Raw genomic sequence first — 57671 nt, forward strand, 5'->3', positions numbered from 1 at the left:
TAGTAGATAATAACACTTCTGCATTGCGATCATGAAAAAATACATCCGCTTTAAAATCACTGTCATCTTCAATAATTGCAGCATTTGTTGCCAGTCGTTGTTCGATGAGTTTAGAAAGCTCTTCTTCATTAAGTGCTGCAAGTTCTTCTTCTGTATGATTGGCCTGTATTAACCAATAATTTTTATAATATTCTGTAAGAGATTTGGGTTGTTGTACCCATTCCAGCTCCAGATGTAAGTCTTTTATTCTTTTCTGAGCTATTTCGTCATTTGCAATATAGAAACTACTTTCTATTTCTGGTTGAAATCCAAAAGGCTCAAAAGGTTTTTTGGTATCAATGGTATTTTGATCGTTCTGTAAAATACTCTGTTGCATTCCCTGTACATCTACCTTGATATGTGCTTTTTGTAATCCAAGGTTTATTAAATGTTGATAGCCGCTTCGGTAGTATTCTTCCCCTTTATTTTCTTCTAAAAAATGATGAAGTGTACATACCAACGTTGGATGCTCTGATGCTACAAAAGAAGAAGATCCTGACCCAAAAGGTGTAACTGGTGAATCATTATCCTGAAGTTGTATTTTAATTTTTAAGGAATTCAGATACACCTGATCTGGTGCATATTTTTGTGCTTTCTCGACATTCTTGTCAATCAATCCTACTTCTTGAACCTCTAGTATCGAAGTATCCTTAATCCCTATAATTTTATATATTTTTTGAGTGGTATCTACAATGTATTTACCCACATCTGTGATATCAAAGCTTTGATTATCGATGCTAGTAATCGTAGTGTCATTTACTATAATATCTAAAGGAATTTCTGAAGTCGCCCCTACATAATCCCCTAAGGAATAGGCTACTTTATTAGGTGTAAACCACTGTTCATTACTACTAAGGTAGGTCTGAAAGGGATCGTTTTTATCAAAAATCGACTGCAAGCTTTCTATCGTACGATTTTCTTGTCCCAGATCTAGTAGTATCTCAATAGTACGTTTACCATCTTGGAGCAGTAAGGTAGGAGAACTTATAGCAAAACCAATCTCAGATGGTTTTAGGGAATGATCAGATATACCGGATTGTCTATTACCAAACGTCTTAAATCGCTTACTTTCGGCTTCTTCATCGTATTGGCTAAAAACAAATTCTTTTGCATCTGTTGTTGCATAAATATCTGATAACTTTTCTATGCTAGGTGGAAATATAGAGACCGATCGTATCTGACGTTCAGCGAATTCTAAAATACGATACACTTTATCCCTATCTTCTTTAGGAGCCTTAGGATCTGCTTGGGTTTGCATGACATGTATAAAATCAGGCTTCTCTAATTGCAGTTCTACTTTCACATAGTCTAATGCTCTTTCTGCTTTTTCATCTGTAGTCTGTATATCTTCAAATATCTGCTCTAACAAAGCTTTTTCTCCGTTATATAATGGCAATGCATCTCCTGGATTTGGATTTCCATATACTTTTCTCAACATTACATCAAATCCTTCAATATCGTTTAATTCTCTAAGGTTTTGTTCTCTTTGATGTATGATTTTGTTCTTATAAGCTTGTTCTAAATGCTTATATACAGGCTGCCAATCTGTAAGGCCCTCTTCTTTTTCTTCTTGATGTTTTAGAAAAATAGTATCAAAATGATCTTTCTTTAAAAATAATTCTTGGGTTACATAGGTAATCGCAGCTGTATTTTCTTTTTTTACTTCTTCATTCAGCTGAAAAATATCAGTAATCCGATCCTCTGGAAAATCCGGAAGGGCATCTCCAGGGTTCGGGTGTCCCAGAGCCATTTCTATCATATCAATAAACGCTGCATCCTTGGTCTTATCACGTTCTTGATGTACCTTTTGGATGGTAAGAAATTCTTTTGTTACAAAAACATTTTTAAGCTGTGTGATTTGAGCCTTGCTAATTACTGTATCTTCATTAGTGATGTACTGCAATTGATTACCCGAAGCATCTTCTCCAGCCTCTAATACCGTTCCCTTGTTTACTTCTAAGAATTCAGTATTCTCTTCTAACTCTAATAATACATTGACCACATCTGGCACTGCTCCTTTTATACTCAATCCGAGACGTTCTCTAAAATAAAAATCAAGATGTCTTCCTGTAAGTCCATTCATTTTGGATTTCACATGATTTAATAACTTTAAGAAAGTCATAAACAGTGCTACATGAGGTTTGGATAGTTTGGCTTTCTTTTCTGAATCGTTATAAAAACGTTCAGGATTTTCTACATATGCAGCTAATAGATCAGCCCACCGTTTTTGTTGAATCCTTCTTTCTTCCGGAGAATTTTGGTTAAATGTTTGCGGATCGTCAATTAAAAAAGACTCCCAAGTAGTAGTAGGTCTGTTTTCTGTATCAAAAAACTGAAGTTCTTTGGCTATACGTTGTGCTTCGGTAATCAGTTCTTCGATGCTACGATCTTCTATCGCTACATAATCTGGACGAATCGCATCTGTATTACGATCCTGCTGACTGGTTCCGTCTCTAAGGAGTATATTATCTGAATTTTGAATATGAGTCATTGTTTCTACTACTTTACTAGGTTTAAGTGGCTTGTATTTTTGTATTCGTAGGTATTAATTCTCCTTGTCCGGGATACATCGGCACAGGGTCTGGTGCGTTCGTTGGAGGCGGTTGTTTTGCCTGTGTTGTAACTTTGAACTCAGCTATAAACATATTCCCTTTCAGAATAATACTTTTAGTACCACTTTTACTTTTTTTTGTTAATTGATCTGAACCTAATTTTTTTATGATTAAAGTTCCTTGACCTGGAACTATAAAGGGAGGTGCTACATATGAACAATTGGTCACTTCTACTTTTGCTTCATCACCGTCTACACAAACTTTTTTTCCTTTAATGGTTGCCTTTCCTGAAGCTACCATTTTTCCTGGTTGTACACTTACCAAGGCACTCCCAAATACAGGAAGAAAATTAACCTGATCACCATCTATAATTATTGCATCCATTTTTTTGTTTTGTAATTTCTTTTTAAAGATCAAATGCCACAGTGGCTGCTTCATTAACATAGAAGGGATACACCAGATTAAATCGATTGTTAGTCGTTCGGACTATATAATCCACAGCGATCTGCACCATGCCTTTTTCCGGATCTATGTCTGCGACGTCTACTGCATTTACCTGAATTCTTGGTTCATGTAATAATAGTGCCCGGGATACCATATTGCTCAATTCGGTAGCAAATCGCTGATCCATTTCCTCAAACAAAAACTGAGTAAGATCACATCCAAAATCAGGATGCATCATCCGCTCATTTAAAGAAGTAGACAGTAAAATCTGAAGACTTTGTTTGATATCTTCTTCTCCTGATGTAAGTCCAACATCTGCACCACCTCCTGAAAAAGATGGAGGGAACGCCCAACCGTTTCCTAAAAATTTATTGTCCATCTTTTACCGATATTTTGGATGATTCACTATTTGCCATCTGGCTATTATCATCATAGGATTTTAATTGCGAAGCTCCTTGTTGTTGTATTTTCTCTATAAGTCCTGCTACCTTGATATACGGCTGTTGACCAAGTACAGCAAGTACCGTATTGGTTTCTGAGACGGTTAATTCGAGTTGTATATTATTTTTATCCATATGTATACTTATATTAAATCCACCTTTTTCCCTTTGATTTTAATTTTCCCTTTAGCATTAATACTAAGATCTCCCTTAGCATCTATCATGAAATCTTTAGCACTCATCAACTTGACACCATTTTTGCCTAACTCTATTATATTTCCGTGAGCATCTTCTATATTAATCTTCTTTTCTTTTTGGTTGATACAAATGGTCTGTTCATTTGTATGGTCTGTATCTGCGGTAGATAAGGTTACAGTCTCTTTTTCTTTATCAAAAAGAAGTTGAAAATTAGACTTAGTAAAAATTCCCTGGTACGTATTTTTTTTCTTTACTGTATTAGGCACTTTATTACTATGCATTGCTCCCAATACAATGGCTTGTCTAGGATCATCATTTAAGAAACCTATCACCACACGATCTCCTTTTTCTGGGGGGAAGAAGATTCCATGATCTGCTCCCGCATCCAACGAAGTAAACATCGCCAACACCTCACTAGGTTTTCCTTCTTGATGAAATGCCGGTATATGTACCTGAAGCCTGAAGCCATGATCTGCATCTTCGATATGACCTAAAACAGTACCAATCTGCAGACCATTTACACCTGGAAGCAATCCGGCTGCTTGTGTTTCTATAACATCTGATTGAGCGCTAAACCAGTTTGCATCCATACCTATTTGTAGATAGGTATACCATCCTGAACCCATAACAAACGCATGACGAACACCTGTGGTGATGTGATTTCCGTTAAATCGACTTACATTTTCAATTTTTATAGTCTGTCCTACCTTAAGCTTTCCATTTCCATCAATTCTAATGGTTCCCTGTACTGCAGAAAGTCTGGATTTTATAAGCTGTGCATCCGACCAGGATTGAAGTTCAAAAGGATTTGCGGGCACCGGATGGATCAATTGTGCTTCTGTAGCTCCCACCGTATCTGATAACATCGGTACATCATACCCTATGCTTCCTAACGTTTGTTCTTCGGCTTTTTTAGGAAAACTTAATGCCAATTCTTCGCTCTTGGTATCTAAGCCAAACGTATGAATCTTCTCATATTGCCCCTGACTACTCAATTTTAAATCAAAATGTGCTAAATCGATACCAAAGGTTAAGGTAAGATCTGGATTATTGATGTTTGGTGTTTTTACCGATAGTTCCCCATTATCAACCGCTACTAGCTGCCCATTAGCTTCTGCTCTTGATATCATAAAGTCCCAATCCGACACATAGTATTGTACCATTTGCGGATGTGTATACAACGTATCATCAATTTCGTTTACTTTTAGATCTTGGTATTTGCTAATTAGATCTTTTATGATTTTAGTGTCTGTAAGATCTTTATAAACCCTATTTTTTCGTAAACTGGTCATTTTAACACAAGGATCACAAAGCTCTATGGTTAGCTCTGATTGATATTCAGATCTTTCTATTTCCTGATTAATAACAATACCTTCAAAAATCTTTTCTTCAGTAGTGTTTTTTCCTTCATATCGCATAAAGATTTCTATCAGGGATCCTGGTAAAAAAGCATCTCCATCCAGTGTTTCGAACTTTTGTTTCGCCACACAACCATCATGCAACTTCAGTTCTGCCATGGGTATTTTATTAAACTCTTTACTAGTATCCAAAGACATCAGTTGATACGTCCCCAATGGAATAACCCTTCCGTTGCTTTTGATGGTATTTGTTACTACTGTTGATGCCATATGTTATTTTTCAATTGGTGGAAAATAAATTTCTTGTCCCGGTGTAAGATTCCTAAAACTCTTAAGTTTATTAACCCGTGCTACTAATGGATAATACATAGGTGAACCATATATATCCTGACACATTAATGGTAACTGATCACCTGCTTTTACCATTCGATAATGTGTTAAATCGGGAGATTCTAATCCTAATTTTTTCTTTTGTTCATCAATTGCATCATCTTCTACAAAAGAAATATTGAGCTCTGCACGTAACGGATGTCCGCTCCTATCAAACAGGGTATAATTAATATCTAAGCTAGCCAGTCTACAATTAAAGTTTATTGTTTTCCCCCAACTCAATACCAAAAAAGGTGGTTCATGAAGTTTACCTTTGACTTTTACAATGTTTGTCAAAAAATAATCTATTTGATCTTTTACACTTTTTTGGATTCCTAATGCAAGTTTCGCTATAGTTTCCGCTCCATATTGATGTACATTAGTTCCATCAAAAATCAATTTCATTCTTACGGTAGATAATGCACTGTAGGTAAACTCAGCATCTTCCTTATTCAGAGGATTGTTAGGGTTTCTAGCAAACTTATTAGTAAAATTTTGCTGCACTGATTCTGGGTTATACATCACCTCAAAATCAAGTCCATTCGCTGTTCTTTCCTGATTATCAAAAGAGGAAATTTTAAGTTTTTGGAGTTTAAAGGGTCGTAATTTATCCAATACTGACATAGCTATCTAAGGTTTTTCTTTTTCAATATTTTTAATACCTGTTGTACACATTCCTGTACCAAAGCGTTCTGTTCTTTTCCTGCAACCTGGGATGTTTCCGTATTAGATTGCTCCGTATCTGATACTACGGCTCTAATAACGATTTCTTTGATCTCAACAGCCATCTTTTATATCCTTATAATTTGAAATCGTGTATAGGCTAACTCCATAGTGTCAATAGCTACGGTATTGGATTGCGCATCCAGATCAGATACGGACCATTTTACCGGATATGCTTTTAGAAACATCCATCCTCCTATTGGAATACCTTCTTCATTAAATACAGTAACTAATACATTGGAAGGATTAAACTTAAATAATGAAAATGTCGCATTGAATTCTAAATTTAAAGGAGAAGGAATCTCACTTGTAACATATCCTCTTTCTAACACCAAATTGTTATAATTCATCATTTTTGGTGCGCGATGCATATGTAAATTTTCTCCACCTTCATTAATAGTTTCTAACTGTACATCTGTGCTGATACCACTCACTTTTTGAAACCTGAGATCAATAGGATTGGGAACTATCCCACCTGCCAAAAAGAACACTCCAAATCTGTGTGATAACGTGGGTTCCCGGTCTGCAAAATTGATTGCTTTTAAAACATCTAACATAGTGTAATCTTTAATTGTGTTTTATTCTTAAATCGTGAGCTATCAAATTCAGACTTTCAAAGGCGATTTCACTCGCACTTGCACTGAATGATGGTGCATCTAATTTGAAAGGTAATGCTCGGGAAACCTCCCAAATTACGATGCCCATCCCAGCTTCATCACATAGTTCTATTCTGATATCTTTTTTTTCTCCAGACTTGATCCAGTCATACAGATCACTGCGACGTTTGACGATCCCTCTTTTTAAGGTGATATTAATCGGTTTTCGTTGACCTCGAATCAAATGATCCCCTACAACCCAGCTAAAGCCGTGTCTGTATAATACATGGTCATGATCAATTTCTAATCCCGAAATCTCTGAAAAAGACATGATTTCAATCCCATTAATAGTTACCTGATAATTATAAGCGGGTAAGGGATACTTTTCTATAATTCTTTGTTTGTCAATTGCCACGATTTGCTATCTTTTAGATATACATTAACCCTACACCTTTCTGAGTTGGTCTAGTATGAAATTAGAATATTACTTGTTTTACTATTTTGCTACGAATGACTTTAGCGACTATGCTTCTTCCATTGTGACTCTAGATGCCATTAGATCCAAAGATTCTATAGCCACATCGTTAGAACTAGCGTCGAAAGAAGGCGCTGTAAGTTTGGTAGGAAATGCATCGATGACCTTCCAGCTTACCACGGTACTCCCAGTTTCGTCTAAGAGATGTACTACAATATCTCTTTTGTCGATTTGGTTGAGTTGAATATCATTGATCCAATCATAAAAAACAGGAATACTTTTTCCTTTTACCAGTCCTTTTTTCATAGAGATGTTTACCGGTTGTATCTGCCCAGGCATATACATAATATTAGGCCCTACTTTACCTCCTGTAGCAAAGCTTTCTTTATAGGTATGTGTTTCGAAAGATAGTTCTAACCCTGATACTTCAGAGAAACTAATTGACTCTCCATTAATATCTACCCTATAATTATAAATAGGTAATGGATAATCTGTTTTTATTTGTGCTTTTGTTAACGCCATTTTTTTATTTTTTATATGTTTTCTTCTCTATAGATTAGGCCTCCTGTAGTTTGTGGGAGAATTTTAATATGATAAACTCAGCAGGACGTACCGCAGCAAGTCCTATTTCTGCAATCATTCTTCCATTGAGAATGTCTTCTTGTGTCATTGTTTTTCCTAAGCCGATATTTACAAAATAGGCTTGTTCTTCTGTGGCTCCTGCCAGACCACCTTGTTGCCAGATCCCGTAAAGGAAACTTTCGATCATGGCCTTTACCTTTAACCAGGTTACAGCATCATTAGATTCAAAAACAGCAAACTGAGATGCTTTTTTGGTAGATTCTTCAATCATATTGAATAATCTTCTAACTGGTACATATCGCCATTCATTAGAATTTCCGTCCAACGTACGAGCACCCCATACCAAGGTTCCTTTACCTACAAAACCACGAATGGCATTGATGGATTTACCATTATTGGAATCTATATTCAATTGTTCCTGATCCTTGGATGTTATTTTCTTTACAGGTGCTATTACTCCATTTAAACTTACATTTGCAGGAGCTTTCCATACACCTCTTTCTCGATCTGTAGTTGCGTAGGCACCTGCCACTGCTGGACTAGGAGGTAAGATGATTCGTTGTTTTGAGACTTCGCTCACTATTCTATTGTATAACTCGGATTGCGTTTCTTTGATAGCAAATAAATTAGTGTCTGCTCCATCACCTCCACTTACGACTAGATTCTCTGCTCTTGTATTCGATTTTACGAGCGCAGCGCTCTCTATTACAATAATGTCAAAATCACCCTTACCTGTAGAATCGTCCCAAGCTTCAATAACTTTAGATGCTTCTGTACCATCTCCTACATTGGTAATTGTCAATGTTGCTTCCTCAATACTAAAAGAGGGTGTATTACCAGATCCTTTGTTAATTTTTACTTTAGGATTATCTTGTGCAGCTCCGTTATATACGATAGTAATAGCTTCATCTATTTCTAGCTTAATGGTTTCTTGTGCTGAAGAACCAGAGATGATCACATTTTCTTCTTGATACTTGTACGTAAGTGAAGTCTGTAAATAGGGTGTATATGCTGCCCCGTATTTTAGGTTTTTAGTACCAATACCGTTTCTAAAAGTTGCAGCTCTTTCATCCTTATTTTGGATATCAAAAATGCAAAACCTGTCTTTTAATTCCTGGCATTGACTTAAGGCAGTTTGGCATACCAAATGATAATCAGCTGGTTCTAATTGAGTGGCTTCCCCTAACATAATTAAGGTAGGTTCATCTTCTTTACTTACCGCTTCTAAACCTGCCATAAAAGAAGCCGAGTTAGGCGTATCCTCATAGCTCCCGATTGATACAATATAACAATCCCCTCCGCCGTTTTTAAAATATAAATCAATCGCATGATACAAAGTATGCTTCGGAGGAGTAACGGCTATATCATTTATTACTCCTTCGTTTACAGTTACATTAAAAGATGCAGACTGAGCACCTCCAAAAAGCTCTTTGAATTCCAACAGTGTGGATATTCTATAGGCGGTATTTTTGATACTCTCACCATTTTTTTCGGTTTTCTCAGTATATCCAATAAAAGCAGGTACTGCTGTGGAAACTTCTGCTACAGATTGTGGTAATAGAGGTACTTCCTCTGTATACACACCTGGTGTTGAAAATTTAGACATATATTTAAAGTTTTAAAATATTTATAATTAGCATCACGTAAATCGATGTGATTCTTTCGGTATGCTTTTTTCTTACTTAATTTTAATTATTTGAATACCGTTTTGTTCTTCTTTTGGATTTGGTAAATGGCTCATAAGCACATCACCATTTTTGATCAATTTGATATTTTTTATAGGTTTATTGCTGTAGGGAACCAAATCTTTAGACTCAAAAGCCTTTATTTGAGTATTGGGGAAATTTAATCGTAAGGAAGTTACAATCTGATCTGTAGTATTTTCGCTAATGATCATTTCATTAAAACTGATTTGCTCGTCTCTAGATTCTAATGTTATGTTTGGATCATCTGTATTAGAAATAAAGTAATACTTCCATTGTATAGCCTTAGCAGCAAACTGGATCTGGTATGTAAATGACATGCTATCTTCCTCTAGCTGCATTTCACTTCCTTTGATTTCTACTTTTGCCAGAGCAGGAAATCCCTGACAAGTTCCTTCCTGATCAATTGCACTAGCAACTAATCCAACTTGTTTTTTATGTAGTTTTTCATTGGTAAAAAGCATCATTTTACCTTCTTCTACCGTAGACATATCTGTGAATTCCCGAACCGTATCTGAAGTAGGAAAAATGTAAAAAGCAAATACATCATTCTGGATCTTTTCAGAAAAATCTGTGTTTTCTTTATCAATTCCAACGAGGCAACGTATTCCTGTAGTTGTTTTTTTAAGAAGCAATCCTCGTCTTTTTAAAAGCTCCTCTGTTTCTACTACCGGAGTGAGTACCAAATCGGCTGTTTCTCCCGTAAAATAAGAGTGTTCTATAGTAATAGAAAAGAATTTTTGATACTTCATCATCTTGTTTTTATCTCAGCTTTATCAGCTATTTTCTTATGCTTGGTTATTTATACTATTTTCTTGTTCTGTTTCCTCATCTTCTTTGGTTTCTGGAAGAGGGTATTTTTCGCCAATTGCCAGATTGATATCTTGCAGAGGAGTTCCCACAAATTCTATACTTTGCTCATCAATAAAGGATAGTAATCGTACTCTATACAGTACTGATGGCAAATAAGAAGTGTTTAGAGAGTGCCAAACTTGATTTTGTTCTTCTAAAGGAAGTGAAATTAGTTCTACAATCAATTTCTCTATATTTTCCTCAGAAAGTTGCGGGGAGTTAAGTGGATTAAAAATCCTATTGACTTGAAAAAATTTGATTACGTGGGATAAAAATTTTAGCGCCTGATCATATTTACTGAACTTGGATACAAAAAGAATCAAAAGCTCAATTCTAATTTCGGGATTGGTTTGTGTTCTTATACCATCTCTTACAATTCCTGAATATTGATCGGGATTTCTAAATTTTCTATCTTCTGAAATATTGATAAGAAATGGAGTAATCTTATCATTAGTAAAAGAAACTGGATCATTATTACTCGTACTAATAAATTCTATTAAATCTGATTCTGTAGTTCCTACTACATTTTTAAAATACTCATTGAGCTTATCCTTCAAAACGCTTAATACAACATCAACCATAGCACACTATAAGTTTATTAATTTTTTGTTGTATCAAAAGTAGCCCACGATGTCTTGTCTCTACTAGAACAAGTCCGCCAAATCCATAAAGATTTCCGACATGGCGATGCTAAAAATCCGACATGCTATAATATTTACGACGTTTGGCAGTGCGCTGCACAAATTATTTTATCGAAGGGTTGTGAAACGGAAGATATTGATCGATGATTAGAAGACAACGTATATTCTTAAAACACTCCGACCTATTGTTAATTTAATAAACATAAGTAGGTTAAGAAAGCCCTTAGAACATTTTGATATATAAATTTCTACATCTTAGAGATTATTTGAAGGGTACAAACTTTTATTAGCTATAAGCATAGCGTTTTTTGTCAATTTAGTAATCGTTGGATAATCAAAATTACCATTTTCATCTTTGATCATTAAATTAGATCCGATCCCTACACAATATGCTCCGGCATTAAACCATTCTCTGATGTTACTTTCTTCTGTAGTAACTCCACCACTAGGCATAATATTTGTCCAAGGACACGGAGCTTTTACTCCTTTTATAAAACCTGGACCTCCAATTTGGCTGGCTGGAAAAATTTTCACGACTTCTGCTCCTAACTCTTCAGCATAACTAATCTCTGATAAGGTTCCACATCCCGGAATCCATGCAATTTTTCTTCGATTACATACTTTTGCCATATCAGAGTTCAAAACTGGAGATACTATAAAATTAGCTCCGTTCTGCATGAAAAGAGAAGCTGTTCCTGCATCGACTATAGAACCAATACCTAATATCATTCCTGGAAGCTCTTTATTAACCCATTTGATTAATTCAGAAAAGATTTCATGTGCATGATCTCCTCGATTGGTAAATTCGAACACTCTGGCACCCCCATCATAACAGGCTTTAATAATTTTTTTTACAATCGAAATGTCTTTATTATAAAATAAGGGGATAATCTTAGTACTTCCCATTACTTGTATTGTTTCTATTCTAGTATATTGTGACATGTTATCTTTTTATTCTTCCTGTTAAACCACCATTTACAACCAATTCAATTTCATTTTCTGTAACTAAATTAGCATCGCCTTCTATAGTATGTTTTAATGCACAAGCAGCATTAGCAAATTGTAATGCTTTTTGATCTTTATAATGCAACAATCCATGAATTAATCCAGCGGCAAATGCATCCCCTGTGCCAATTCTATCCACAATATGAGTCATCTCTAATTCTTCAGTCTCATACAACTCTTTCCCATCCCACATTCGCGATTTAATTTTATGCCAATTGGCATTAACAGAAACTCTTGTTTTATCAAAAACTCGGTTTATACTTGGAAACGCTGATATCAGATGTTTACAACTTACTACAAATCCATTTACATCATTTTCAAAATTAGTATTTAATAATTCATTTATTTCGTTTGGGCCGCCTATAAAAGTATCTGATAACCCTACCAATTCTCCTAATATTTCTTTAGAATTACCTCCATATTGCCAAAGATTTGCGCGATATGCAGGATCTGCAGATATAGAAATATTTTTATCCTTAGCAATTTGTAATGCTTTCTTTAATCCCTGGGAAGCTCCTTTTGACAAAGCTGGAGTAATTCCCGTCCAATGAAACCAATCGCAATCATCAAAAGCTAAATCCCAATCTATTATTTCTGAATTCATCATGGCAAATGCAGAATGAGATCTATTATAAGAAATCGTACTAGATCTCATAATTGCTCCAACTTCTAGGAAATATAATCCTAAGGGATAAGTAGAAGTCATAAGCATACTTGTATCTACTCCATATTGGTTTAAAAAACTTTTTGCTGCTTCACCAACAAAATCTTCTGGAACAGCAGCAACATGTTTAACGTCATTTCCTAATTGAGCTAATGATATTGCCACATTTACTTCGGTTCCTCCAAAATAATATTCTAATTGATTGGACTGAACTAGTTTTTTGTTCCCCAGCGGTGAAATTCTCATTAGAATCTCACCAAAAGTCATTATTTTTTTCATTCTATGTTTATAATTTTACAATCACCTTTTTTCCCTAAAAAAAGATTCTTTAATTCGGCTCAGTTTTTATTAAAACCCCACTCAATATATCTTTCTATTTTTGATATGAGACATACAAAAGTTTAATTGTATTCAATTCCGTTGGGGGAAGAATATCACAAATAAATAATGCTTTTATACTTATGTTATTCTACATATAAATTTTAAAAACTACATAAAAGTGGGGTTAAAAAAATTAGTTATTTATTCATTGTATACATTAGTTTTTGATCAATTTTAAAGTTGATTTACTTTTATCTAAATTATCTATTACAATAAAATAAGCTCCTTTTGGTAAACGTTCTATATTGATCATATGATCATGGCTCAGTTTTTCCTCAATATATTTGGCTCCTTTTATATCATACACATGTATATCATGCTTAATTTCTTTGTTCAATCCTCGAATAAATACTGTTGCAGTAGAAGGATTAGGAAAAAGACTTAACGTTCTCAAATCTTTATTTTTACTAAGCGTTCTATTATTATTTATTCTGGTTAATGTAATTTTATCCAAATTCCATTGCCATGGATTCGTCCCAGATGCAAGTACTCGTACTGTATGATTTCCTGATGTCAAATTTGTTATCATATTAGAAGATACTAGTGTACTATAATTATCCCACTGACCACTATTAGTAACATTATCAGTAGCTACTACAACACCATCGATTAATAACTGAACCTGAGCATTATTAGATGGAGTAGATATCTGATACTCAATTTTATAATTCCCAGAGCTACCTACATTGATTGTATATTCTGCCCAATCACCAGTATTGACATAATTGATACTAGTTCCTGTGGCGTTTACACCAAAGCCAGGACCTCCCGCATTACTATCATTATAAGTGCCTCCTGTATTAATAAAGTCTTCTGCCTCTATTACAATATCATCTGTAGTAGGGTTACTTGTTACTGTTACCGTAGCTGTCGTTGTAAATCCTCCATCAGTAGTATTCAGCGTAATTGTTGCAGTACCGTTTCCTATAGCGGTTAAAACACCGCTTTGATTTACGGTAGCTACAGAAGTATTACTGGAAGTAAAAGTCATTGTTTTCACAGAAGCATTCGCGGGAATCACAGCACCTGTTAAATAACCGGTTTCACCCACAGCCAAAGACAAATTATTTGGTGTTACAGTCACTCCAGTTACAGGAATAGTATTGTTAGATGAGATAGGTTTATATACCCGCAGCCAATCCACTTTCATAGTGTTTCTTGCAGGATCATTTAATTGCGCATCGGTTGGAGTACGACCAGCTAATACATGCCAATCTTGAGATTCTACATTAATAATAATATCCATTTCTTTTGTAAATCCATTCCCTCCTTGATAATTAAAAGGGTCTATAACACTTACAGAAGATGTATTACTTGCTGCTTGTAAAGTTTGAAATGAATAACTACTCCCAGTAGCATATTGTACCGCTAACTGAAATCCATCACTACCTGTATCCAGAGCTCCATTAGTCATGGTCGGATAGGTATAAAACCAGGTACCATTTCTTTTTGTTGCAAATGCTTTATCATATAAAACTCTTACTAATTCTCCATCTACATAATACTCAAAATGAAAAGGACTGATCCAGTTTACCCCAATACGCACATATCGTCTATTACCATTATTCCATGACCATTCTCCCCAATTATTTACATCTGATCTACTCCACCAACTATTACGATCTCTTGGTTGGTAATCTGTAAATGGATTACGAACAAAAGAGTGGTGACTTAAGTGAATAAATTCAGAAAAAAATGCATTACCCTGCTCATCACCACCATAACATTCTATAATATCAATTTCTTGTGTATCATCAGGGCTTAGCAACCAAACATCAGAAGCCAATACAATATCTGCTACACTTACATTTGCTTCTACATAAACCGGAAATTTCACTCTATTATTAGATGTTATACATCCTGCATTAACACCTGGTACTCCTAATTTTGCAGTACTAGGGTTTCTAGAGGCTCGTAGTACTAAATCGCTTCCATTAACCGATACATGATTATATTGCCAGTAGGTTGTACCTGGGCCATCCCATCCGTTATGATAGAAGTTATACCATTTATTACTTCCGAAATTTGAACGTTGATTCGTTTCATTAAACGTATAATTAAAACTATCTGAAGGTCCTTCTTGAAGTTCCCATGTTTTACCTTGACCTGCATTGGCAGGGACTGAAATCCCATTCCAATCTTGAGCTTGTAGTTGTAAAAAAACCAAGCAAAACGCAATTAATAATGTTTGTGTTTTCATATAAAAATGATTTGTGTTAGTTAAAATTTATTTTTGGTATTAACGGTTTTAAAAGTGTTGATATCGTTCTTTGATGATATCAACACTTTTAAAATACCTACTATGCCTTATGGGTTTCTTAAATCTGAAAAATTATATCAATTAGTTTTTGATCAATTTTAAAGTCGTCCTTTTTCTTTCGGAATTATTAATCGTAATAAAATAGGCCCCTTTTGGTAAACTCTCTATATCTACCATATGGTCGTGACTAAGTTTTTCTTCAAGATATTTGGCTCCTTTTATATCATATACACGTATGTCATGCTCAATTTCTTTGTTCAATCCTCGAATAAATACTTTTCCTGTAGAAGGGTTAGGAAAAAGACTTAGCTCTCCTAAATCTTTATTTTTGCTCAGTGTCCTATTATTATTGTTTATTCTGGTCAATATAATTTTATCCAAATTCCATTGCCATGGATTCGTCCCAGATGCAAGTACTCGTACTGTATGATTTCCTGATGTCAAATTTGCTATAGTATTAGAAGATACTAAGGCAGTATAACTATCCCACTGACCATTATTAGTAACATTATCGGTAGCTACTACAACACCATCGATTAATAACTGAATCTGAGCATTATTAGATGGAGTAGATATCTGATATTCAATTTTATAATCCCCGGTAGTGCTTACATTGATTGTATATTCTGCCCAATCCCCATTATTAACATAATTTATGTTCGTTGGGGTTCTGTTTACACCAAGACCTGGTCCGCCGGCAAAACTATCACTAAAAGTTCCTCCGGTATTTACAAAATCTTCTGCTTCGATTATGATTATGTCATTTGTAGGAGGTGTGTTGTCATTTACAATAACATTGGTAGAAGAAGTAAACCCGCCGTCTACAGTTGTTGCTGTTATAATTGCATTACCATTAGCGTTTGCAGTTACTATACCATTAGTGTCTATAGTAGCTATTGCTGCATTATTAGTACTCCATGTTACATTTTTATTAGTTGCATTGGCAGGAGAAATGGTGGCATTAATTGTTGATGTCTGCCCTTGATTTAGGATAATAGTATCCGGAGAAACATCAACTCCTGTAACAGCAATAGGGTCGGGATCAGTACTACCATCTGATCTACCAGGTTTCTTAGAGAAATCCCATGTTAATAAATTAACTATGTTAACTTCTCCAACATGCTGAAAATCTACAACAATAGTGTTATTTGTTTGTACCAAACTTGCCGGAACCGGAATTTCTAAAGCTCCAAACCATTTTGATCTATTTTGAGTTTCTCCTCTCCAATCAAAAGGAGTTTCTACTTCAACTCCATTAAAAGTTAATTTATTAATAGATAAGAATCCATTCTCGGTTTGAGGTGCATCAAAAAGAGTAACGGTCATTTTTATCATTGCTTCGGCTTTGTCTGCATCAATAGGTACCGTAACATTATTTACAAAAAATGTATTATCTCCACTATTAATAGCTACTCTTTGATTGTTACTAACAGGTTCTCCGTAAAATTTGTTTTCTACTGAAGTTTGATTGATTGCAACGGCATTAGGCAATGTATATTTTAATATCATTGTTGCTTCTGCCCCTAACGTAACTGATGATGGAATATTATTAGTAGTATTATCATCTAAAACAATATTTCTAACTCCTTCTAAATAAAGATGCTTTATACGAACACTTGTTGGATTATTATCATTATCCTCGAATAAATTCAGACTAATAGTCGTATTTTGTTCTTGTAGGTTATTTAAAATTAAGTACACTTCATTACCATCAACATAACTATCCACCTGTATATCAGGGTCTGAGGATTTAGTATCAACTCTTGTTCCATCAACATCATCCCATAGTTCGTACCATTTTACAAGCTCACTATATTCCCAAACACCATCACCGTCGTCATCACGTAAAGTTTTATAATGATATACAACTTCTGGTATACCATCACCATTATTATCGATATCTCTAAACTGCGCTTTTAATAAGTGAAAAGGCATTGATAATTCGATATAATCAGGTCTTTCTAAAAACTGCATCATCATTGCACTAAAAGGTTTTAGGTTTTCCCAATCAAATCGGGTATCGTGTGGCATTGGATCCCATGAATTAGCAACTGCTCCATATTCAGAAATAATAACAGGTTTTCTATTATTTTTCCCATTCCTAAATACATCATACCATTCTAACATTTCTAAAGTAGCTTCCACATGTCCACCTGATCTTCTTTGTCCTCCTTGATTCTGATATTGAGGCCAATCATAAAAGTGCACTGAATAAAAATCCATATTATCACCAACTCTGTCAATAAATTCTTTCCAAATTACATCCCATTGGTACCATGGTGTATCTCTTGGACGATTAAATAATGGTGTATCCACCTGGCTTCTTGCATATGCCTTAGCTACTTCATCTGCTGCTGTATTTCCATAAAAACCATCTACATAACTAGCTGTTGCAAAGCGAGAAATACCATCACCCCTAAATAGATCATGTAATCCCCAAGTCATACCTCCAATTTTAGGAGCACGATTACCTAATCTTTGTTTAATACCTTGAGCTACCAAATTGTGGTACTCCATAATATCTTCCCAACTTGACATCATAAATTGCCCGGTATTTAAAGGGAAATCAGGTTCGTTGATTACTTCCCAGTATTCTGGCATAACAACACCTTCTTGACTTGCGTTTTCAACAAAAAACTCTTCTAGATATTGAACCATCCAAGCTGCAGAAGTTTCTATGTCTTGAGGAATCCAGGTGAAACTATTTTCTCTTCCCCATGTAGATCCATTTAATCCATTTTCAAAATAAGAAAGTGTTGGATAAGTAGGATGTGGGTTAGTTCCCATTATTGCACCTCTAGATTGCTCGTTCTTATATTTAAGCAAACCTCTGTCTGTTATTCTTTGCTGATACTCACCTTGCCAAAAATCTAATAATACAGATAAACTATCAGGATCATGATGTTGTCTGTTATTTTCATCTTCTGGTGAGAATTGATGTAAAAAAGATGCAACTCCGTTATCACGACCTAACTGCACATCTAGATCTTCGAACAAGCGTTCAGCTTTATCTAATTCCCCTTCCCATGCGTTTTCATAAAGACTGGAGTGCATGGTAATATGTCTTTCTCTTCCAAAATCAGATATTCCTCCTACAGAATGTTTGATATTTAGATTTACATCTACTTCTACGTTTTGGGCTCTGTTTACTATGGGATATAATAAAATGAGGCCCATTACTAAATAATGATTAATTGTTTTCATGTTAAATACGTTTGTGTTTATATAATTTAAAGGGTTAATACGCAATTATGTGATATACATTGATTGTTAGTGAACTCTAGGTTGTTTATAATTCACCGTCTAAAAAGCGAATCGCTTTTTACTAAAATGGATACCATGGATAAGCTTGAGATTACTAAAAAGTAACTTCTGCGCTCTATTTTTTAAATCATTAAACAGCTAAAACCAAAAGTAGATTTACTTCAATTTGCTCTCTAGTCTAGTTCAGAATAGACATTAGTTTATATAAACTTTTTATTCCAAAAATGGATAAAAGCAAATTATAAGAGTAAAAAAAATGAAGTCTTGTGGATTGGTTAACGTGCTATATATAGCCTGGTCCATAAGCCTTTTCTTAGGTTATAAGTGTTTTAAGAGTTTGTGTTAATAGGTTAATAATTTTATCAGTACTTATATCTTATGTATTTTATAAATAGTAGTTTTTAAATCAGACATATATTGATTCATGATAAAAATGAGGTCACTTATAGTAAATAGTTTTTCTAATAAATAACCTCATTTTTCAGTATTCAAAATTGACTAAACAAATTTTATTTGATTAAGGCCTAAGAATTACTTCACTAACTGATAAATCATCAATATAAACTCTAAGATCATTATCATTGCCTTCATTTAAGAACCTAATCATTATCTCTTTAGGTCCATCAGAAGCAGTAGTGGTAATAATTATTGAATTAAATACCCACTCGTTAAGAGGAATATTAAGGAATGGAATTACTGGTCCTGCAATACTATAATTAGGCCCCCCTGTTTGATTAAAATAATATCTAAACTCTGGATCAAATCCTGTAGTAGCACGATCAATACTAGTTTCTAAATACGACCAAACCCCTAGTTGATATGTTTTTCCTGTTTCAAATGGAAATTCTTTCCCTTGGTTATATATAACACTATTGGTATTAGCACTTGCAGTAACAAGACCACTGTTTATACCGGTATGAGCTCTTGTGTTATTCACTGTTAAAGTTGCATCAAGTGAGGTTCCAAAAGCAAATCCACCATCTATCCAATCCGAAGAAAGTGAGTTTTCAAATCCAGGATCTGTTGTAGCAGCTGTTGCCTCTAGCAAATTTGGACTTTGCTCAAATACATTCATAGATACCTCGGTAAAACTATCTGATTGGACTCCATCAGCAGTGGATAGCCCTCCCGCTGTATATGAGACCGTTACCGTATCGTCTATATATATCAACTCTCCGTCTAAAGTAATATTCAAAATATTTCTTTCAGTTGGGTTAATACTTACACTACTAATTGTAGCAGGTATTACACTACCTCCATTTTCAATAGCAATAGAAAAATCCGTCGCATTAATTGTTGTTTCATCCATTTCTCTACTAAATTCGAGGGCTAGAGTACCATCCCTTTTCCCTTCAACATTACCTAATGTTACAGGGTCTGTAGAAGGAATAACTTTAATTAATTTTTCAAACGATATAGTATCACCTCCAAAAGGTCTTGGTGTATTCGCTATTACTGTGAAATCATATACTCCTATGCGTTTATAAGACACATCAACCTGATTCATAGTACCTACCACTTCATCCGGATCTCCTCCATCCAGTGTCCAAGCAATATTTTGTGGTAAACCTACAGGATCAAAAGTGTAACGAACAGATCGACTTGCGATAACTTCATTTTCTACATTATTTGATAAATTAAGAGCAGCCCCAAGAGAACCATCTGGATTAATATAGTTTGCTTTTAGGTCAATTTTAATAGGCTCTAGTACAGTAACTACTATCGTTGTATCTAATTTGGTTCCTCTTTGTACACCATTTACGAATGCACTTTCTTCAAAAGTTTGAGTTAATGTTACATTATGTTGCCCAACTCTATTAAAAATGGGTTTTATCCTACTTTCACTAGATTCAGTAATATTAGCTACACCTTCTGGAATGCTCCAGGTTCTAGAGATAACACCCGAAGAAATGTCTCCAAATGAAAGAGAAGTATTCACACGTATAGCATTACCTTGAGTTTGCTCTGAAGTAAAGATTACTCTTTTACTCGGAATATCAGTATCAACATCATCATTTTGACAATTGGTCATCAAAAGAATTGTAGTGACCAAAAGCATTATTATTTTTAAATATTTTTTCATATCATCAATTTTTTATTAACCACCAATTTGATCGTTTGTTTGTAATTCAATAGCAGGTACAGGTAAATAATCATGAATTTGTGGGTTATAATTTTCACTAGGAGTACGAAAATCTGGTCTTACTTTCTCCCTAATGAATAAAGGGGCAACCCCTGCACCACTGCCAGGCACATTAGGATCTGCAATTACATCTAAAATTCCTGATTGATTTTGAGTTCTCCACAACTCATCTTGGGCAAGCTCATTCAATACACTTCCTGCAATTCCCCAACGTACTAAATCTTTCCATCGAAAACCTTCAAAACATAATTCTAATGGTCTTTCTACTCTTCTAATATGAGTTCTTACACTTTCTACACTTGCAACTGCAAAAGATCGTGGCCTTGATGCTACCTGTTCACTAATATGAAACTCAGGAATGCCTCCATCATCTGTTATGTATTGTCTTAATGTAATTACACCTGCTCTTGTTCTCACTCTATCTATGAAATCAATAGCAGTATCAAAATCTCCATTAGCTTCTAAAACAGCCTCTGCATACATTAAATAAACATCAGCCAATCGAATAACTCTATAATTAATTTCGGATCTTCTATTACCATCTTCCTGTTCGAGATGATACCAGTTCGAGTATTTTTTAACATAAGAACTTTGTCCAAATACCCATCCAGGTCTACTTCCTATTGGCAAACCATAATAAAGTCCATCTCCATCAATAGGTACTATACTTGCTCCCATTCTTTTAGACTGGATATTACCATCATTAATAGGGTTACTGGGATCAATTTCATCCCTAACAAAAAGTTCATGCATGTAGTATGTGGGCAATATAGTATTAAAACCACCAAACCTTAGATGGCCAGTCGATAGCGCTACATCAGCTGTTTCTGAACCTGCTACACCTGGGTAATTGTCTACAACAATACCATTTCCTCCTGGATTAAACTCTACAGAAAAGGGTACTTCAAAAATAGATTCTACATTAAAACCTTCTTCATGAGAGAAATTATCTAGGTTATTAGGAGCCAAACTATAAATACCAGCATCAATAACTTCTCTAAATTCTCCGGCTGCTTGAGACCATTCCTTACTATATAAATAGCTTTTTCCTAACAAAGAAGTAGCAGCTCCCCAGGTAACCCTTCCTTCTTCATTATCAGGCCATGACTGAGGTAAATTTGCTTTTGCGAATAAAAGGTCTGGTAGAATCACCTGATCGGTAATTTCTTCTATTGAACTAAATGGAATCGATAATTCTTCATTCGTATTAGGAACTGAAGTTCTTATCACACCGCCACCATAAGAATGTGCTATCTCAAAATAGAAATATGCTCTTAGAAAACGAACTTGAGCCTCTACCAAAATAGCTTCTTCTTGAGTAGGGAAAACATCACTATTAACTTCTAACTGGTCAAGGATCTGATTTGCTCTAAAAACACCAATATATAATGCACTCCACTTATTAACGACATGAGCATCTCCATCATTAACATTTAAATTGGAAAGACGAAACCATGGAATATAAAAATCCTCTGATCCAGCCTCATCTCCACGTACCATTTCCAAAGGTATCCCTGCTCCACTAATTGCCTGAAATTGTAATGCACCATATGTAGCAATTAAAGCGGCATCAAAATCTTGAGGAGTCTTCCAAAAAGTAGCTTCTGTAACTGCATTTGGGTTTTCTATATCTAACACATCTTTATCGCAACTTATCGTAAGAAGCGAAATAAAACATAATATCAGAAAAACTTTAATTTTATTATATTGTATCATAATACTTAATATTTTTTTTAGAAATCAAGTTGAAGACCAAATAAAAATCTTCTTGTAATAGGATAAGACACGGCATCTACTCCTCTTGTAAAAATTCCATCTCCAGCTACTTCGGGATCAAAACCTGTATAATCTGTAAAAGTAAAAGGATTTTGTGCTGTAGTGTAAATTCTAACTTTACTGAAAAAATCAGGTAATGAAGTCTCTGGAATAGAATATCCTAATGTGATATTACGTATACGCAAATAGGATCCGTCTTCTAAAAAGAAGTTTGATCTAGGCCTAACACTACTAGAGATTCCGTTATCTCGTGCTGGAATGTCAGAGGTTGGATTTGACGGTGTCCATTGGCCAAATTGCTCTAAATGTCTACCATATACAAAAGCTACTAAACGAGAAGCATTATAAACTTCGGCACCATAAGCCAAATAGTTTTGGATAAAAAAATCAAAGCCTTTATATTCTAAGTTTATATTAAGACCCGCTTCAAATTCTGGTTGACCCGAACCTGAATATACTCTGTCATCATCGTTAATCAGACCATCTCGAGCATCAGGAACACCATCCCCATTGGTATCAACAGTAAGTTGATCTATAAAAGCAAGGTCGCCTAGCTGTGCTGCGTTACCACCAATTCTACTATTATAATCATCGACCCGTTCCTGGGTTTTTAAAATTCCATCATTTTGAATTAAGAAGAAGGCACCTGCTTCGTATCCTTCAGCCAAGAAAGTTGTTAAATCATTATTCGCTTGACTAAATATAGTCTGTCCCCCAGCAAAACCTCTTGATACACCATTAAGATCGGTAACTTCATTTTTATTTTTAGTAAAAGTCCCAGATACACCCCACTTTAAACCATATTTTGTTTGGTCTCTATACGATAATGCAATTTCAATTCCTTTATTGGTAAGATTTCCTGCATTTACAAGGCGAGCTCCAAAAACATTACCTTGGACAGGCGTATTAGCTCCTGCAGAAGCAGGTAATCTCTCTTGTAACAAAAGATCTTCTCTATCATTTTGATACACATCCAATGTAAGGTTCAATTTATTACTAAACATTCCCAAATCAAGACCTATATTTTTAGATATTTTAGTTTCCCACTTGATATTTTCATCAAAAAAGCGTCGGGCAGTTTGACCAAATTCTAATTCACCACCAAAAATATAATTTACCCCAGTTTCAATTTGTGGATTAAACAGATACGGGGGAATATTTTGATTTCCAATTTCTGCCCAACTGGCTCTTATTTTTAAATTGTTAATAGCGTCTAGGTTTGCATTCCTAAAGAATGGTTCTTCACTAACATTCCAACCTACAGAAAATCCAAAAAAGTTACCAAATCTATTATTAGGCCCAAAATTAGAAGATCCATCCCTTCTATAACTTCCAGAAATAAGATAACGATCATCAAAATTATATTGAATCCTCGTTAAAAGTCCTGTTAAAACGTTCTTGGTATCAATTCCAAGTGGGGTTGTACCATTTTCTCCTTGTGAAAGCACGCTAGTAGCATTACTGGGTAAACCTATTATACCGGTTTGAACATTTTTTGAATCAAACTGTTCATAGGACGTCAATGCTAATAATTTTAAACCATGCTTCCCAAAATCTTTAGAATAATTTATAGAGTTTTCTATAGTACTTCTTTCAGAAAATATAAAACTTTCGTCAAGTAATGCATCTACATTAGAACCATTGGGGACAAGTGCCCCAGTATTATCGAATAACAGATATTGAGGTCGAAAGAATTTACGCCTGAAATCAAATGTGTTTCTACCCAAATTAGCTCTATAGGTTAACCCCTCAAGAATTTCAAAATCTACACTAAATGCAATATTAGAAGTTCTTGTCACTCTATCATCTTCATTATTAAGTAATCTTGTTAAAAAACCTAATAATACTGGATTTGAACTACTACCTTGATTTAATTGAACAACTCCGTTTACAGGACTTATATCTGCAATTGGAGCCTGAAAAGGCCTTTGAGATATTGCAAATTCATATAAGCCAAATGGTTCTTGTTCTCTATTTTCTTCGGTAAACCCAATACTAGAGAATATTTTAAGCCTGTCCTTTTTGTATTCACCAGTTATCCTGGTAGTTAACCTATCAAAACCCGAATTAATCAAAACACCATCTTGTTCAAAATAAGAACCATTAAGGTTAAGTGTTAAATTTTCGCTTCCCCCTGAAACGTTAATACTATGATTTTGCATTAACGCATTATCATTTTGGATATCATTAACAAAATCACTATCAAAATCTAAGGCATTTGGACTCAAAAACAATAATTGGTTTGTAGTTCCTAATCTTTCATTAACTGCTAAATCAGAAAAATACTGTTGATCAGTATTCATTAAAGGAATTCCCGAGGTGATATTTTGGGCAGCAATGTACGTATCATATTCTACTCTTAATTGTCCTTTATTTCCTCTTTTGGTAGTAATTAAAATTACACCATTTGCAGCCCTTGTACCATATATAGATGCAGAAGCTCCATCTTTTAATACATTTATAGATTCAATTTGATTTGGAGCTATGTTTGGATTACCTTGAAAAGGTACTCCATCAACTACAAACAAAGGCCCTAAAGACCCTGGACTCAAAGACCCGACACCTCTAATCTGAATATTAGCGACATCGCCAGGACGGCCATTAGCCTGTATGTTAACACCTGCAATTTGCCCTTGTATCGACTCTCCCAAATCTGATACAGGAGCTTTGGAAATGATATCTGAGCTCAACCTTGTTACAGCTCCAGTAACTTCAATTTTCCTTTGAGTACCGTATCCAACCACAACAACTTGCTCCAGCTCTTGACTTGATACCTCCATAACCACATTAATTGTAGTTTGCTCCTCTGTCTTAATGGATTGCGTTATAAATCCAACTGATGAAAAAACTAAAATTTCACCTTTGTTGACTTTAATAGTATAATTTCCATCAAAATCTGAAACAGTTCCCCTGTCAGTCCCCTGTACTAAAATATTTACCCCAAGTATAGGAATACTACCATCTGTTATTGTACCTGAAATATTTACTTTTTCTTGCGCTTGTGTAGTCGCAGAAAAAATGATCAAAGTAAACATCCATAACAAATGATATTTTCTTTCAAAAATTGTTTTGTTTTTTTTCATAAATAAAATAGCTTAATAAAAATCTGTGTCTTTTGAAGATTCCGCATGTTTTTAAAAAACCTATCGCGAAATATTCAAAACAAACATATAAATCTTAAATTTTTATTAAAAAAAAACAGACTAGACTAAAACTAGACGGTCATTTCTCAGGTATAAAACCAAGTCTAAAAAGCTAAAAAACAACTACTTAATTTAAAACGAATGATCTCGGGAATTTTGGATTTTGTGAATTTTTAAAAATTTGTATCCCTTATATTTTATCTGTATCTAAAATTACATAGTAGTTAAACATACTCACCTATTATTAATGAATTGACATTTTTAGATATTTGATATTATTAAAATCAAAAAGCTCTTTTCTCAAAAAAAACATATCTGCTTATTTTTTTATCACTTGTGTTGATCAAAACAATTTCAATAGTTTTTTGAACACAATAATAAATGAAGACTTTATATTATTTCAATCAAATAAATCCCAGTATACCATAGTAAAAACCTATAATTATACGATAATGCATAGACTCATCATCAATATAATCTGTCTTGTTAATTTGTCTTTAAAAAAGGATAGATAACGTAAAGGGGATAGGGGTTCTTTTAAAGTCTTTTTAAGTTTTATCAGAGTATTGTATAGTTTTTGTCTAGTGTCATTTTTATTCTTAAAAAATAAAGAGTACTAATTTTAAATCATCAAAATTCTCGGCAATACCGTAGTCTTTTTTGTTTTAAAACCTCGAAAATGATTTCTAATACTATTTATAGTATTCTTTTCTTCGGTTTTTTGAATCTTTTATTAAACAAAAGACAGATTATTTATTCATAAATCTTTATGCTTTATAATCGTCTTTGCGCTTTACAGTATAGACTAAAGAATAGAGTGACGACTAAAAAAATCCATCTCTTAAAGCCCTGAATAAAATAATTACTTAAACTAAATTCTTATGAAAATGAAACTGTTTTTATTAATCACTTGTGCCTATGTTTTTATTAATTCCTGTTCTAGTGATAATACAACTACCGAAACTCCAATAACAGAAGCAGAAACTCCTGACCCAGAACCAGATCCTGATCCTGTAGATCCAGATAGTGTTGGCACTGATTGGGAAGGTATCTCCGTTCCTGCTTCTGCGGGTGAAGGTAAATCATGGAAGCTACAAAGCGACTCCTCTGATGATTTTAATTACTCCTTTGCAGCAACCTCAGCTGAAGCTACTTTTGGAAATAAGTGGACTAATTTTTATCATAACAATTGGGAAGGTCCCGGACCTACAAAATGGGTAAGACAAAATGTATCTGTTTCTGGTGGCGAATTACAAATAAAAGCATCTAGAAATGATGGTGAAATGAAATCATTTGATGTAGATTGTGATACCGACGGAGTAACAGAAACCTGGACTTTACCCACGACAAGAGCCGGATGTATAACCTCTACCAAAAGAGTCTTATATCCTGTATATATCGAAGCTCGTGTAAGAGTAGCAAATGCAGTAACTGCTTCTGATGTTTGGTTATTAAGTCCTGATGACACACAAGAAATTGATATTATCGAAGCTTATGGCGGAAAAGGTGAGGATGATCGAAATGTTTGGCTTGCAGAACGCGTACATTTGAGTCATCATACTTTTATTCGTGATCCTTTTCAGGATTATCAGCCTACAGATATTGGTAGTTGGTGGAGAAAAGACGGAGTAAATCAATGGGGAGGAAAATGGGTACGCGTAGGAGTATACTGGAGAGATCCTAAGCATCTTGAATATTACATAGATGGAGAACATGTAAGAACATTATCTGATAATGCTTTTGCAAGTCGTGACATAAATGGTAATTGGCAATATACCTATCCCAAACCTTTAGAAGGAGGAGTAATTCCTAAGGGCGGAAATGGGTTTCAGGCGACAAATACTGCTACAAGTCTTGAAGAAGCTCAAAATTCATCAACAACAAGTGTAATTGATCCATTAAATTACTTGGCAAATGGAATGAACTTGGATAAAGAAATGGATATTATCATCAATGTTGAAGATCAAAACTGGAATGCTTGTAACGGACGTACACCTAAAGATTCTGAGATTCAAAACACAGATGACCATACATTTAAAGTAGATTGGATTCGTGTTTATAAACCAATAGATGCTAATTAATCTTTTTATCTAAATATAACAACAAAAAGCAGCCTTGTATTCTTACCAAATACAAGGCCGTTGTTTTAACGTATTTGAAATAGTTAAAAAAGTTTGATTATAAAAAAATAGAGAGATTTCTCCTTAAAAATCAAACTCAGTATATTTTAAATTATATAAAATTTATAAGTATCCTTATAAAGAATGGTACCTTTAAGATCATAGTTAAATCTTGACTTCTATAATCAAAATTTTCGATCAAAAAATTCAGCTAAAAGAACAACAATTTTATTGCATTCCGTTTCCTACTGCAATAACAACAACTCCTATAGTCATAGTTATCAAACCTAGATATAAAAACATTTTAGGTTTTGTACCGGTTTTACTCCATTCACCAGTTAAGAGTCCTGTAATTATAGCAACTGCTACACATGATGTATTAAAAATCGCATAACCGACTGTATTACCCGAAGACCCAAGTTTATAAGCTGCAAAGGCAAACGTTCCTGAAGCAGCAAAATTCAATAAAGCCATTATAAAAGTAGATATTATGTTTTTGCCTGTATGAGAAGAACTAAACTTACCCCATAGTTTTTTTACACTCAATTGATACATAAAATAAGGTATAACAAAAAGACCTCCAGAAACATATATAACAATCATCACCATAACGGCAGTTACCCATTCTGGATTTCCTGCTTGTTGACTAGCTTCATGTAAATAAGGTCTTCCAAAAGCATTAGCATAGCTAAAGCCTGTTGCTAATAACCCACCTGCAACAGCTATAATAATACCAATGATCATAGACGAATTTTTATTATTACTGGTATCTTGATTTTCTGTATTTTCATTTTGTCTAAGAATACCTGCTTTTCCGTTAAAGAACACACCTAAAAGCACAATAATAATTCCTATTAAAATCACGCTAAACACATTGGAAGGTGGTAAACCATCTACAAGAAATGGCAGCAATGAACCTACTAAAATTACAGTCCCTATGAATATAGAAAACCCTAAGGACAAACCAATATGATTAATTGCTTTACCCCACATCATTGCTCCAACTCCCCAAAGAACACTAGCAAAAACCATTTTCCAAAGAATATCTGTAGGGATATTAGTAATAATACTATTAAATCCTGTAACTAATAAAAAACCCGCCGCAATCGGAATGATGAACATGTTAATTAAAAACATCATTCCCCAGGTATTCTCAAATTCATAGCCTTTGGTGTATTTTTCTGGTAATGCATATAAACCTAACATGAGACCTGCAATAATGGCAATTAAAACTCCTAAAATCATAATATTGAATTTTACTTAGATGAAGTGTGAATATTTATTTGTTGTATGGTATTTATTAAGTAGTGTAAAATTTAAAGATTGTTTTACTGGTGTATGGGTCTCCCGGATATGTGATTGCTTTTGGAGCGATATCAAGATTTGGGCCATTAGGGTATCTATGCGTCTCACAACAAAAAGCTTTATATCTACCATATTGATCTCCATTTTCTCTTTTTAAATGGTCTGAAGTAAAGTATCCCGAATAAAAAAGCATTCCAGGTTCTGTAGTTAAAACATCCATTGCTCTACCACTTTTAAAATGTTCAATAGAAGCTACTTTCTTTAGTTGGAAATCTTTTTTAAAAAGGAAGTACGTATCAAAACCTGTTTCCATCTGATTCAAAGCTTTACTAAATAGTTTCCCTTTTCTAAAATCTTCCGGTCGATCAACCACTTCTATTTTATTACCTTGCGGAACTCCTTTTTCATCTCCTTCAAGAAATGCTTCAGAATGTATCGTTACTTTATGGTTGTGAACAGTTTCTTTAAAACCCGACAAATTAAAATAAGAATGGTTGGTTAACGAGATAGGAGTGGCTTTATCTGTCTCTGCATGGTAAGAAATAATTAATTCATTGTTGTTATTAAGGGTAAATCGTGCTTTTACATTTACATTTCCAGGATAACCCTCTTCCATGTGGCCGCTGTGAAGAGTTAATGCTAAAAGAACTTCATTTTCTCCTTCTGTAGATTCATCTATTTGCCACATACGTCGATCAAACCCTTGAATTCCACCATGCAAATGGTTTCCTCTATCATTTCCTGCAAGAGTATACTCTTCGTCTTCTAATCTAAATTTACCTTCATGAATTCTAGAAGCATATCTACCTATTGTTCCTCCAAAATAAGGAGCATTATTTTTATACTCCTCAGAAAAATACCCTTCTATATTTTCAAAACCACAAGTAATTTCCCTGACATTACCTTTTGCATCAGGAGTAAGAATAGATGTGATTGTAGCTCCATAATCTGCTATTTTTACCACCACACCATTATTATTAGACAATGTATATAGGGATACTATATCTTTTTCGAAGTTTCCAAAATTTGTTTTCTCTATTTTCATAATGATCAAAATGGGTGGTTATTATTGTTGTTAACTGCGATTTCGGTTATACTTATTTTTTTTCGAAAGGATTTAGCTTTTTCCAGTCAAAAACTACCCCTATCCCAGGAAAATCTGGAGCCACTGCCCTGTGATTTTCAACTACCAAAGGTCTGGTTGTGTATTCATCAATTGGGAAACTATGTACTTCAAGCCAACCTGCATTTTCTTGTGAAGAAACCAAACTAACATGTAGTTCCTGCATCCCATGTGAACATACAGGAATACTATGTTCTTTAGCCATTTTTGCAACCTTAAGCCATCCTGTTACCCCACCACAATTAGAAGCATCTGGTTGTATAAATGATAGCCTGGATTGTTTAAAGGCATATTCAAATTCATGAATGGTATGTAGATTTTCTCCCATTGCGAGGGGAAAACCTGTTGTATTTACAATTTCGCCATAACCTGTATAATCATCTGGTATTATAGGCTCTTCAAACCAGGTTATATCAAACTCTTTGAACCTTTCAATAGCCTCTATTGCCTTTTCAATACTCATCGAGTAATTAGCATCGACCATAAAAATTATGTCAGTACCTATGTATTCTCTAACCGCTTTGATTCTTTCTATATCCTCATCCAAATTTTCTCTACCAATTTTAATTTTGACAGCATTAAATCCTCTGGACAAATATGTTTTCATATTATTAAGGAGTTTCTCTATAGGAAACATTAGATCAATCCCCCCACAATATGCTTTACACGTATTATTTGCTCCTCCTACTGCTTTCCATAATGGTTGTCCCATCTTTTTACAGCGAATATCCCAAAGCGCAATATCAATAGTAGAAATTGCAAAAGAGGCTATTCCTCCTCGGCCTACATAATGTATATGCCACTCCAGAAAATCATAGATTCCCTCGATATCAGATCCATCTTTACCTAATAATACATTTTTAAAATCATGTTCGAGCATTGCTTTAATGGCATGACCGCCTTTTCCACCTGTATAGGTATATCCAGTTCCTGTACTGCCATCACTAAGGGTAATGGTAGTTGTGACTAATTCAAAATGATAATGATCTCCATGTTTAGCATCCGATAATACTTCTGGTAAAGGCACTTCGAATAACCTAATATCAATTTCTATAATTTCGTTATTCATATATTTATATATTCGATTTATTTATAGTTTAGGTAAAAAGTCTTCTTTTCTAAGTATTGTTCAAAACCATATTTACCATCTTCTCCACCACTTCCAGATAATTTATATCCGTTATGAAATCCTTGATGTTGCTCACCATGCCCTCGGTTTATATAAATTTCTCCATATTCTAATTCATCTTTACATCTCATTATAGTTTTCATATCTTTTGTAAATATCATTGCTGCTAAACCATATTCACAATCATTTGCACATGTTACAACCTCTTCAAAAGTTTTAAACTTTAGGACTGGTAAGATTGGTCCAAAAGATTCTTCATGAACAATAGTCATATCCTGTGTTACATCAGTAAGTACTGTTGGTTCGAACCAGTACCCTTTTTCAAATTCGGATCCCTTTGGTCGCTTTCCGCCTGTGGCTATGGTTGCTCCTTCTTTAACACTAACTTCTACCAGATGCTCCATGTGTTTTAATTCTGAAGCATTTACTTTAGGTCCCATATCTGTATCTTCTAACATCGGATCCCCAACCTTAAGAGCTTTTGTAGCTGTTATAAATTTATCCATGAATTTATCATAGATTCCCTCATGCACATACATGCGTTCATTACATGTACAAACCTGACCGCAATTATCAAAACGAGAATGTAAAGCAGAAGCTACGGCTGCATCAATATCTGCATCTTCAAACACTATAAAAGGTGCTTTTCCTCCTAACTCGAGTTGAACATGAGTTAAATTTTGAGCTGCATTTCTAGCAATTTGTTGTCCTACAGGAGTAGAACCTGTCATGGTAATCATTTTTGTAACAGGATGTTCTACCAAAGCATTCCCCATAGCTCTTCCCGGTCCTGTTACAATATTAATTACCCCATTAGGAATCCCTACTTCTTTAGCTATATCTCCAAGTTCTAAGGTAGCAAGAGGTGTTTCTGAAGTGGGTTTGATTACCAAAGTATTTCCCGCGACCAAAGCTGGTCCTAATTTTCTTCCGGCTAGAGCCAAAGGAAAATTCCAGGCGGTAATAGCTACTACTACACCTCTTGGTATTTTTTGGATCCATATTTGCTCATTTTCATTATCTGAAGGTAAAATATCACCTTCAATTCTTCTAGCCCATTCGCAAGCATATTGAATAAAAGTAGCAGTAACTTCTACTTCCATTCTAGCTACTTTAAGTAATTTTCCTTGTTCTTTTACTAATAATTCTGCTAAATATTCTTTTTTAGCTAATATTTTATCGGCAAATTTATATAGTAATTCAGCTCTTTGTCGAGCAGGAATTTTTTTCCAGGACTTAAATGCTTTATCTGCTGCTTCAAGTGCATTAATACCTTCTTCAGGAGTTCCATTTTGTATCTTGGCAATCACTTCTTCTGTTGAAGGACTTATAACATCAATAGTTTCTCCAGATGTTGATTTAACCCACTCCCCATTAATAAACAGTTGATATTCTTTTACGTTGCTCATTTTATTATTTTTTGATGTTGTTCACTAATTATCTCCCCATCCATCCTCCATCAACAACTGTAATGGAACCACTCATATAATTTGCAGCTTCGGATGCTAAAAACACTACAGGGCCAGCAAAATCTTCGGGATTCCCCCATCTACCAGCTGGAATTCTAGAAAGAATTGAAGTAGATCTATCTGGGTCATTTCGTAAGGCTTCTGTATTATCTGTTGCAATATATCCAGGTGCAATAGCATTTACATTCACTCCTTTTCCTGCCCATTCATTAGCAAAAGCCATTGTCATCTGGCCAATAGCTCCTTTACTAGCTGCATATCCAGGTACAGTAATTCCTCCTTGAAAAGTTAGCAAGGATGCTGTAAATATAATTTTACCATCCCCTCTATTAATCATCTCTTTTCCTATCTCTCTGGTAAGGATAAATTGAGCATTTTGATTCACCTCAATTACTTTATCCCAGTATTCATCAGAATGTTCTGCTGCTGGAGTTCTTAATATTGTTCCTGCATTATTCACTAGAATATCAATAACGGGAAAGTCTGATTTTACTAGATTAATAAAGTTGTACAAAGATTTTCTATCAGAAAAATCACATTGATATGCCTTAAAGTTTTTTCCTATTGCATTTATTTCTTTCTCTATTTCACTTCCTTCTTTTTCTAAACTAGCCGAAACACCAATAATATTTGCTCCTGCTTGTGCTAGACCAATTGCCATAGCTTTTCCTATTCCTCTTTTACAACCAGTTACCAGGGCGGTTTTTCCTTCTAAACTGAATTTATTTAAAATACTCATTAATTTGTGTGTTGTTAGTTTATGTTTATTGTTGACAATCCATTAATATCTTAAGCCCGTCAGGTTTTTTATCTATATTTTCAAACACTTCCTGAATTTTGGTAAGTGGTTGTATATCGGTTATTAATTTTTCAAAGTGGAGTTCATTATCGGTAATTAATTGAATGGATTTTTCATAATCTTCTTTTTCATATACCCTGGCACCGATAAGTTTAAGTTCTTTCCAGAAAAATTTAAATAAATCAACATTTTTCTTTTCTCCATGAATTGCTACCATTACAATTCTTCCTCTAATTCCTGCAACTTCTGTCATAATATCTAGAGCAGGTTGTACTCCTGCAACCTCAAAAACCACATCTGCTAATCGTCCCTCAGTTTTTTCTTTAACGTATTGTATCAAATCCATTTTTACCGGATTTACCGCATCAAGACCCAGATCTTTTGCTTTGGCAATTCTTACAGGATTCACTTCAGATACGATTACATTCGCTCCCGTATCTTTGGCTACCATAGCTACGAGTAGACCAATTGGCCCTCCTCCTAATATTACTGCTGTTTCTCCTGACTTCAATTCGCTAAGTCTGACATCATGCACCGCTACTGATAACGGTTCTATAAGCGCTGCGAGTTTTAAATCTGTAGCTGTTCTTAATTTATGAAGTGTAAAAGCCGGTACGTTCCAGTATTGTTGCATCGATCCAGGGCTATCTATCCCTATAAATTTTAGATCTTCACAAATATGATTAAATCCTTTATCAGAAGGCTTTACACCACGATCATCCAGAGGTCTTACAACTACTTTATCTCCGACTTCGTATCCGATAACATTTTCACCTAGTGCATCAATAGTACCAGACATTTCGTGACCAATAGTTATAGGAATATTTACCCTTTTATCCATCATACCATGATAGATATGCACATCTGTACCACATACACCAGAATATGCCACTTTAATACGCACATCACCTTTTACAGGTGCTTCAAGGTCTTTCTCTATTACATTGAAGGTTTTATTACCCTCGTATCTAGTTGCTTTCAATGTTGTTATGTTAAGTTATTAATTGTCTTTTTGTGTTGTTTCTTTTTTCTTCCCATCCGGTTTTTTGGCTCCTTTAGCTACGTGAGACGTCTTTCTGTAGGAATCGAAACGCATAATACTTTGTTCATGCCAGTTGTTATATACATGAGACAGCCCCCAATCAAAAATCTGAGTCGGATTATCATCCGGAGCATTTAAAGTTCGATTTAAACCAATAGCATGAGGCATATTTGCACCTTTTACAGCACCTTTGATTTCAAAATTTATTCCGTCTGGTGACCATTGTATCGTATTGCGTTCTGGTCCATCTGTAGTAATTAGAGAAGCAATACCTCCTTTTGTCGGCCATACACAAATTTCATGACCCGAATTAGAAATAGGGTTATACTTAGATTTGATATAAGGGCCTTTAGGGTTATCTGCTATAGCCACACCGTGACGGATTTGACGTCCTCCAAATAAGATTTCTTCTCCCATTTGTTCTCCTTTGTAATACAAATAAAATTTACCTTTATAAGGTATAATACACGGATCATGAACTTTATGAGAATCAAAATCTCCCTTTTTCTCGACTAAAAATCTATTTTGTTCTGTTCCTTTCCAAACTCCATTATCAGCGGGACTTAGAATAGGAGTTTCACTCTTTGTCCAAGGACCATTTGGAGAAGTAGACCAAGCTAATCCCACTTGATTCTTAACGCGAACGTTATATGGGGATTTTACCGTTTGGTAACACAGATAATACATATCCTCATGTTTCATGATTTCTACTGTAAATACTGATCTGTCATCATATGCCCCTTTTTTCCCCCTTGGTACTGCCATACCTTCTTCTTTCCATGTCCAGCCATCTTCTGATGTTGCAAACCATATATCGCAGCGATCCCAGGGAAAAACTTTGTCATTTTCTATATCTCCTCCAAAACCATCGGTTTTACCCACACTTTTTGAGTACCACACATAATACTTACCATTTTCTTTAATCATGGCTGATGGATCACGACGTACTACCCCCTCTTCATGTGCTAAATCTCCTTTTAATGGTTTCATTGCATTAAAGACTCGATACCAATCATTTTCTACATATTCCCATTGCAAAGCTCTTTTGGAAGCCGCACTCAAATGATCTTTATCTGTAATACCAAATCGATCTAGTTTTTCTTGTGACACATCTAATCCTAGGTCATTTATATTTTCCTTAGTTTTAGTTTCTTCTACTTTTGGAGTTTTGATTTCTGCTTGGTTACTACAAGCAATCAAAAGAACAAGAGATAAGAAGTACACTATGCATTTATAATTTAAGTTCATGAGAATATTCTTTTTGAGTTTTTAGTTATTCAATGGTAATACGAATAGTATTACCGGTTAAATTTTTTGAAGTTGCTTTAATTGTCACATCAGCTTTTTTGGTTTTTGATTGTAAAAGCAGCAAACATCTGCCTTTATGTGTTACAATTTTGTTTGATTGATAATCTTGCACATTACTAGCCCAACCATTATCCACACCGAGAATCTTTGCTTCTCCTTCTACTGTAAAGATCACTTCTTCATCACTGGTTGTAACAGGAATACCATGTTTATCTACTAATTGTGCTACCACATGAGCTGTATTATACCCATCAGCTTTTAGCTTTATTTTATCTGTTGTAATTTTTATATGTTCTGCCTTACCTGAAGTGTGTATTGTTCTTATTTCTTCAACTTCTCCATTGTTTAATCCAACAATTTTTAATTCACCTTTGGTATAAGGAACTATCCATTTATATATCCTGTCTTCAAAATCTTTTAGTCTTTTGATTCCTAAACTCTCTCCATTAAGACACAATTCGATTTCATTACAGTTTGAATATACTTCTACCACAACCTTATCTTTCTCTTCATAATTCCAATGATCATTTACATCATGCCAAACCCACAATGCTTTTTTCCATGCATCTTTTACTTTTTCTACAGCTAATCCAGTGTTTTTTTCTTCTATGTATATTGATTTATCCAGAGTTTGCGTAGTGGCGTATATATGAGGCTCTTCGTTCCACAATGTCTTCATCATATGGTACGAAGGTTTTTCGAATCCAGCTACATCTAGCATACCACTGGGAGTAGCTTTTCTTGGCCATTGATCGTTTGATTCTCCCATATAATCAATTCCTGTCCATAGGAAAGTTCCAGAGATAAAAGGTCGTTCTTCAACAGCTTTCCATTCATGCCATTGCACAAGGTTTTCTGTACCCATGATGGGTTTTTCCGGATAATTTTTATGCCCATAATCATACAGAATTCGTCTATAACTATAGCCAATAACATCAAGCGCATCCGCATAACCAGAAAGATGACTTGCTGAAGGTAAAATACAATTGGCTGTGATATATCGAGTAGTATCCATTTCTCTGGTCCACTTCGCCAATTTCTTAGCCGTTTCACCAATATCATATTTCCCTTTGGGTAAGGTTTCTAGTTTTTCTTTAATCTGATCTATGGTATGTGGAGGTTCTTCCCAAAAGTAATTTCCATTCCAGTTCATATTATTAAAAAAGCCTGTTGCATCTGCATTTCTTGGATAGGTCCATTCTATCTCATTTCCTATACTCCATTGAAAAATAGAAGGGTGATTGCGATGCGCTAACATAGTATTCTTAAGGTCTCGTTCTGCCCATTTTTGAAAATGTTGAGTATACCCTCGAGTTACATCATCTACACTTTTCTCATTTGTATTTAATCTTTTATCTTTTGGATTATCCCATTCATCAAAAAATTCATCTTGAACCAAAAATCCCATTTCATCACATAGGTCCAGGAATTCTTGTGAACCGGGATTATGAGCAATTCTAATCGCATTACATCCTGCATCTTTAAGTTTTTGCAATCTTCTTCTCCAAACATCTTTGGGTACAGCGGCACCTACAAGTCCTGCATCATGATGAAGGCAAACTCCTTTTATAGCAGTACTAATATCATTTAAGAAAAAGCCTTTATCTGCATCAAATTTTATGCTTCTTACTCCAAAGCGTACATCATTTTTATCTATCAATTTACCCTCTTGTGCAATGGTGATAATTGCTGTATACATTCTTGGTGATGTTATACTCCACAAAAAAGGTTTTGGTATATTAAGAATGTTTTCCACGTCAATTTTCTGACTAGCTTTTACCTTGTATTTTTTTGAATATTCTGAAACAGACGTATTCTCATCATCATAAATCTGAATTTGTAAATCAAAATCTTGTTCTGATATGTTATTGTTTTTTATAGTTGTTTTTATATGAGCCTTAGCATTGTCTTTAGATATTTCTGGAGTAGTCACAAAAACTCCCCATACTGGAATATGTAGATTGTTTTTATGTATTAGTTTCACATTTCTATAGATCCCAGACCCTGTATACCATCTACTGTCTACAAATCTGCTATGATCAACCTCAACTTTTATAGTGTTCAATTCACCATTATCTCTTAGTCTTTTGGTGATGTCAAAATAAAAAGGAGAATATCCATATGGATGAGTTCCCAGCAACTGATCATTTAAATAGACTTTGCTATTGTTATAAACACCATCAAACAACACATACGTTGTTTTAGAATCATCTATATTTAATAAAAAATCTTTTTTATATATTCCGATACCTCCAGGCAGATACCCAGTTGCTCCTTCTCCTTTTGGATCAAATGAAAAACCTACACTCCAATCATGAGGTAAATTTATGTCTTTCCAGTCTGTATCTTCAATTTTTACAGGTGTTCCAGAGCGTTCTAAAAGTTTGAATTTCCAATCAAAATTAAAATCATGTTTACCTATTTTTGAATATTTTTGGGCACTACTTACAAAAAAAACGCACAGCAGAAGTAACGTAAGGAAGGATCTCAATACCATATCTAAATTGTAGAATAAAATTTTCTTACAAAGATCAATACTAATATTAGAACCTTGTTTTAACCACAACTAGACATAAACTAGACATTTCATTTTTTACCCCTTAAATAACTAGACAAAAACACGATTTTATAGGTAGGGGACAATACACAAACATCACTCCTCTAATAATTTTTGTTAATTTATAAGAAAAAATTACTTTTTTAAACTTTTACCTAAACATTCCTCAACCAACAACTAAACAATTATTTAGTTAGATTTGGTTCATTAGATTCATTGTTTGGAAGATAATTTCTGTTAATTCTAGATTATGGAGCGTCAAAAAATATTGAAAAGAATCAAAATGATGAAAAAAATATTATTAGTATCCGGTTTTTTAATATTTACTTTATCTCAGAATTTTATATTCGGACAGGTACCATATCAAACAAATCAATATTTAGAAGAAGCAAGAAAAAATAAGTTTGTCAATTTTGATAAGGCCGTACATAATTATGAAAAGAGTATTGACTATTTTACTTATAAAAAGGATACTTTAAATCTTATCAATAGTATTCATGAATTATCTGAATTATACGGACACAATCTAAATTATGGTAAATCATATGATGGATACTGGAAAGCCCTATTTCTAGCAGAAGAAAGTAATGATGAATTTTCTAAATCAAGAGTATATCAATCTTTAGGTTGGTTATACAGTTTTTACAATAGAAATAAAAAAGCATTAGAAAATTTTGACAACGCTTTACGCATCAGTAAAAATCTGTTCTCAAAAAAAGAAATTGATGCGGGTTATCTTATCAGTGATTATTTCTCGATAGCTAGTTTTTATCGATATAATAGGGACTTTGAAACTGCAAAAAAATATGTAGATAGCTGTTATATCCACTTTCGTTCTCAAAATAGTGACGTTCAAAATTATTTTTTAGAATCAGAACGAGGATTTTTATTAGCTACTAGCGGAGAATTTGATATTGCCGAAGAGATGCTTACAAATTCTTATGAGTATTTTAAAAAAAATAATGAATCCTATTTGGTTATTGTGCACTACTTTTTTGCACAATTATATCAAATGAAAAGAGATGTAGATAAAAGTAAATTTCACTATACACAATCTTTAGAATTATCTGGCAAATACAATAGCCATATGAATTATCAAATCATAAATCATAAAGAATTATCTCAAATCTATTATGGTTCTGAAAAATACAAACAAGCTTTCTTTCATCTCAATAAAGCCATTGGCTTAGAAAACAAAATATTTGGTATCAATAGTAAAAACAATGAATATTTATTTGAGATAAAAGACAAATATCGAATCCAAAAAAACAAACAAGAACAGATACTAAATGAGCAAAAATTATTAAAATTAGAACATAAACAGAAAATATCAACACTAAGATCTATATTATTGTTTGTTACACTATTTTCACTTATTGTATTTGGTTTTATGGTATTCAAAAACTTAAAACGAAAACACAAAAGAGAAAAGATTTTATTAAAACAAAAACAGAAACTCAAGCTAAAAGAAAATAAAAAGGCAATAGAATTAAAAAACAAAGAATTAGCAAAATCTGCTCTACAACTCATAGAAAAAGATGAGTTTATTGCTGGTTTAAAAAACACTCTTACCGACAATAAAGAAGATCTAAATCCAAACTCGATAAATAAAGTCATAAAATCTATTAAGTCTGGTGTTGGTAGTAACTGGAAAGAGTTTGAAGCAAGATTTATAGATATCAATCAAGATTTTTACAAAAAAATCAAAAAGGATTTCCCACCATTAACCCAGACAGATTTAAAAATTTGTGCACTAATAAAACTTAACTTTTCAAGTAAGGACATGTCTTCACTTCTTGGAATCTCAATAGAAAGTGTGCACACCTCAAGGTATCGACTAAGAAAAAAACTAAAATTAGAAAGAAATGATAATCTAGTTGAATTTGTTTCACAATACTAATCTCAGCATGTTTTTTTATTGAACAAAATCTAAAAACAAGATTAAGGGAGTTTTTATTTTTTGTTGTCTGTCATCAAATCTTCTTTGCGATACTAGTAAATCATAATGTATCATGATGATCACATATATATTATCTTTTAGTTATTGTAGCATCAGAATTCATAATCGTACTAGCAACAACTGCATTTGCCGCTATCATAGGGAGGTTTTCATTTTCTTGAAAGCGGATATCTCCAGAATTTAACCAACCTCTTGCCTTATCAATATTTTCTGTAAACTTTTTAAATTCCTCATTTTGTAACTCCATCAACAGTTGTAATTCTTTTGTTGTTATCGTCTTTCCTGTTAATCGTATATACGCATCGCTAATTGCATCTTCAATACTCAAAAACGAAGTCATATTTTTACCTATTACTTTTGCTGTTTCTATATACGTAGGATCATTAAGGAGTACCAATGCCTGTAAAGGAGTATTGGTTTCTTGTCTTCTGGTAGTGCAGATATCTCTTGTAGGGGCATCAAAAGTAGCTATAGTAGGATTGGGAGCTGTTCTTTTCCATATAGTATACATACTTCTTCTATATAGATCTTCTCCAGACCCTCTTTCGTAAGTTATATGTGTCATTTTCCATAATCCTTTTGGTTGGTATGGTTTTACACTCTCCCCTCCTATTTTTTGATTTAGTAATCCGCTCGCGAGTAATACATTATCTCGTAACATTTCTCCCGACAATCTCTTTCTGGGACCTCTAGCCAGTAATTCATTATCCGGATCTATCTCTCTTAACACATCTGACACATTAGAATCTTGCTGGTACGTATTAGACATTACAATTAACTTATTTAATGTCTTAAGGTCCCATCCTGTTTTAATAAATTTTATTGCCAGCCAATCTAATAATTCAGGATGTGTTGGCAAGGTTCCCTGATTTCCAAAATCTTCAGAAGTTTCTACAATACCGGTACCAAAGAAATTCTGCCAGTATCTATTTACCGCTACTCTTGCCGTTAAAGGATGGTTGGGGTCTATTAACCATTTAGCGAGACCTAATCTATTTTTGGGTAATTTTTCTGACATGGATGGTAGACTTTCCGGAGTATCCGAAAATACCTCTTCACCGTAAACATCATATTGTCCTCTTTCTAACACATAGGTTTTACGTAAATTCAGAGAGTCTTTCATCACCATAATTTCCTTGATATTATCAACACTATCTGCATATTGAGTACGTAATTCTTGTAATGATGATAATGCTTTTTTTACAGGCTTTGATTTTGTAGACAAATAATAGTTTACTAATTGATCTTTATCTTTTTTAGACAACTCACTTTCGTTTTTTGATAGTATTGGATCAAGAAATTTGCTATTTGATATTTTAAGAATTTCCAGATTGGTTAATTCCTTATCAAAGACCATAAGATCATCTACTATTGATTTAGCAATTCCTTTACCTCTCCATCTTGCTCCAATTTGTAATCCAGGTTCTATAGGTTCAGGATAAATATAGTCTTCATAATTGTGAAAGATAATATCCTTATATAGGTTATCTATTTCTACATTAGACTTCATTTCCTGACCGTCAAGGTATATTTTAAAGCCTTTTGCTTTACTGGAACCGTCATAGGTTAAGGTAAGATGTACCCATTGATCTCTGGGTACTTCTTTAATAGTTCGTTTTACAATAGCATTGTCTGGCCATACATGTGCCATCAAAAGTTCTAGTGTATTATCGGGTTTAATAGTTAAGTGGTACCCTCTATAACTATGCAATCTGGTTCCCTGTGCTTTATGAAAAATCACTCCTTCTTTTAGATCTTTGGGTACAAATATTCGTATTGCGATACTAAAAGCCTCACTACGTTGAAAAATACCAATATCACCCAAATCTAACCACGCATCCCCATCAAACTGAAGTCCTTTGCCAGAATACCCCAGGGTAAAAGTTGTTTTTTCATTGTTCGTAAATTGGGTCTTCATCGTACCATGTTCTCTACGATTAAGTTTATTTTGTAATGAATTATTTTCAAAGTCAAAATAGGCTGATAGATGATCTGTATCTTTAAATGAATCTGTTTTATATTTTTCTTCTGCAATCCAATCCTTTGCATTTTGTAACTGATTACTTTTTATTTCCTGAATGTTTTGAGTCTCTTTATCAATCAGAGTATTGATATAGGACATCATTTTTTCTTCTTCTTTTGTTGGGAGAAGTAATGTAGGTACGGGCATAGACCAATCCCATGGAATTTGGCCAGACTCATTTATCTGATTAAAAAAACTATACAACTCATAATAATTTTTTTGTGAAATAGGATCGTATTTATGATCATGGCATTTTGCACAAGCTACCGTTAATCCCATGATACCCTGTCCCATAACATTGGTTCTATCTGAAACGTATTCTGATCGAAATTCTTCATCTATAATTCCTCCTTCAAGGTTTTGAGGGTGTAGACGATTAAATCCTGTTGCTAATACCTGTTCTTTTGTGGGGTTATCTAATAAATCCCCTGCCAACTGCCATGTAATAAATTTGTCATAAGATAAATTTTCATTGAACGATTGAATTACCCAATCTCGCCAGGGGCTCATATCTCTATATCGATCTACGAAATATCCATGGGTATCGGCATACCTGGCTAAATCTAACCAATCAACAGCCATTTTTTCTCCGTAATGAGGAGAATCTAAAAGACGATCTACTTGTTTTTCATACGCATCTGTAGATGTATCATTTGTGAAATCTAAAATCTCTTTTTTGGTAGGTGGTAATCCTGTGAGATCAAGTGAAACGCGTCGTAATAGTAGTTCTTTATTTGCTTTTTTAGAAGGTGTGATATTATGCTCTTCTAATTTGGCCAAGACAAAATTATCGATCGGATTAGCTACCAGGTTCTCATTATTCACTTTGGGTATTTTAGGTAAAGATGCTGGTATAAAAGCCCAATGATCTTTATATTCTGCTCCTTCATCAATCCATTTAACCAGTATTGCTTTTTCTTCTGGAGATAGTGACAAATATGATTCTGGTGTTGGCATTACCACGTTAGGGTCATTTGATAAAATTCTATGAAAAACTTCAGATTTTTTTAGGTTGCCCGGAGTTATAGCAAATTTTCCTGGAGACTCTTTTAACTCTATAAGTGCGGTCTCTGGATCATGCAATTGAAGCCCTCCTGATATTTTTGCTTTATCTGGTCCATGACAGCTAAAACATTTATCAGATAAAATTGGTTTTACATGAATATTATAATCTAGTTGCTCTGGGAGTTTTTCATATGCATGAGCTACATCTTCTGGTAATGAAGGGGTACAACCAACACATAGTATTAAAAGCAAAAATGCAGAAAGAAAGAATTTTATTTTCATAACTAATTTAGAACTAAACTTCAGTTACAAAATTAGTGCTTCACTCTTTTTTTGATTTTAATTGAACTAGACAAAAACTGTACAAGTACCCTCTAAAAACTAAATCATTGAAGAAAATATATTTTTTTAAGTAAATGAAGTAAGAAGTATTGAAACAAAAAAACAGCTACAGAAATGTAGCTGTTTCTTATCTATTTATTTTCTTACTCATACCGCCGTTAACCAATCTTTGAGGCCACTAGCGAGACGCTAGCGTGACAGACTAGCGAGAGCAGGGTCACGGAAAATATTTCCGCGCTATCTGGATATTTCACCAACAATTTGTAAAAAACACTATATATAAATTGATCATTATTAACATTACTACTAAAAACAATATTATTTTATTGTTTTTTACAAATAGAAGTAATAAATAAACAATTAATGGAAATAATATCATAAATATTATAGAATCTAATTCGATGAGCAATAAATAATCACATTTACTTTCAGACAAAGCAAAATATGTTATCATAAATATTGCCCAAATTATAAGTCTTTGATACCTAAATAAAAAATTATTATTCATCATACATTTTTGTTCTTTGTATGACAGGTAACTTCATTTTTTCAATATTTGAAGTTGAAAATTTCAGTGTTAAACCTGCTGTAAAAGGAACTAAACCTATTAATTTACCTGCTAGACTTTTAGGTGTTTTCATCTTTTTTCCTGGCTTAATTGAATAACCAGAAGAGCCAATTAATGCAGTACTAATTGCCTTATATGATCTTTGTAAATCCTTCATAACTGAATGACCAGTTCTATTTCTATGATTTTGAACAGCTTGAGCAACAATGAAAAATTCAAAAATCCCTTTATTATTTTTGTTTTTAATTTTTTCAGGATTAAAACCATTAGACACATCAACTTCTGATACACTAAGTCCATGATCTACAATCTCTCCATCATCATTCCATATAGTTTCAACTGCCTGAATTTGAATTGAACTTAACCGTCCAGAGGATTCGATCACTGCTGTCATATATAAATTTTGTTTCTTATAAATGTATTTTCCATTTTTTAATCTTTCACGACTGTTCACTTGATTATTCAAATATACAATATCGGATCCATCTTCTCCTTTTTTACCATTCTCTGACACATTAGTTCTATGCATAATAACAATATCAGTATTCTCTGTTTTTGTTCCTGCAGTTCTCCCATTACTTGCTCGGAAAGTTCCATCATTATTAGATTTCCATACAGAAGAATTATATCCAGAAGATTTATTAATAATTTCATCCACCAGATTTTCTGCATTAGCTCCACTAGGATCTGTCCAGTAAATAGGGTTATTATCAAAAGCAGTATATGTCGACATAGAATGATGGGTAACAGGATCAATAGCAACCCACCTTGCAATAGCAGGATCGTATTGACGAACATCCATCTCATATAGATTAACTCCTAAGCTTTCTTCTAACTCAATACCATTATACTTAAATTTCTGTGCTGTACTGTTTGTACGGGGACTTACTATTTCATTATATCCTTTGTGCTTCAGCCCAAAAGGATAGTAGTTGTTCTCCTCTATGATCTCATCTTGAACAATCGCACCATCTCGATTAGCATCTTTATAGGACAACCTGATATTTCCTAAATGATCTTTGTATTGATATATATAATCAAATGATGAGATTGCAGTACTGCCGTTCGCAATGACAGGTTCTATGTATCCTTCTGCATGATTAAAGAACTCTAACGTACCATTCTTATAGATATAATTACCAGCGTATTCAGTTTCTATTAAAGAACTTCCACTTGGCGATATTTTTTTCAACTTGGCGCCAGTAGCGTCGTAAATATAAGTAATATCTCCTGTTCCTTCACTATTAGATATAGAAACAGTTTCTGGTAGATTTAAATGATTGTAGGTAATATTTGTAATCCCTTTATTTTGGTCAATCGTCATATTACCATTAACATCATAGGTATAATCATTGTTGGTATTGGTACCATCTTCAAATCCACCAGCTCCAATCCATTGATCTTTTACCTTCAATAATTTATTACCATGATCATAGCTATAGGTAAGGTAATCCATGGCTGCTCCAGCTACTTGACTTCCTTTTTTAGCTCTGTTCAAGGTCAACAAATTTCCATTTTTATCATAGGAAATATTAGTAACATTAAACCATCCTGGTTCATCTAATAGTTCTGTATTATATCCTGCCGATTGTATTCTATTTAATGCGTCATAACTATAGTTATAATATCGTTTTTTATTGTCATTTTGAGTTTCCCATTCGGTTCTACTAATATTTCCATTATATAAAGGGTTGTTTCCTTGATTATAACCGATACTAAATCCAAATAAATCTCCATTACTCGTAGTCCCTTCATTAATTGATGTTAACCACCCTCTCACATTATGGGTGTAATCTATGGTTTGTAGTGGGGAGCTTGCTTCACTTGCGTTCGCAATGCCACCTACTTTTTTACTCGTTAATTGTCCTAATGCATCATAACTATTTTCTGCAATAACTTCTTCTGCTTGCGTATTGATCTTTTGGGTTTGTTTTAATAGTCGCCCAGTATGATCATAAGTAAATTTGTCTACTGTTACGATAGCCGCATTAGTACCTTTAGTATGTGTAGTTTTGGTTTCTTCTACTCTACCCACAAAATCCAACTTGCTTTCTACGATATCGGTAGTATTGAGATAGTCATTTTTACTTGCGACATAAATTGGTCTTGCTTTGTCATCATAATAAGTAACGGTAGTGATCCAATCATTAGTTCCTAACACACGTACTTTACCACCCGTGGCTAGCGATCGGGTACGATCTGTGGTGCCTACTCCGTAGACCGTTCCCGGATTCGATAGCCCATTGATATCAAAACTATAGTTGTCATAATAGTTAACAGTTAGTATTTCTAGATCTGCAGTTGGAAACGCTGCATTGCTATAATACACTGTAGTTCCTCCTAAAGTAGTAGCTGGTTCTCTTGTTTCCCAAAACGTACTCAATCCGCTCATTGCCAGGAGTAAAGTTCCTCTATTACGTGTACTCTTGTACTTACCAGTATATGCTACTCTTCCTAAGGCGTCATATTTGGTAAACAACCATTCTCCTTTAGCCTTTTGATTAGCATCTTGAGTTAATATCGGTTGATCGAGTTTATCATATATGATATACTCCCATCCTTTGCCTGGGATTTTCTTTTCTACCAGGCGATTTCTATGATCATATTTGTATTGATAACATAACTCAGAAAGCTCGATATTATATACTGGATCATTGGTAGTCACCTTTGGCGGAATCACATAGGTTAGATTGTCAAATTCATCATATACATAATACGTATCATGAGGGATTCCTTCATTAAACGTTTGTTTTAAAACCACTCTCCCTCTTTTGTCCTTGTATTCTTTGCTTGTATGATCCTTAGGATGCGTTTGATTAAGTTGCCAGTTTTCATCTTTGATTATCGTAACATATAATTCCCCAGCGGTATAAAATCCATCTTTTACCAATTGCGGTTTTCCTGTATTTCCACCAGAAAAAGTAACCTTAAAACGTACTACCTCATCAACAATATTAGTATCCCAGTCAAACTTGATCGTATGATCATCATTATTTGTTGGGTTTGCTTTCCAATCCTTCCCCGGAGCGCCTTGTTCTGCTACTCTATTTAAAGGTGAAGGTTCAAAAATACTTTCAGAATACGCGTTAACATCTGCCAAAGCCATTCCTATAAAGTCATCGCCATAGGTATTTTGGTAATAACTATTAATAGTCGTATTTACATTTACAGTTCCATAACTTCCCAAAGGAGTAGTTGTATTGGCTGCTCTTTCAAAGGGTAAATGTTGTTTTGCCTGTCTGCCATAGATATCATATTCGATATGGGTAACAATATCCTTTGCTGTTGGTGAAGCTTTGATTCCTACTTGTTGCTTTGGTCGTCCTAATCCGTCAAAATAAGTTATGTTCTCGATCACATCTCTATTAGTAGTAACCCCTGTCATCGATTCCATCTCATTTTGATATACTCTGGTAAAGACATAATTCTCATTACTAATAGTAATCTCCTGATAAGGAGTACCTGCACATCCACTATTTTCTCCTGGCACTTCTGGACACTGATCATTGGCATTGGTGACATATCCTGCAGGAGCAATACTATAATATACACTCTGGTTAGGATCTCCAAATCCATCACCATCGCTATCCAAATAAAATGTTTGTGGCGCAATATTGATAATATTAACCGTGCTATCGTCATAATCATCATCATTACGTACAAAACCTAAAGGTTGATCACATTGTTTTTTAGTCATACTTTTATCCCCCCAGGTATCTCCATCTGCATCTTTGTACCATACTGTGTTGGGAGTTAAACTTGCATCGTTATCATTACAATCATTTGCATTGGTAACATATCCGGCGGGTTGGGTACTTTGATATTTTTTATCAGCCAGGTTACCAAAAGTATCTCCATCTACATCTCTATAAAAATTCCTAGGAGCAATATTGGTAATTAGTCCTGTACTATCATTATAATCATCATCGTTACGCACATAACCCGCTGGTTTAGTACATTGTATTTTAGTCACATTCTTATCTCCAAAAGTATCTCCATCCCCATCTATATACCAAACCGTATTTGGATGTATACTTGCATCGCTGTCATTACAATCTCCTAATGGTTTTACTGTGAGACTATAACCAGATCCAGGATTTATACATTGTTTCTTTGTGGTACTTGCAAAACCATCTCCATCACTGTTCTTATACCAAACTGTATCGGGGTGGATCGCAGCATTACTATCGTTACAATCTCCTAATGGTCTTACTGTAAGACTATATCCAGATCCAGGATTTGTACATTGTTTCTTTGTGGTACTTGCAAAACCATCTCCATCACTGTTCTTATACCAAACTGTATCGGGGTGGATCGCAGCATTACTATCGTTACAATCACCTAAAGGTCTTACTGTCAGACTATACCCAGATCCAGGATTTGTACATTGTTTCTTCGTGGTACTTGCAAAACCATCCCCATCACTGTTCTTATACCAAACTGTATCGGGGTGGATCGCAGCATTACTATCGTCACAATCACCTAAAGGTCTTACTGTCAGACTATAACCAGATCCAGGATTTGTACATTGTTTCTTCGTGGTACTTGCAAAACCATCTCCATCACTGTTCTTATACCAAACTGTATCGGGGTGGATCGCAGCATTACTATCATTACAATCTCCTAAAGGTCTTACTGTGAGGCTGTACCCAGATCCAGGGTTTGTACATTGTTTCTTCGTAGTACTTGCAAAACCATCTCCATCACTATTCTTATACCAAACTGTATTGGGGTGAATCGCTGCGTTATTATCATTACAATCTCCTAAAGGTCTTACTGTCAGGCTGTATCCAGATCCAGGGTTTGTGCATTGTTTCTTTGTAGTACTCGCAAAACCATCTCCATCACTATTCTTATACCAAACTGTATCTGGGTGGATCGCTGCGTTATTATCATTACAATCACCTAAAGGTCTTACTGTAAGGCTATACCCAGACCCTGGATTTGTACATTGTTTCTTTGTAGTACTCGCAAAACCATCTCCATCACTGTTTTTATACCAAACTGTATTAGGGTGAATGTTTATATTGTTATCATTACAATCACCAATCTTTCTAACATATTTTGAAGATGGCTGACTACATTGTTGTCGAATCGCACTTAAATCACCTTCATTACCAAAACTATCTCCATCATTATCATAGTACCATACGGTAAGGGGATTCAAGGTGACATCATTATCATTACAATCTCCTAAACCTGTTACACTTAACTTATACCCTGCCCCTGGACTGGTGCATTGTTTTTTACTTGTACTAGCAAAATTATCTCCATCACTATCCTTGTACCATACCGTGTTTGGATTAATTGCGGCACTACCATCATTACAATCATTCGCATTAGTAACATATCCTGAAGGTTGTGCACTCTGATACTTTATATTACTTGGGTTTCCAAAAGTATCTCCGTCGCCATCTCTATAAAAGTTTCTAGGAACAACATTTGTGATTAACGCATTACTATCATCATAATCACTATTGTTGGTTACATACCCATTAGGTCGCGCACTAGCGTATATTGTACTATTCGGATTACCATAAGTATCTCCATCTCCATCCCGATAAAAGTTTCTAGGCGCTATATTTGTAATTAGTGCATTGCCATCATCACGATCTCCGTACCTACCAACATATCCTGCAGGTATTGTTAGTTGACATGTTTTATTATTTATATCTCCCCAGCTGTCTCCATCAGCATCGCGATAGGAGGTAATTCCACAATCCCCGAGAACATCTCCGTCTCCTATTTGTGAAAAAGCACTTGCTGTACCCATCATTACAATGATAAGTACTATATAGTTTTTTATTATATTTTTCATTGTCTTAGTCCTCATTAGTTCTTATACCCATATTTGTTTTCAGAAATCAATTTTCCCGCAGCATCCTTTACATGTTCCAGGCGATTAAATATGTCATAATGATATGTCATCGTATACCCTCTTGGGTCGGTCACGCTAGTCACTCCAATTAATGGATCATAGGTAAAAGAAGTAATCTGTGCGTTAGCAAAATATGTATGTGACCTTAAGTCATCAATTAAGCCACGAATCGTTGCTTCTTGTGCTGGATTGGTTTCCTGATTTGTATTGGTTTTTAATTGAGTAATCAACGTATGTACTGCAGCAGGCATATCGATATAACTGGCATGATCAATCTTGGCAATTGGATACCGATCATTATACCCCCAGATATAGATGGTATGGCTACCATCGGTTTGAGTAACCTCTAAAGGGTTACCTTGACTATCGTAATTCAAATATTCAATACGATTTTCTAAATCTCGACTCCCCTTAGCCACTTGTACGCTCTTAGGTAGAGTAATGCTTCCAAAAATCTGATACTTGGTAAGTTGTTTTGTTGCTAATACATTATTGATACGGGTTTCCTGCTGAATAGGTTCTGTAATACGATAGTACACACTCTTTTTCAGATTAGAAATTGCACTATATTCTGTAGCAGTTAATGGACTCCCCAATGCATCTGCAGAAGACACATCATCAGGATAATAAGTTTTTGTTTCGACACTATCCCCATTACTATCTGTTGTAGTTATAGTTGTTGGAAATGTTCTTCCCTGATATCCTTCATCAAAGGTATATTGTGTTGTTATCTTTACATTTCCAGATGGGTAATAACTTGTTTTTTCGGTTCCTGTCATCAGGTATCGATCACTAAAATTATTGTACATTGTATATTCAGGGCTAGCACTACCGATATATCCCATCGCGATATTCCCTGACAAGAACTCCCCTTTTCGAGTATAGATATTGCTCAGTTCTTCTACGATAGAGAAATTCTGACTCGATGGATTGAACTTATATACTTTTGTTCCTAATAACAGCCCTCTTTGGTGAGAATAATCTTTTGCTGGAGCAAAAGGGTACCCTTCTCCCGGGAGAAATTGATTGTTTTCGCTATACCTATGATCATCTGGAATAAATCTATAGGTATACTCTGTTTTCCCTTGTGAATTATCTGTATTAAATTCAGTCACATTCGTATATCCCACATGATACGAGCTCAATCCGTTTTGAGGAAAGAGACTGTTGGATTGGATAATATTAAATGTGCAATTTAAACTCCCATCAAAAAAAGGAGCTCTTAGATATATGAAAGAAGGAGGGTTAGACGCAAAACCACTGGATAACTCAGGATGTGCAAACTGTCTATACTCGTATTTTTTAGTATTTATAAGTGAACCATTGGTATCTTTAAATCTCATCTCCTTGATACGAAGTCCTCCTGTAAAAGCTATAGAAGTACTACTACCATTATTATCCACAACCTCTTTTTTATAGAAATATAGACTAGCCGTATTATCATATCGAGGAATTCCATTCTCCAGACTCGTAGGAATTAGTCCGTTTTGAGCATTCACTGTATACGTCCCTGCTTCTAATTCAAAAGGTTGCGCATCACTACTGTTTCCTCTAAAAGTTCTTAATGTATTCCCGTTAGCATCGGCAAGCCATAGCGTTGGACAATCATTAGAACCAAGATTATTATCACAAGCGGCAACAGCAGTACTTCTGTAATAGATCAACGTTTTTTCTGGCAATGTGAAAGAAGAACTTAACACTTCACTAGAATCTGGAGAAGTCGTTATTTGTGAACCAGTAATGATTACAGATTTTAGTGTATTTCCTGCAAAAAATGCTTTCCCTCCAGTTACTGTATTGGATTCATAAATAAATTCTGTACTCCCTTTAGTGGGGTATACGATTTCCTTTAATAATAGGGTCTGAGCAAAATCGGAATTGACTGCACGATCTGCTCCATTAACATCAACCGGATTTCCATACCCATTGGTATACACTGCTCCAGGATATAAAACATCGTTATCAGCTCCATTAGAATAATCCCAAAAATCTTTGTTAAATGATAATCGCTCTGGAAAAGCATGATCCTCATAATAACTAAAACTGTGTTCTTTATTAATTACACTCCCTTTTTGTTGTTTGATTTTTTTAAGGTATAATTTCTTAGTACGTTGATCTAAATCGCCATATGTTCCTAACCTCTCCCAAGGAGCAGTAGTAAAATATCCATGTTCAAAACGGTAACTATCAATAACATTATCATTAGCATCTTTAAGCGTAACCGCGGTTAAGGCTTTATCATTCTTAAGATCATTACGTGAAGTATCATAATTAAACTGAATACTCCCTTGTGTTCCTTCTATAGTGGTAAGGTACGTTGGTAGATAACGATCTTCAGAAAGTGAAGTAGATACATCTGGGACATTACAGTTCCCATTTGCTCCCGGTACAATTGATGGAAGATATTTTTTTTGATCCAAAAGACTATAATATACTACATCTGTAGTCCCTTTGGAATAGTTAAAACGAACACTATTCCCTTTATAATCTCTAATCTGAGTTAAATACCATCCAGAAGTATGAAAAGTAAATCCTGACGGAAGTTGTGAGTTTTCTCCATAAATCAGATTGCGTTTAACTTCTGTCACTAACTCTGAAGATCCAGGAATAATCCCAAAAGTATAGGTCATTCCTTGAGGAGTAATTACTTCCCAACCCAAAATGGTCGTAATATTATTTACCTGACCCGTAATTTTTCTAATCTGGTGATCATTTTTAGGGTGGCTATAAATTGCACCTTGTTGATCAAAAAAGAATTTCCCGCTCCCTCCCGGAAAATTAAAATAATATAAATCAGACTCATAATCCTGAGTTTTACTGCGTACTGCATCATCAAAAGCCAGTGCTTGTTGTTGTGGAGTTAAATTAAAGAAAGCATCTACAGTATTAGTAGTATTCAAAAACCCTTCTTTTTCATCATCTGGGATACCTCTTACTTGTCTGGTAATCATCCCTCCTGCAGCAAGACTCCAGCCTATACCTATACGTGAAGCAATTTCGTTAACCTTAATACCAGAAGCATGATAATTTACCGATACGGGAACTTCTATCCCAAACTCGGATAAACTCATCAAAGGAATTGAAATATTAGGAGTTCCTGTATTTAAACCTACAGGGATGTCAGTATATTTCCCAATAGCAGCAACCTCTGGTGTTGGTGGTGATAACTGTGGTAATTCCTGGCCAAAAGTGAAGGCATAAAACATGCCTATGACACATAGCAAGTGTTTTCTAATCATAATGGATTGAATTTTTTGTTTAATGATATTGCTTATAAACCTATACTGGGTTTCGTTTTCGTACTACTTAGGAGTACGTGTATCTCCCCAACTATTCAGCGCTTTTTAAAATCATTTGAATGAACATATAGTTTTACCTTGCAATACTAAGGCAGACCCGTCCCGTTTTTTGAGACTGAGGAAAAAATATTTTTAGTGTACTTATATTCTCTTCATCAAAACTGACAAATATCATACTTTCAAAAAGGGAGGTTGGATACTTTTGACCTATCAAAACAACACTAAAGAGTTAGACACTATAACATTACATACTATAAAATGGCGCCAAAATGGAAGAGATCAATACGGTAAGATTATATGGTGCTGGAGGACATGCTCAAATCATACATTCAGTTTTAAAGCAAAACAGGGTTGCTGTTACAGAAATATTTGATGACAATCCTTCTGGTTGTCATCCCAAGTTTAAACATATATCAATTTTAGAAATAGATAAAGACTTTTCTCAAGAAGGAGATCCTTTTATTATCGCTATTGGAGATAATTTTCAGCGATCTGAGATTGCTAAATTTTTACAAAGTGAATTTGCAACAGCAATACATTCATCCGCCATTATAGATCCAGATATAAAAATAGGAAAAGGCACTGTTGTTTATGCCGGAGCTGTAATCCAACCCAATACTACTATTGGAAAGCACGTAATTATAAATACATTGGCAAGTGTAGATCACGATAATGTAATTGAGGATTTTGTTCATATTTCGCCCAACACCACCCTCTGCGGACTCGTTCATGTGGGTGAAGGGTCTCATATCGGTGCCGGAGCAGTCGTTGTACCAAAAATTAAGATTGGCAAATGGTGTATCATTGGAGCAGGAACAGTAGTTATACGAGACATTCCAGATTACGCAGTCGTAGTGGGTAATCCAGGAAAAATTATTAAAATGAACTATCCTGAGGAGTCAAAGAAGTAAGAAAATAGTGCTTACTATATCAATAATTATTCTACCTCCATAAAATAGTTACTATTCAAAAAGAGATTGCACTCCGTTTTCTAATGTATACAGTGTTGAAATCTCCTTATCACTTAAGTTTCTATTAAAAATAGATAATTCATCCATTAGTCCGATATACCCTAAACCTAAATAGATATTAGATTTATCCAGTTCCCATGTAAATGGATCTGAAATGTTTTTTCTAGTTCCTTTTAATTCTCCATTCATATAAAGAGAAGCTTGACCATTTTCTGTATTAAGGTTAGAAAAATTGATCAGGATATGAGTCCATTCACCTTTTCTGAACGGTGGATTTTTCACTACTGGTTCTAATTGCTTTATAAAAATTGGATTTTCGTTATCAGGTCCATTAGGAGTTGGATTCCATACATCTCTATCCCCAATCACACCTAATCTAAAATCTCTGGGGTTTTCTTTAGTAAAATCAACCCAAATCGAAGCATCATTATAACTTACATCTGTAATTTGTATAGGATCGCAATATCCTGGTTTTAAATCTGTGGCTGGATCTAAACTTAGCCAAAATGAAATAGCACCACTCCAATCACTTGTGTTATACGCAATATTTTTTGCACTTGGGTAGTATATATTCCCACGACTTCTTTCTGTAAACAAAAGTCCATCACCATAACGTCCTTTATCTTTTGCAATACTAATATCTGGTTTATGTAAACCTACTTGTGCAGAATCACGAGCTTTACGCGAGGGAACGGTATAAAGGTTAGCATCTCCTAGTGCAAAATCTGCCTGTACACCTTTATCAAAAGAGGCATATAAGGTAAGTGATGATTTTAAATCTGCCTGGGTTGTATCCTTAGCGCAAGAAGCGAGCAACATAGGTAAAACACCAAAAAATATAACTAGTTTTATAAACGTTTGATTTTGCATTATAGTAGTCTTAAAAAATAATGCCTTAAAGGTATACAATTATAGTGTGAAAGAAATCCTAAAAACTAAAAGTGATAAAACACTATACTTTATTGATCATTTTGAGTTTAGAAGTAATCATTAGATATTTTTTATAAAAGCCCGAAAGTTTTCTATGTTTTAATTCTAGATGCCTACCTCGTTATGAATTATTTAGAATTTTCAGGATTTTGATCTTAATACAATTGATATCAACCGTTTATTATTAAATATCTTTAGCTATAAGCTTTTATACATGTTAATGTCTTAACTCATTAAAATGTTACCACATCCTGAAAAAAAAAATCATTGTCTTCTACTTATATACTTCTAGAATTAAAAATTTACAACAAGAGACTAGTTCTGGCTAGTTTAGAAATAACCCACTTGGATCTTAAAAGTGAGATTAATCCCCAAGCAGATTAGCTCCTAAGTATCAGATATGTTTATAACATATCTGATCTACTATGGTTCTAGATATATCAACGTTGGATCTGTTGGTGAATACCAAACAAAAGACTCTGGCGTTCTCGTGTTTTAGTTTTTGTATGCTTAAAGTAATTCGCATACTTTCTAATTTATTCGTCTTGATTCCACCTAAAATGTGAAGCTCTAAATGTTTTGTTATGTACTCGTAGTTATTTGGATTAGAAGTATTCAACATAATCAAAAAACATTTTAAAAAAGTTTTTACGACCTATTGGTAGCAAATGTAATGTTTTGGTCTTTACAAAACAAGACTTAATCATTTTGTTTACTACGTATAAATCTTCTATTTTTGCTAAAACCCACTTTTAATAGTAGTTTTAACTACGTAAGCGTATGACTATAGGTGAACATATTTTGATTTTAAGGAAGAAGCATAACCTTTCACAATCTGCGTTAGGTAAAAAAGTAGATACTTCTGGCGATATTATTGGACGTTATGAACGTGATATTATGATGCCATCTATTGAAGTGATTATGAAGATTGCTGATGCGCTTAATGTCTCTATTGATTTCCTTGTTGGCAAAACAACTTTAGAACTTGACAGTAATGTACTTAAAAGAGTGGAAGAAGTCTCTAAACTTAACGATGAAGAAAAAGATAAAATCTTTATGGTTATTGATGCGCTAATTCTTGATTTTAAAGCTAAAAGAGCGTATTCATAAAAAATATTAGTTCATGCAAAATAAGAATAATGAAGAAGATATAAAAAAAGCTATAAACCTAATAATAGAAAATGATGTTGAGTATGACGATTTAATAGAGTTTTTTATAGATAATGATATTGACTATAAAATTGTTGAAGATTTGTTTATATTCTTACCTATTATATTCTGTAGAATTATGCTACCTCAGGTTAATTTTCCTGATACTTTTATAGAAATGAAAGATAATAACGAAACTAGAAAAGTATTCAAATCAATGCCTATTTATAATTTAATTTACAAAACGGTAGAAGAGTATATTAAAATGCTTTCTGGTCAAGATATAATAAAAATAGCTGGGTTGAGTGCTGAATTTAAGGTAATAAGTGACCTTTTAATAAAAGAAGGTGAAGACGATGAAAACCTATTAAAAGAAATAAAATTAACAGAGATGGTCATAAATAGATAAAATGTTAACCATTAATAAAAAAGACAGAACCAGTTTAAGTTCTGTCTTTTTTATTTAGAGTAAGTTTATCATCAATTATCTAACTGTGGAAAAACTTTTTTACAATTATCACAAGGTGGAACAACTTTTCCTGTTCTCGGTCTAATTGCTTTTGTAAATCGTATTTGAGAAGGTATTGCATCTTGATGTTTTATTAAAAGCTCTGTCGCTACCTTAAATTCTGCACAACATCCAACAGGGCTTTTAGTTCCTGGATTTACTGCTCCTACACCTCCTGCTTTTTCTGCTGCTTTAAGTAAAGATGCAGGTATATCACCTGTTGCTGATGCTTTACCAGCTCCCATTATAGACGTGCTCCCTTTTAGTTCCCCACCAATAATGGTACTAACTTTCTTGCTAGTGTTTGATGCTACAGTTTTCACCTCTGTTTGTAAAGCACTGCTTGCGAGTTTAGTTTCAGCGCTACTTGCAAGACTAGACCCTCTTCCTGCAGGCGATAATGCTACCATTCCGTTCATTATCACTTGTCCTTGTGCCATAACATTGCCATCAGCTGCTTTTGAGATAGTTTCTCCGCCTAACAATTTATATGCAGCATCACCAAAATAGTTTCCTGTGATATTCTTGGTCGGCCCTGAACTTGTGGGCGTCATATCCAAATGGGTATTCATATCGCC

38 protein-coding genes (2 of these 38 cut by a window edge) are annotated in these 57671 nt (G+C 34.3%); 5 read left to right on the plus strand and 33 right to left on the minus strand.

Annotated features, from left to right (window positions below):
• From FOF46_RS07315 to FOF46_RS07405, 20 genes are all read right to left on the minus strand, one after another.
• Window positions 1-2530, minus strand: the 5' portion of a protein-coding gene (locus tag FOF46_RS07315; protein WP_143915997.1) for a baseplate J/gp47 family protein. It extends 1670 nt beyond the left edge of the window; only the first 2530 of its 4200 coding nucleotides appear in the window; its start codon is at window positions 2528-2530; its stop codon lies beyond the left edge, outside the window.
• A 22-nt stretch (window positions 2531-2552) separates the two neighbouring features.
• Window positions 2553-2975, minus strand: a complete 423-nt coding sequence (locus tag FOF46_RS07320; RefSeq protein ID WP_143915998.1) for a hypothetical protein — start codon at window positions 2973-2975, stop codon at window positions 2553-2555.
• A 22-nt stretch (window positions 2976-2997) separates the two neighbouring features.
• Window positions 2998-3414, minus strand: a complete 417-nt coding sequence (locus FOF46_RS07325) for a GPW/gp25 family protein (protein WP_143915999.1) — start codon at window positions 3412-3414, stop codon at window positions 2998-3000.
• Window positions 3404-3610: a hypothetical protein gene (locus FOF46_RS07330; protein ID WP_143916000.1), complete on the minus strand. Its 207-nt coding sequence runs from the start codon at window positions 3608-3610 to the stop codon at window positions 3404-3406. Before FOF46_RS07330 ends, FOF46_RS07325 begins: the two co-directional genes overlap by 11 nt.
• Window positions 3611-3618: 8 nt before the next feature.
• Window positions 3619-5301, minus strand: a complete 1683-nt coding sequence (locus tag FOF46_RS07335) for a phage baseplate assembly protein V (RefSeq protein WP_143916001.1) — start codon at window positions 5299-5301, stop codon at window positions 3619-3621.
• Between the two features lie 3 nt (window positions 5302-5304).
• The gene (locus FOF46_RS07340; RefSeq protein WP_143916002.1) at window positions 5305-6024 is read right to left on the minus strand and encodes a CIS tube protein; all 720 of its coding nucleotides are present in this window, start codon (window positions 6022-6024) and stop codon (window positions 5305-5307) included.
• A 2-nt stretch (window positions 6025-6026) separates the two neighbouring features.
• On the minus strand, window positions 6027-6188 hold the full coding sequence (locus FOF46_RS31435; protein ID WP_160114369.1) for a DUF5908 family protein: 162 nt from the start codon (window positions 6186-6188) through the stop codon (window positions 6027-6029).
• Between the two features lie 3 nt (window positions 6189-6191).
• The gene (locus tag FOF46_RS07345; RefSeq protein WP_109438879.1) at window positions 6192-6680 is read right to left on the minus strand and encodes a phage tail protein; all 489 of its coding nucleotides are present in this window, start codon (window positions 6678-6680) and stop codon (window positions 6192-6194) included.
• Between the two features lie 10 nt (window positions 6681-6690).
• The gene (locus FOF46_RS07350; protein ID WP_167571768.1) at window positions 6691-7134 is read right to left on the minus strand and encodes a phage tail protein; all 444 of its coding nucleotides are present in this window, start codon (window positions 7132-7134) and stop codon (window positions 6691-6693) included.
• Window positions 7135-7242: 108 nt separating this feature from the next.
• Window positions 7243-7716 (minus strand): phage tail protein, encoded by a 474-nt coding sequence (locus FOF46_RS07355; protein ID WP_109438881.1) that lies wholly within the window; start codon window positions 7714-7716, stop codon window positions 7243-7245.
• 34 nt (window positions 7717-7750) lie between these two features.
• Entirely contained in the window at window positions 7751-9382 is a 1632-nt protein-coding gene (locus tag FOF46_RS07360) for a phage tail sheath family protein (protein WP_143916004.1), read from the minus strand.
• Between the two features lie 72 nt (window positions 9383-9454).
• On the minus strand, window positions 9455-10231 hold the full coding sequence (locus FOF46_RS07365) for a hypothetical protein (RefSeq protein WP_143916005.1): 777 nt from the start codon (window positions 10229-10231) through the stop codon (window positions 9455-9457).
• Between the two features lie 36 nt (window positions 10232-10267).
• A complete protein-coding gene (locus tag FOF46_RS07370) occupies window positions 10268-10912 on the minus strand; it encodes a Pvc16 family protein (RefSeq protein ID WP_109438884.1) in 645 nt (214 codons plus the stop codon).
• Window positions 10913-11227: 315 nt separating this feature from the next.
• Complete coding sequence (locus tag FOF46_RS07375; protein ID WP_143916006.1) at window positions 11228-11914, minus strand: bifunctional 4-hydroxy-2-oxoglutarate aldolase/2-dehydro-3-deoxy-phosphogluconate aldolase; 687 nt, start codon at window positions 11912-11914, stop codon at window positions 11228-11230.
• 1 nt (window position 11915) lies between these two features.
• On the minus strand, window positions 11916-12920 hold the full coding sequence (locus FOF46_RS07380) for a sugar kinase (protein WP_143916007.1): 1005 nt from the start codon (window positions 12918-12920) through the stop codon (window positions 11916-11918).
• A gap of 259 nt (window positions 12921-13179) precedes the next feature.
• Window positions 13180-15222: a carbohydrate-binding protein gene (locus FOF46_RS07385; RefSeq protein ID WP_143916008.1), complete on the minus strand. Its 2043-nt coding sequence runs from the start codon at window positions 15220-15222 to the stop codon at window positions 13180-13182.
• Window positions 15223-15363: 141 nt separating this feature from the next.
• On the minus strand, window positions 15364-18486 hold the full coding sequence (locus FOF46_RS07390) for a carbohydrate-binding protein (protein ID WP_143916009.1): 3123 nt from the start codon (window positions 18484-18486) through the stop codon (window positions 15364-15366).
• Window positions 18487-19063: 577 nt separating this feature from the next.
• Window positions 19064-20629 (minus strand): hypothetical protein, encoded by a 1566-nt coding sequence (locus tag FOF46_RS07395; protein WP_143916010.1) that lies wholly within the window; start codon window positions 20627-20629, stop codon window positions 19064-19066.
• A 15-nt stretch (window positions 20630-20644) separates the two neighbouring features.
• Window positions 20645-22405 carry a RagB/SusD family nutrient uptake outer membrane protein gene (locus tag FOF46_RS07400; protein WP_109438890.1) on the minus strand — a complete coding sequence of 587 codons (1761 nt, stop codon included), beginning with the start codon at window positions 22403-22405 and terminating at the stop codon, window positions 20645-20647.
• A gap of 17 nt (window positions 22406-22422) precedes the next feature.
• Window positions 22423-25548 (minus strand): SusC/RagA family TonB-linked outer membrane protein, encoded by a 3126-nt coding sequence (locus tag FOF46_RS07405; RefSeq protein WP_143916011.1) that lies wholly within the window; start codon window positions 25546-25548, stop codon window positions 22423-22425.
• Window positions 25549-26489: 941 nt separating this feature from the next.
• Here FOF46_RS07405 and FOF46_RS07410 point away from each other — a divergent pair.
• The gene (locus FOF46_RS07410; protein WP_208746759.1) at window positions 26490-27689 is read left to right on the plus strand and encodes a LamG domain-containing protein; all 1200 of its coding nucleotides are present in this window, start codon (window positions 26490-26492) and stop codon (window positions 27687-27689) included.
• A gap of 267 nt (window positions 27690-27956) precedes the next feature.
• On the opposite strand, the gene FOF46_RS07420 is transcribed toward FOF46_RS07410, so the two are convergent.
• The 8 genes from FOF46_RS07420 to FOF46_RS07455 are packed head-to-tail and all read right to left on the minus strand — an operon-like array spanning window position 27957 to window position 38400.
• Window positions 27957-28973: an L-rhamnose/proton symporter RhaT gene (locus FOF46_RS07420; protein WP_109438892.1), complete on the minus strand. Its 1017-nt coding sequence runs from the start codon at window positions 28971-28973 to the stop codon at window positions 27957-27959.
• 55 nt (window positions 28974-29028) lie between these two features.
• Window positions 29029-30078 carry an aldose epimerase family protein gene (locus FOF46_RS07425; protein ID WP_143916012.1) on the minus strand — a complete coding sequence of 350 codons (1050 nt, stop codon included), beginning with the start codon at window positions 30076-30078 and terminating at the stop codon, window positions 29029-29031.
• Window positions 30079-30130: 52 nt separating this feature from the next.
• Window positions 30131-31225: a mandelate racemase/muconate lactonizing enzyme family protein gene (locus FOF46_RS07430; protein WP_143916013.1), complete on the minus strand. Its 1095-nt coding sequence runs from the start codon at window positions 31223-31225 to the stop codon at window positions 30131-30133.
• Window positions 31226-31242: 17 nt separating this feature from the next.
• Window positions 31243-32694 (minus strand): aldehyde dehydrogenase, encoded by a 1452-nt coding sequence (aldA, locus tag FOF46_RS07435; protein ID WP_143916014.1) that lies wholly within the window; start codon window positions 32692-32694, stop codon window positions 31243-31245.
• 28 nt (window positions 32695-32722) lie between these two features.
• The gene (locus FOF46_RS07440; protein ID WP_208746761.1) at window positions 32723-33487 is read right to left on the minus strand and encodes an SDR family NAD(P)-dependent oxidoreductase; all 765 of its coding nucleotides are present in this window, start codon (window positions 33485-33487) and stop codon (window positions 32723-32725) included.
• Window positions 33488-33518: 31 nt separating this feature from the next.
• Window positions 33519-34535: a zinc-dependent alcohol dehydrogenase gene (locus FOF46_RS07445; protein ID WP_143916016.1), complete on the minus strand. Its 1017-nt coding sequence runs from the start codon at window positions 34533-34535 to the stop codon at window positions 33519-33521.
• An 18-nt stretch (window positions 34536-34553) separates the two neighbouring features.
• On the minus strand, window positions 34554-35843 hold the full coding sequence (locus FOF46_RS07450; RefSeq protein WP_143916017.1) for a glycoside hydrolase family 117 protein: 1290 nt from the start codon (window positions 35841-35843) through the stop codon (window positions 34554-34556).
• A 25-nt stretch (window positions 35844-35868) separates the two neighbouring features.
• Window positions 35869-38400: a glycoside hydrolase family 2 TIM barrel-domain containing protein gene (locus FOF46_RS07455; protein ID WP_143916018.1), complete on the minus strand. Its 2532-nt coding sequence runs from the start codon at window positions 38398-38400 to the stop codon at window positions 35869-35871.
• Window positions 38401-38746: 346 nt separating this feature from the next.
• On the opposite strand from FOF46_RS07455, the gene FOF46_RS07460 reads away from it, so the two are divergent.
• On the plus strand, window positions 38747-40360 hold the full coding sequence (locus FOF46_RS07460) for a tetratricopeptide repeat protein (protein WP_143916019.1): 1614 nt from the start codon (window positions 38747-38749) through the stop codon (window positions 40358-40360).
• 130 nt (window positions 40361-40490) lie between these two features.
• Here FOF46_RS07460 and FOF46_RS07465 read toward each other — a convergent pair whose 3' ends face one another.
• The 3 genes from FOF46_RS07465 to FOF46_RS07475 all read right to left on the minus strand — a co-directional run bounded on the left by FOF46_RS07465 (window position 40491) and on the right by FOF46_RS07475 (window position 53475).
• Entirely contained in the window at window positions 40491-43730 is a 3240-nt protein-coding gene (locus FOF46_RS07465; protein ID WP_143916020.1) for a DUF1553 domain-containing protein, read from the minus strand.
• 560 nt (window positions 43731-44290) lie between these two features.
• On the minus strand, window positions 44291-50176 hold the full coding sequence (locus tag FOF46_RS07470) for a DUF6443 domain-containing protein (protein ID WP_167571769.1): 5886 nt from the start codon (window positions 50174-50176) through the stop codon (window positions 44291-44293).
• 14 nt (window positions 50177-50190) lie between these two features.
• Complete coding sequence (locus FOF46_RS07475) at window positions 50191-53475, minus strand: RHS repeat domain-containing protein (RefSeq protein ID WP_143916022.1); 3285 nt, start codon at window positions 53473-53475, stop codon at window positions 50191-50193.
• A 329-nt stretch (window positions 53476-53804) separates the two neighbouring features.
• On the opposite strand from FOF46_RS07475, the gene FOF46_RS07480 reads away from it, so the two are divergent.
• Complete coding sequence (locus FOF46_RS07480; protein ID WP_109438904.1) at window positions 53805-54446, plus strand: acetyltransferase; 642 nt, start codon at window positions 53805-53807, stop codon at window positions 54444-54446.
• 51 nt (window positions 54447-54497) lie between these two features.
• On the opposite strand, the gene FOF46_RS07485 is transcribed toward FOF46_RS07480, so the two are convergent.
• Window positions 54498-55376 (minus strand): LamG domain-containing protein, encoded by an 879-nt coding sequence (locus tag FOF46_RS07485; protein ID WP_143916023.1) that lies wholly within the window; start codon window positions 55374-55376, stop codon window positions 54498-54500.
• 840 nt (window positions 55377-56216) lie between these two features.
• Between FOF46_RS07485 and FOF46_RS07490 the strand changes: the two genes are divergently transcribed.
• Window positions 56217-56546: a helix-turn-helix domain-containing protein gene (locus FOF46_RS07490; RefSeq protein WP_143916024.1), complete on the plus strand. Its 330-nt coding sequence runs from the start codon at window positions 56217-56219 to the stop codon at window positions 56544-56546.
• A gap of 13 nt (window positions 56547-56559) precedes the next feature.
• Window positions 56560-56994 carry a hypothetical protein gene (locus FOF46_RS07495; protein WP_143916025.1) on the plus strand — a complete coding sequence of 145 codons (435 nt, stop codon included), beginning with the start codon at window positions 56560-56562 and terminating at the stop codon, window positions 56992-56994.
• Window positions 56995-57065: 71 nt separating this feature from the next.
• On the opposite strand, the gene FOF46_RS07500 is transcribed toward FOF46_RS07495, so the two are convergent.
• Window positions 57066-57671 carry the 3' end of a DUF6443 domain-containing protein gene (locus FOF46_RS07500; RefSeq protein WP_143916026.1) on the minus strand. The gene runs 3678 nt beyond the window's last position, so 606 of the gene's 4284 nt are visible here — the last part of the coding sequence; its start codon lies beyond the right edge, outside the window; the stop codon is at window positions 57066-57068.

Source organism: Aquimarina algiphila, from assembly GCF_007489275.1.
In the GTDB taxonomy this organism is placed as follows: Bacteria; Bacteroidota; Bacteroidia; order Flavobacteriales; family Flavobacteriaceae; genus Aquimarina; species Aquimarina algiphila.

Excerpts from the sequence above, each read along its gene's own strand:
- FOF46_RS07355 (WP_109438881.1), bottom strand. The coding sequence starts at position 7,716 with ATGGCGTTAACAAAAGCACAAATAAAAACAGATTATCCATTACCTATT.
- FOF46_RS07345 (WP_109438879.1), bottom strand. The coding sequence starts at position 6,680 with ATGTTAGATGTTTTAAAAGCAATCAATTTTGCAGACCGGGAACCCACG.
- FOF46_RS07325 (WP_143915999.1), bottom strand. The coding sequence starts at position 3,414 with ATGGACAATAAATTTTTAGGAAACGGTTGGGCGTTCCCTCCATCTTTT.
- FOF46_RS07460 (WP_143916019.1), top strand. The coding sequence starts at position 38,747 with ATGAAAAAAATATTATTAGTATCCGGTTTTTTAATATTTACTTTATCT.
- FOF46_RS07405 (WP_143916011.1), bottom strand. The coding sequence starts at position 25,548 with ATGAAAAAAAACAAAACAATTTTTGAAAGAAAATATCATTTGTTATGG.
- FOF46_RS07375 (WP_143916006.1), bottom strand. The coding sequence starts at position 11,914 with ATGTCACAATATACTAGAATAGAAACAATACAAGTAATGGGAAGTACT.
- FOF46_RS07370 (WP_109438884.1), bottom strand. The coding sequence starts at position 10,912 with ATGGTTGATGTTGTATTAAGCGTTTTGAAGGATAAGCTCAATGAGTAT.
- FOF46_RS07330 (WP_143916000.1), bottom strand. The coding sequence starts at position 3,610 with ATGGATAAAAATAATATACAACTCGAATTAACCGTCTCAGAAACCAAT.
- FOF46_RS07495 (WP_143916025.1), top strand. The coding sequence starts at position 56,560 with ATGCAAAATAAGAATAATGAAGAAGATATAAAAAAAGCTATAAACCTA.
- FOF46_RS07390 (WP_143916009.1), bottom strand. The coding sequence starts at position 18,486 with ATGAAAACAATTAATCATTATTTAGTAATGGGCCTCATTTTATTATAT.
- FOF46_RS07365 (WP_143916005.1), bottom strand. The coding sequence starts at position 10,231 with ATGAAGTATCAAAAATTCTTTTCTATTACTATAGAACACTCTTATTTT.
- FOF46_RS07490 (WP_143916024.1), top strand. The coding sequence starts at position 56,217 with ATGACTATAGGTGAACATATTTTGATTTTAAGGAAGAAGCATAACCTT.
- FOF46_RS07360 (WP_143916004.1), bottom strand. The coding sequence starts at position 9,382 with ATGTCTAAATTTTCAACACCAGGTGTGTATACAGAGGAAGTACCTCTA.
- FOF46_RS31435 (WP_160114369.1), bottom strand. The coding sequence starts at position 6,188 with ATGGCTGTTGAGATCAAAGAAATCGTTATTAGAGCCGTAGTATCAGAT.
- FOF46_RS07380 (WP_143916007.1), bottom strand. The coding sequence starts at position 12,920 with ATGAAAAAAATAATGACTTTTGGTGAGATTCTAATGAGAATTTCACCG.
- FOF46_RS07455 (WP_143916018.1), bottom strand. The coding sequence starts at position 38,400 with ATGGTATTGAGATCCTTCCTTACGTTACTTCTGCTGTGCGTTTTTTTT.
- FOF46_RS07475 (WP_143916022.1), bottom strand. The coding sequence starts at position 53,475 with ATGATTAGAAAACACTTGCTATGTGTCATAGGCATGTTTTATGCCTTC.
- FOF46_RS07420 (WP_109438892.1), bottom strand. The coding sequence starts at position 28,973 with ATGATTTTAGGAGTTTTAATTGCCATTATTGCAGGTCTCATGTTAGGT.
- FOF46_RS07410 (WP_208746759.1), top strand. The coding sequence starts at position 26,490 with ATGAAAATGAAACTGTTTTTATTAATCACTTGTGCCTATGTTTTTATT.
- FOF46_RS07470 (WP_167571769.1), bottom strand. The coding sequence starts at position 50,176 with ATGAAAAATATAATAAAAAACTATATAGTACTTATCATTGTAATGATG.
- FOF46_RS07340 (WP_143916002.1), bottom strand. The coding sequence starts at position 6,024 with ATGTCAGTATTGGATAAATTACGACCCTTTAAACTCCAAAAACTTAAA.
- FOF46_RS07465 (WP_143916020.1), bottom strand. The coding sequence starts at position 43,730 with ATGAAAATAAAATTCTTTCTTTCTGCATTTTTGCTTTTAATACTATGT.
- FOF46_RS07320 (WP_143915998.1), bottom strand. The coding sequence starts at position 2,975 with ATGGATGCAATAATTATAGATGGTGATCAGGTTAATTTTCTTCCTGTA.
- FOF46_RS07335 (WP_143916001.1), bottom strand. The coding sequence starts at position 5,301 with ATGGCATCAACAGTAGTAACAAATACCATCAAAAGCAACGGAAGGGTT.
- FOF46_RS07395 (WP_143916010.1), bottom strand. The coding sequence starts at position 20,629 with ATGAAAAAATATTTAAAAATAATAATGCTTTTGGTCACTACAATTCTT.
- FOF46_RS07485 (WP_143916023.1), bottom strand. The coding sequence starts at position 55,376 with ATGCAAAATCAAACGTTTATAAAACTAGTTATATTTTTTGGTGTTTTA.
- FOF46_RS07450 (WP_143916017.1), bottom strand. The coding sequence starts at position 35,843 with ATGAACTTAAATTATAAATGCATAGTGTACTTCTTATCTCTTGTTCTT.
- FOF46_RS07385 (WP_143916008.1), bottom strand. The coding sequence starts at position 15,222 with ATGAAAACACAAACATTATTAATTGCGTTTTGCTTGGTTTTTTTACAA.
- FOF46_RS07400 (WP_109438890.1), bottom strand. The coding sequence starts at position 22,405 with ATGATACAATATAATAAAATTAAAGTTTTTCTGATATTATGTTTTATT.
- FOF46_RS07425 (WP_143916012.1), bottom strand. The coding sequence starts at position 30,078 with ATGAAAATAGAGAAAACAAATTTTGGAAACTTCGAAAAAGATATAGTA.
- FOF46_RS07430 (WP_143916013.1), bottom strand. The coding sequence starts at position 31,225 with ATGAATAACGAAATTATAGAAATTGATATTAGGTTATTCGAAGTGCCT.
- FOF46_RS07480 (WP_109438904.1), top strand. The coding sequence starts at position 53,805 with ATGGAAGAGATCAATACGGTAAGATTATATGGTGCTGGAGGACATGCT.
- aldA (WP_143916014.1), bottom strand. The coding sequence starts at position 32,694 with ATGAGCAACGTAAAAGAATATCAACTGTTTATTAATGGGGAGTGGGTT.